The organism is Xanthomonas protegens (assembly GCF_038442435.1).
Taxonomy (GTDB): Bacteria; Pseudomonadota; Gammaproteobacteria; order Xanthomonadales; family Xanthomonadaceae; genus Xanthomonas_A; species Xanthomonas_A sontii.
This window is the reverse complement of record NZ_JAQJCQ010000004.1, coordinates 1-56,851: the sequence shown is the minus strand read 5'-3', so window position 1 is coordinate 56,851 and position 56,851 is coordinate 1. Positions and strand designations below refer to the sequence as shown.

The window sequence follows — 56,851 nt, the reverse complement described above, 5'->3', positions numbered from 1 at the left end:
CGCACGCGATCTGGGTGCGCGCTTCGGCATTGCCGGCCGCAGGCAGTACGGCGGCAATACCGGCGTGGTCAGTGGCAACCTGGCCAACAACACGTCGATCCTCAACAACAGCACGCACAACATTCCCGGTGGGCTCAATTTCAACATGCCCGCAGGTACCTTCACCAACGGTACGCCAGGCTCTATTGCCTACACCTTGCTGGGCGCCAATTTCTCCCTGGACATGGAATTGTCGGCGCTGCAGGAAGAAGGCCGTGGCGAGGTGATCTCCAACCCGCGCATCGTCACCTCCAACCAGCGCGAGGCGGTGATCCGGCAAGGCAAGGAAATCGGCTACGTCACGGTCACCGGCGGCACCGGTGGCACCGCCGCCACCCCGAATGTGCAGTTCAAGGAAGTGCTGCTGGAACTGAAGGTGACCCCGACCATCACCGACGACAATCGCATCTTCTTGAACATGAACGTCAAGAAAGACGAGGTGGAGCGCTACGTCACCCTGCCGCTGTACGGCACTGTCCCGGAAATCAATCGCCGCGAAATCAACACCGCGGTACTGGTCGACGACGGGCAGACCGTGGTGATCGGCGGCGTCTACGAATTCACGGATCGCAGCAGCATCTCCAAGGTGCCGTTCCTGGGGGACATCCCGTTCCTGGGCAACCTGTTCAAGCAGCGTGGCCGCAGCAAGAGCAAGGCCGAGCTGCTGATCTTCGTGACCCCGAAGGTGATGCGCGTGGCCAAGCGCGCCGGCTGATCGGCGCGGACAAGGCGGGAAACCTTCGACGGGAGAGGCGTAAGCCTCTCCCGTCGGCGTTTACGCCCATCGATGAGGAAATCCTGAATTCGCAGCACGCGGCGTCCGCCGCGCGCGGAACCATTTTCACCGGCGATCGGTCAGACTGCGCAAATGAACACTCCATCCCCGACCCTCGATTCCCCGCCGGCCGCGCCCGAGCAGCAGCGCCTGCACGCCGCGTTCGTCGCCCTGCGCGACGGCCTGTCCCAGACCATCGTCGGCCAATCGGCGCTGGTGGAGCGCCTGCTGATCGTGCTGCTCGCCGATGGCCATCTGCTGGTCGAAGGCGCACCCGGCCTGGCCAAGACCACCGCGATCCGCGCCCTGGCCTCGCGCCTGGAAGCGGATTTCGCCCGCGTGCAGTTCACTCCCGACCTGCTCCCGGCCGACCTCACCGGTACCGAGGTGTGGCGCCCGCAGGAGAGTCGCTTCGAGTTCCTGCCCGGGCCGATCTTCCATCCGATCCTGCTCGCCGACGAAATCAACCGTGCGCCGGCCAAGGTGCAATCGGCCCTGCTCGAGGCGATGGGTGAGCGCCAGGTCACCGTCGGCCGGCACACCTATGCGCTGCCGAAGCTGTTCCTGGTGATGGCGACACAGAACCCGATCGAGCAGGAGGGCACCTTCCCGCTGCCGGAGGCGCAGCTGGACCGCTTCCTGATGCATGTGCGGATCGGCTACCCGGAAGCGGCCGCGGAAGCGGAGATCCTGCGCTTGGCGCGCGAGCGCGCCCGCGAGACGCTGGAGGCCGGCGAGGCGCCGCCGCCGCGCATGCCGCTGGAAGACGTGTTCGCGGCACGCCGTGCGGTGCTGGCGCTGCACATGGCACCGCCGCTGGAGCGCTATCTGATCGAACTGGTGCTGGCCTCGCGCGATGCCAGCGGCTACGACGTCGCGTTGGCGCGGCGCATCGCCTGGGGCGCGAGTCCGCGCGGTTCGATCGCATTGGAGCGGTGCGCCCGCGCCCGCGCCTGGCTGGCCGGGCGCGATTTCGTCACGCCCGACGACGTGCGCGCGGTCGCCGCCGATGTACTGCGCCACCGCGTGCTGCCCAGCTACGAAGCGACCGCCGAAGGCTGGGATGGCGATCGTCTGGTCGCGGCGCTGCTGGACAAGGTGCCGCCGCCGTGAGCGTACGCCGCCAAGTACGGCGGTTTCCCGCCGCCCGCCTCCGCGCGGAGTAACGACGATGGCACCGCAGCCGACCGCGCCGGGCACGCCGCACGCTGCCGCGCCGGCCGAGGCGGGGATCCGTCCCAGCCTGGCCGAGCTGATGGCCCTGCGCGCCGCGGTCGCACGCATGCCGCCGCCGCGCCGAGGCCGCCATGGCCTCAGTGGCGCCGCCCCGTCGCCGATGCGCGGGCGCGGCATGGAGTACGCCGAGTCGCGCGAGTACGTGGCCGGCGACGACGTGCGGCACATCGACTGGCGGCTCACCGCGCGCAGCGGCCGCACCCACACCAAATTGTTCCAGGCCGAGCGCGAACGGCTCAGCCTGATCGTCGCCGACACCGCGCCATCTCTGTACTTCGGCACGCGCGTGCGCTTCAAATCGGTGCAGGCGGCACGTGCCGGGGCGGTGGCGGCGTGGGCGGCGCAGCGCCAGGGCGATCGCCTTGCCGCCTTGCGCGGCAGCCGCAGCGAAGCGCCGGTGCCGCCCGCCGCCGGGCCGCGCGGCGTGCTGCGCGTGCTCGATGCGCTGGCGCGCTGGTATGCGCAGCCGCCGCAGGACGATGCCGGCCTGACCATGGCGCTGGATCACGCGGCCAAGCTGCTGCGCCCGGGATCGCGCCTGACCGTGCTGGCCGATCCGGCCAGTGCGCAGGCCGTGCCCGCCGCACGCTGGGCCGGGCTGGCGCTGCACAACGAAGTGGAGTTGCTGCTGCTCGCCGATCCGCTGGAAGTGCATCCGCCACGCGCCGCCCTGCCGTTCTGGGCAGGCGGCCGCCGCGTGGAGGTGGATCTGCTGGCGAGCACCGCGCAACAACGCTGGCGCGCGCAATTCGTGCAGCCATTGGAAACCCTGGCGGCGGAACTGCCGGGCCGCGGCGTGCAGGTGCGGGTGCTGCTGAGCGACGCGCCCAGCGAGTCGTGGTTGCTGCCGGTGCAGCAGGGCACGACGCCATGAGCCCGCAGCAACTGCCTCTGCGCGATGTACACCTGCCGCCGGCACCGGCGTGGTGGCCGCCCGCACCGGGCTGGTGGATGCTGGCGGCGGTGCTGCTGCTGGCGCTCGGCGTGGCGCTGTTGGTATGGATGCGCCGGCGCCGGCGCGAGCAGCGCTGGCAGCGTCAGTTCGATGCGGCAACGCGTGCGGGCGAACCGCCGGCGCAGGTGGCCGCGGTCTCTGAGTTGTTGCGGCGTGCGGCGCAACGCCGCGATCCAGCCGCTGCGACGCTGCAGGGCGAGGACTGGCTGCGCTTCCTGGACGGTGGTGACAAGCGTCAGGATTTCTCCACCGGCCCTGGCCGTGTGCTGCTCGATGGCGGCTACCGGCCCAGCGTGGACCCGGCGCAGGTGCAGGCGCTGCTGCCGCTGGCACGGCGCCGCTTCCTGGCGTTGATGGCGGTGCGGCGTGGAGGACGGCGATGAGCCTGTTGTCGTCGTGGCAGAGCCTCAGCGACCTGCTGGCCGGCTTCGCCTGGCCGTGGATGTGGCTGGCGATGCCGCTGCCCCTGCTGGCCAATCTGCTGCTGCCGGCACGGCGCGGCAATGCGCCGGCCTTGCGCGTGCCCTATGGCGAGCGTCTGCAGGCCGTGGCTGCCGCGCCGGCACGCGGCGGGCTGTGGCGCGCCAGCGTGTGGCTGGCCTGGCTGGCCTGGTTCTGCCTGTGCGCGGCGGCGGCGCGGCCGCTGCAACTGGGCGAACCCATCGCGCCGCCGCAGCAGGCGCGGCAGCTGATGCTGGCGGTGGATCTGTCCGGCAGCATGAGCGAGCCCGACATGACCCTGGGCGGGCGCGTGGTCGATCGTCTGACCGCGGCCAAGGCAGTGCTGGCCGATTTCCTCGATCGCCGCGATGGCGACCGCATCGGTCTGTTGGTGTTCGGCCAGCAGGCGTATGCGCTGACCCCGTTGACTGCGGATCTGGCCACGGTGCGCGACCAGTTGCGCGACAGCGTGGTCGGCCTGGCCGGGCGCGAGACCGCGCTGGGCGATGCGATCGCGCTGGCGGTCAAGCGCCTGCGCGAACAGCAGCAGGGCGAGCGGGTGCTGATCGTGCTGACCGATGGCGTCAACACCGCCGGCGTGCTCGATCCGCTGAAGGCCGCCGAACTGGCCAAGGCCGAACACGTGCGCGTGTACACCATCGCCTTCGGTGGCGATGGTGGCATGTCGCTGTTCGGTCTGCCGATTCCAGGCAGCGGCGGCGACGACCAGGTCGACGAGGACACGCTGCGCAAGATCGCGCAGGACACCGGCGGGCGCTTCTTCCGCGCCCGCGACACCGCCGAGCTGGCCTCGATCTATGCCGAACTGGACCGGCTCGAGCCGGTACGTTCGGCCGGTCCGGCGGTGCGGCCGAGGATCGAGCGCTACGCCTGGCCGCTGGCCGCGGCGCTGGCGCTGGCATTGCTGTCCTTCATCTGGCCCTGGAGGCGGCAATGACCCGCGTGATGGAGTTCCTCCAGGCATTGCACCTGTTGCGCCCCGAGTGGCTGTGGGCGCTGCTGTTGCTGCCGTTGCTCGGCTGGAGCTGGTGGCGCCGGCGGCGGCGCCGCGACATCTGGCGGCGCACGGTGGACCCACATCTGCTGCCGCATCTGCTGGCGCGTGGCGATGCCAAGGGCAGCGCTGGCCTGTTGCTGGGCGCGCTGGGCTATGGGCTGGCGGTGCTGGCGCTGGCCGGACCGAGCTGGCGCCAGGAACAGCAGCCGCTGTGGCAGGCGCGCACGCCGTTGGTGATCGCACTGGACCTGTCCGCGCAGATCGACGCGCGCGACCTGCCCCCGTCGCGGCTGCTGCAGGCGCGGGCCAAGCTGGCGCGGCTGCTGCACGAGCGCGCCGGCGGCGAAGTGGCCTTGCTCGCGTATGCCGGCGAGCCGTACACGGTGGCGCCGCTGACCGACGATGCGGCGAACGTGGGCCTGTTCCTCGACGCGCTGTCGCCGCAGGTGATGCCGGTGGCGGGGCAGCGCACCGACCTGGCGATCGATTGGGCGGCGCAACTGCTGCGCCAGGCCGGCTTCTCCCGCGGCGACATCCTGGTGCTCAGCGACCAGGCCGATGCGAAGGCGCAGCAGGCCGCGTCGCGCGCGGCCAAGCAGGGCTATCACGTGTCCGCGCTGGGGTTGGGCACGGCGCAGGGCGCCGCCTACCGCGACGACCAGGGCCGGCTGTCGCACGCACAGCTGGATGCGGGCGCGCTGCGTGCGCTGGCGGAAGCGGGCGCGGGCCGCTACGCGGCGTTGACGCCAGACGATACGGATCTGCGCGCGCTGGGCGTGCTGCGGCCGCAGGAAGCGGACGCCACGGCGGCCGACGAAAGCCATGGCCGCGTGTGGCTCGATCAAGGCTATTGGCTGCTGCCGCCGCTGATGCTGCTGGCCTTGCTCGCGTTCCGTCGTCGCGGTGGCGCCGCAGTGCTGCTGCTGGTGTTGGCGCCGCTGGCGATGCCGCTACCGGTGCATGCGCAGGCTCAGGTGCCAGCGCCTGCACCGGCACCGGCACCGGCACAGACGCCGGCACCCGGTCCTGTCGCAGGCGGGTGGTGGGAACGTGCCGACCAGGTCCGCCAGCAACGGCTGGACGCAGGCGTGCAGGCCTACCGCAAGGGCGATTTCGCCGCCGCGCAACAGCAGTTCGAAGGCACCGACAGCGATGCCGGCTGGTACAATCTTGGCAATGCGCTGGCGCGGCAGGGCCGTTACGACGAGGCGATCGACGCCTACGACAAGGCGCTGAAACTGCATCCGCAGATGGCCGATGCGATCGCCAACCGCGCCGCGGTGGAGGCCGCGCGCAAGCGCCAGTCGTCGCAGGACTCCAAGTCCGGCCAGCAGGGCAAGGACGGCCAGCAGCAGAAGAGCGGGCAGTCGCAGAACGGCCAGCAACAGAACGATCAACAGCGAAACGGTCAACAGCAGGCGGGTCAACAGCAGGCGGGTCAGCAGCAGAACGGCGCTCAGCAGAACCCGCAGCAGAAGAACCAGCAGCAAAACGGTCAGCAGCGCGACGGCCAGCAGGGACGCGATGGCGCCAAGGACGCGCGGCAGGCGCCGCCGAAGCCGGGCGATGCGCAGGCGCAACAGCAGGCCGATGCGGCGCAGCGCCAGCAGATGCAGCAGGCGATGGCACAGCAGGGCGGCGCCGACAAACAGGCCGCCGAGCGTGCCGCTGCCGCCGCGAACGAGACGCCGCAGCAGCGCGAGCAGCGTCAAGCGGTCGAGGCGTGGCTACGGCGGGTGCCGGACGATCCGGGCAATCTGCTGCGCGCAAAATTCAGGCTGGAACACGAACGCAGGCAGCGGGAACAAGAACCATGATCCACTTCAAGCGACTCGGCCAGGGGGCACGCGTCTGCGCGGTGCTGATGGTGTTGGCCGCGCTGCTGCCGGCGTTGCCGGCGGCGGCCGCCACGCGCGCGTGGCTGGATCGCGACAACGTCGGCGCCGGCGAGGGCGTGACCCTCAACATCGAGACCGACCAGGCGGCGGCCACGCCGGACTACACGCCCCTGCGCGCGGATTTCGCGCTCAGCAACGAGGTCAAGAGCCGGCAGATGCAGATCGTCAACGGCGCGGTCTCGTCGAAGTCCTTGTTCGGCGTGATGCTGACGCCGCGCAGCACCGGCACGCTGGAGATTCCGTCACTGCAGGTCGGCAACGAACGCACCGCGCCCTTGCGGCTGGAGGTGGCCGCGGCCAGTGCCGCGGTGCCGGCCACCGCCAATGCCGATGTGCCGGCGCAGGTGGGCAATGCCGACGTATTCGTGCAGACCGTCGTCGACGATGCGCGGCCCTACGTGCAGCAGAGCGTGGGCGTGGTGGTGCGGCTGTATCTCGGTGTGCCGCTGAGCTCGGGCGAGCTCGACCTGGACGCGCCGGCTGGCGCGTCGCTGCAGCGCGTCGGCGACGACATCCAGAACCGCCGTCAGATCGACGGGCGCATGTACACGGTGGTCGAGCGGCACTACCTGCTGGTGCCCGAGCGCAGCGGCTCGCTGCTGTTGCCGGGCGCGCGTTTCAGCGGCCGCGGCCCCACCGGCTTTTTCGACGACTACTTCGGCCGCGGCGGCGAACTCAATGCGCGCGGCACCGCGCAGACCCTGCAGGTGCGCGCGCAGCCGGCCAATGCGCCGCAGCCGTGGCTGCCGCTGCACGAACTGCGCCTGCGCTACACCGCCACGCCGCAGCGTGCAAAGGCCGGCGAGGCTGCCGACATCGTGGTCGAGGCCACGGCACGTGGCGCGACCCAGGCGCAGTTCCCCGAACTGCCCACGCCCAGTGTCGATGGCGCGCAGGTGTTCGCCGAGCCGCCGCAGGTGCAGGAACGCTTCGTCGACGGCGGGCCGCAGGTGACCGTCAGCCGTCGCTACTCGATCGTGCCGCAGGCGGCGGGCCCATTGCTGGTGCGCGGCCTGCGCATGCCGTGGTGGGACGTGGGCGCTGGCGCCGCGCGCGAGGCCAGCCTGCCGGATCTGACCCTGCAGGTGCAGCCCGGACAAGGCGTGCCTGCGCCGGCCCCCGCCCCGGTCACCCCCGCGGCGCCGACGCTGAGCGCGGTCCCCGCCGACAACGCGGTGGCGCCGACGCATACCCTGCGGGGATGGCTCGCCTCGTCGCCGCTGTGGATGGCGCTGGCCGCGGGCTTTGCGGTGCTGTGGCTGGCGACCCTGGTCTGGGCCTGGCGCCGTGTGCGCCGTGCGCGCGGCGTTGCAGCGCTGCCGGGCTCGGTGCCCAACGCTGCGCCGGCTGCGGCATCGGCGCCCGCGACTGCGCGCGCCGCATTGCCGGAATTGCGCAAAGCGCTGGACAGCGGCGGTCTGGACGAGGTCGCCGCGATCCTGTGCGCGCAGGCCGGCGTCGCCGACCTGGATACGGTGGTGCAGCGTCTGGACGACCCGGCGCAGCGCGACGCGGTGCTGCGCATGCAGCACGCACGCTGGGGCGGTGGCGGCGATGTGACCGGTGCGCGCGCCGCGTTGCGTGCGGCGTTCGCGTCGGGGCCCCGCTGGCGCGTCGCCACGCGCGGCGCGGCGGAAGACGATCTGCCGCCGTTGTACCCGACGCGCAAGGCTTGAGCGGGGGCGTGCAGCCAGGCTCGATCTTGCGATCGCGGGATCGTGGCTCGCCAGTCTTGGGTGGTGCTATCCGACATTGCAGGTGAGACGCTGCAAGCCGATGCGCGCATCGCGCGGCCTGTGTCATCGGGTGATGGTCGATGTCTGCTCATGGTTTGTTAAGCTGAGTGCTCCTTTTCGCAAGGCGTACTCATGACCGACACCCCCGTGAAGGCCGAAACCGGCATGCCGTTGCACTGGAAAATGGCGATCGGCTTCGTCCTCGGACTGGTGCTGGGCCTGGCGGTACACATGAGCGCGGGCGGCGATGCGGCCTGGGTGCAGGCGCTGACCAAGTACCTGACCACGCCGTTCTCCAAGCTGTTCCTCAACCTGATCTTCATGCTGATCGTGCCGCTGCTGTTCTCGGCGCTGGTGATGGGCATTTCCGAGATGGGCGACATCCGCGCGCTCGGCCGGATCGGCTGGAAGACGCTGGGCTACACGGTGGTGCTGTCCGGCGTGGCGGTGCTGCTGGGTCTGGTCCTGGTCAACGTGCTCAAGCCGGGCATCGGCGTGGATCGCGAGCTGGCGCAGCAACTGCTGCAGCAGAACGTGGAGCGTACCGCGCAGATCGTCGACCAGAGCAGGCATCAGCCGCATGGCATGGACATGCTGCTGTCGATCGTGCCTGACAACGTGATCGAAGCCGCGTCCAGCAACGGCGCGATCCTGTCGCTGATGTTCTTCGCGGTGATGTTCGGCGTGGGCATGGTGCTCAGCGAAGACGCCAAGGTGGCGACGCTGCGGCGCGGCATCGAGGGTGTGTTCGAGATCTCGATGACCCTGATCGGGCTGGTGATCCGCCTGGCGCCGTATGCGGTCGCCTGTTTCATGTTCAACCTGGCGGCGCTGTTCGGCTTCGAGCTGCTGGTGCGGCTGGGCGCCTACGTGGGCGTGGTGGTGCTGGCGCTGGGCCTGCACATGGTGGTGAGCTACGGCGTGGCGGTGCGCCTGGCTGGGCGCTCGCCGCTGTGGTTCTTCCGCGCCACCCGCGAGGCGACGGTGATGGCGTTCTCCACCGCGTCCAGCAACGCCACTCTGCCGACCGCGCTGCGCGTGGCCGATCAGATGGGGCTGCCGCACAAGGTCTCGCGCTTCGTGCTCACCGTCGGCGCCACCGCCAACCAGAACGGTACCGCGCTGTTCGAGGGCGTGACGGTGATCTTCCTGGCGCAGTTCTTCGGCGTGGAGCTGAGCATCGCGCAGCAGTGCATGGTGATGCTGGTGTGCATCCTCGGCGGCATCGGCACCGCCGGCGTCCCGTCCGGCTCGCTGCCGGTGGTGGCGCTGATCTGCGCGATGGTCGGCGTGGACCCGGTCGGCATCGGCATGATCCTCGGCGTCAACCATTTCCTGGACATGTGCCGCACCGCGCTGAACGTGACCGGCGACCTGGCGCTGACCACGCTGGTGGCCAAGGGCGAGGATGGCGGGGATTAGGGAGTCGGGATTTGGGGATTGGTGAAGGCGGCAGCGTCGCGGCCTGACCGGCCACGCGTGGGAGCGGCTTCAGCCGCGATGGGCCTACCGGTGAACGCCTATCGCGGCTGAAGCCGCTCCTACGTCGTCTCAGGCGTCCAGCCGGTGACGCTACGAATCCCCAATCCCCAATCCCCGCCTGTGGGACAATAGTGGGCCCGACGCCACGCGCCCGCTTCCGACAGATCCCTCATGACGACGCCTACCCGCCGCGAACTCGCCAATGCGATCCGTTTCCTTGCCGCCGATGCGGTCGAGGCCGCCAATTCCGGCCATCCCGGCATGCCGATGGGCATGGCCGACATCGCCGAAGTGCTGTGGAACGACTTCCTCAGCCACAACCCGAACAATCCGCACTGGTTCAACCGCGACCGCTTCGTGCTGTCCAACGGCCATGGCTCGATGCTGCAGTACGCGCTGCTGCACCTGTCCGGCTACGACCTGCCGATCGAGGAGCTCAAGCGCTTCCGCCAGTTGCACAGCAAGACTGCCGGCCACCCGGAGCGCAGCGAGACCCCCGGGGTGGAGACCACCACCGGTCCGCTCGGCCAGGGCTTCGCCAACGCAGTCGGTTTCGCGCTGGCCGAGAAGTTGCTGGCGCAGCGCTACAACCGCCCCGAGCACCAGATCGTCGACCACCGCACCTGGGTGTTCATGGGCGACGGCTGCATGATGGAAGGCGTCTCCCACGAGGCCGCCTCGCTGGCCGGCACCTGGGGGCTGGGCAAGCTGGTCGCGTTCTGGGACAACAACCATATCTCCATCGACGGCAACACCGCCGGCTGGTTCAGCGACGACACCCCGGCGCGGTTCGAGGCCTACGGCTGGCATGTGATCCGTGATGTCGACGGCCAGGATGCCGATGCGGTCAAGGCCGCGATCGAGGCGGCGATCGCCGAGAGCGAGAAGCCGACCCTGCTGTGCTGTCGCACCACGATCGGCTTCGGTGCGCCGACCAAGGCCGGCAAGGAATCCTCGCACGGCGCCGCGCTTGGCAAGGAAGAACTGGAAGGCGCGCGCAAGGCGCTGAACTGGCCGTATGCGCCGTTCGAGATCCCGCAGGAAATCTACGACGGCTGGCGCGCCGGCGGTGCCGGCACGTTGCGCCAGGCCGAGTGGGAGTTGGCCTTCGACAAGTACGCCAAGCAGTACCCGGCCGAAGCCGCGGAACTGACCCGCCGCTCGCATGGCGAGCTGCCGGAAGACTTCCTCGCCCAGGCCGACGCCTACATCGCCAAGCAAGCCGCCGAAGGCCAGACCATCGCTTCGCGCAAGGCCTCGCAGATGGCGATCGAGGCGTTCGCGCCGCTGCTGCCGGAACTGGTCGGCGGTTCGGCCGACCTGGCGCATTCCAACCTGACCCTGTGGAAGGCCAGCAAGTCGGTCGCCACGGACGATCCGAACGCCAACTACGTGTACTACGGCGTGCGCGAGTTCGGCATGACCGCCATCGCCAACGGCCTGGCGCTGCATGGGGGCTTCATTCCGTTCGACGCCACCTTCCTGGTGTTCAGCGACTACGCGCGCAATGGCGTGCGCATGAGCGCGCTGATCCCGGCGCATGCGATCCACGTCTACACCCACGACTCGATCGGCCTGGGCGAGGACGGCCCGACCCATCAGCCGGTGGAGCACCTGGCGTCGCTGCGCTACATCCCCAACAACGACGTGTGGCGCCCCTGCGACACGGTGGAGTCGGCGGTGAGCTGGAAGGCCGCGATCACCCGCAAGGACGGCCCGAGCTGCCTGGTATTCAGCCGCCAGAACCTGCCGTTCCAGGCTCGCACCGAGGCGCAGATCAAGCTGATCGAGCGCGGCGGTTACGTGCTGGCCGACGCCGAGGGCGGCGCGCCCGACGTGATCCTGATCGGCACCGGTTCGGAGGTGGGCCTGGCGGTGGAAGCCAAGCAGGCGCTGGATGCCGCGGGCCTGAAGACCCGCGTGGTGTCGATGCCCTGCACCGACGTGTTCGATCGCCAGGATGCCGCCTACCGCGAGTCGGTGCTGCCGTCGGCGGTGCGCAAGCGCGTGGCGGTGGAAGCCGGTGTCACCGCGTTCTGGCGCGCCTACGTGGGCCTGGACGGCGCCGTGGTCGGCATCGACAGCTTCGGCGCCTCGGCGCCGGCGAACGTGCTGTACAAGCACTTCCAGATCACCGCCGAGCACGTGGTGGCGGCGGCGAAGGCGCTGTAAGCCGGTTCCACGACAGGTGACGAAAAAGGCCGGCGCATGCCGGCCTTTTTCTTGCCTGGATGGTGTGTGCCGCAGGAGGGAACGCGCATCTCGTAGGAGCGGCTTCAGCCGCGACCGCGATTCCCAGCAACGCCTGTCGCGGCTGATCCCGAAAAAGGGGACAAGAGCCGCTCCTACGGCAACGCAATCGGCGCGATATGCACCGGTGATGCGATCAACCGCGCTTGCGCGGCTTGCTGCGCGGTGTCGTCGGTTTGCCGGCGGCGCTGCCGGGTTGCTGCGACTTTGCCAGTGCGCCGCCGTCGTGCAGCTGCTGCAGCCAGGACAGTGCATCGACGTAGGACAGGAAGTGCTGCAGGTAGCCGGGCGAGAGCGTGCGCATCAGCGCCAGTGCACGATGCACCAGCACGCCGGAGTTGAGCGGGCCGGCGTCGGTGGGTGCCGGTTGCAGCGACTGCCGCAATTGGCTGCGGCTGCGCAGTTCTGTCCACAGCCGGCGCGCGTCTTCGACGGCGGGCAACTGTGGTGCGGCAAGGCGCGCTGCGGCGCTTGCTGCCGGCGAGTGCGACGGTGCAGCGGCGTCTGCATCGATTGCGCCGGTCGCCTTGGACGTCTCGGTGTCGGTATCCACATGGGCGCCGACGTCGGTGTCCTGGCCGCTGCGGGCGGTGGCCGCCGCAGTTGCGGCGCGGGACTGCGCCAGCAAGGCACCGAGCGGGCCGGGTTGCATCGCGCGCACCGCGGCGTCGGCCTCGGCATCGCCAGCACCTTGCGGTGCCGCGGCCAGTGCCGCGGCGTAGGCGTCGAGCAGGGCGGACAGCTTCTGCTCCAGCAGTTCGCGCGCCTTGCCCTGCTGCGCCTCGGTGCGGCGCGCCAGCGCTTCGAGGAAGCGGAAGCGCAACGGGTCGAGCCGCTCGGCGTGCTGGGCGCGCCAGGCGGCGAGGCGATCGGCGGCGGGAGTCGGATCAGTGCCCATGCGGTGACGCGGCGCTCTTGCGCATGCGCGGCAGCGGCGCCATCTCAACGCGGCGGTTGCTGGCGCGTCCGGCCTCGTCGCTGTTCGGCGCCACCGGTTGCTGCGCGCCGAAGGCGGCGGCGAAGACCGCATCGGCCGGTACGCCGGCCTCGATCAGGGCGCGGGTCACGGTCAATGCGCGCTCGGCCGACAGTTCCCAGTTGTCGGCGAACTGGCGGTTGCTCTCGCGCACCTGGCGGTCGTCGGTGAAACCGCTGACCATCAGGATCTCGTCGCGCGCCTTGAGGTAGCCGGCCAGTGGCGCGGCCAGGCTCTTCAGCAGGTCGCGGCCTTCCGGCTGCAACTGGTCGGAGTTCAGCGCGAACAGCACGTTGCCGCGGATACCGATGCGGCCGTCGACCAGGGTCACCCGGCCGGCTGCCAGCGGTGCCGCCAGCGCCTGTTCCAGGGTCTTGCGCTGCTGCGCTTCAAGCTGGCGCTGGCGCATCTCCGCATCCAGCTTGTTCGACAGCTGCAGTTGCACGCCGATCACGCCGATCAGGATCAGCACGAAGGCGCCGAGCAGTACCGACATCAGGTCGCCGAACACCGCCCAGACCGGGGCGCCGTTGTCGGCCTCCAGTTCCAGTTCGTCGCTCATGCTGCGTCGGCCTGGTCGGGCGCCTGGCGCGCGGCGAGCTGGCGCAGCTCCTCGGTGATCTGCTGCTGCGAGAGCATGCTCAGGTCGATCACCTCACGCGCCTGCGCCACGTAGTAGGCCAGTTGCTCGTCGCTGCGCGCCAGCGACTTGTCCAGCGCCTGCTCGATGCCCTGCAGGCGTTCCAGCAGCGCGGCGTTGGATTCGCCGAAGGCCTGCACCGCGCCGGAGAACGCGTCGCCCAGGCTGGCCACTTCGGTGGCGCCGGCGACGACCTGCGCGGCGGCGTCGTCGAGCTTGCCGGTCTGGGCGTCGATCTGGTCGGTGAAGCGGCTGCCGACGCGCTCGAGCAGATCGGCCGAGGTCGCGACCAGGGCGTCCACCGCGCTGCGCTGTTCGGTGGACGCGTGGTTGACCGCCTCCAGCAGGGTCTGCAGCGTGGCCAGCAGGCGATTGCGCTCGTCGAGCATGGCCGTGTCGCGGACCATGCTGTCGGAGAGCTTCTGGCGCAGTTCCGCGACCACGTCGGCCGCGGCCTTCGGCGCTTCCGAGGCCACCTGCACCAGCCGTTCGATCTCGGCGATGGTGTCGCGCGCCTGCGCCTGGCTCTGTTCCGACATGGCCGCGGCGGTCTCCTGCAGCGTGCTGCAGATCTCCTGCTGGCGCTGCGCGATGCGCTCGCCATGGTGCTCCCACTGTCCGCCGAGGGTCGCGGCCATGCTGGCGAAGCTGTCGGTCCAGGCATGCAGACGCGCCTGGTCGCGCGCTTCCAGCGCCTCCTGCAGGTCGGCATGGGCCTGCTGCAGCGTCTCGGCGAGGGCGGCGGCACGCTGTTCCAGGCTGGCCGCGGCGGTGTCCAGGGCCTGCGCGTTGCGCGCGGCCAGGGCCTCGTTGACCTCGCGTTGCTGCGCCAGCGCCGCGCTCCACGCCTGTTGCACGGCCTCGACGGTGGCGTCCAGGCGGGTCGCCACGGCCTCCAGCGCCTGCGTGTTGTGCGTGGCGAGGGTGTCGTTGATCGCGCGCTGCTGTGCCAGCGCAGCGTCCCAGCCCTGCTGTGCGGCCTCGGCGGTGGCGTCCAGGCGCGTCGCCACGGTGTCCAGTGCCTGCGCGTTGCGTGCGACCAGGGCCGCGTTGGCCTCGCGCTGCTGTTCCAGCGCCGTGTTCAAGCTCTGCTGTGCGGCTTCGGCGGTGGCATCCAGGCGGCTGGCCACCGTGTCCAGTGCCTGCGCATGGCGCGCAGCGAGGCCGTCGTTCGCCTCGCGTTGCTGCGCCATCGCCTCGCTCCAGGCCTGCCTGGCGTCGTCGCTGGCGGCCTGCAGGCGTGCTGCGGTCGCCTCCACCAGGCTGGTGGCGCGCTGTTCCAGGCCGTCGCCGGCGCGTTGCAGCGCGCTGCCCAGTTCCTGCAGCAGCGCGCCGTTGACGCGTTGCTGCTCGGCCAGCGCGCTGTCCCAGCGCTGCGTGGCCTGCTCGGCGGCCTGGGCGAAGCCGCTGGCCAGGCCGTCCAGTTGCAGCTGCACCGCCTGGCCGACGGTGTCCTGCAGCGCGGCGGTCTCGCGCGCCACGCCGTCCAGCGTGCGTTGCACCACCGGTTCCAGCGCGTCGCCGAACGCCCGCGCGTGCGCGGCCACACCGGCCTGAAGGGCGTGTTCGACCGCCCCGGCCAGGCGCGTGTAGGCGGCCTCGGTGCGGCTGTGGAACGCGTCCTGGCTGCTGGCCAGGCGTTCGCCGCTGACCGCGCTGTGCTGTTCCAGCGCCGCCATCATCGCCTGCATGCGCTCGATCAGGCCGGGCATCAGCGTGGCCTGGGTCTGCAGCAGCTTGAAGGCCTCGTTGCGCTGGTAGGCCAGCGAATGCGTGCGCAGCGCGGTCGCGGCGTGCAGGTCCAGGTGCTGCACCGCCTGCAGGCGCTCGCGCCGGCACAGCGCGGCGAGCAGGCCGAGCATCGCCGAGGCGGCGACGCCGGCGATGGAGGTGCCGAAGGCGAAGCCCAGGCCCTTCAGCGGCGCCGCCAGCGAGGCGCGGATGGCACTCAGATCGGTGGCGCTGTCCAGTGCCAGGCCGGTACCGCGCAACGTCGCCATCATGCCCAGGAAGGTGCCGAGCATGCCCAGCAGCACCAGCAGGCCGACCAGGTACGGGGTCAGCGCCGGCACCGGCAGGGCCGCGCGTTCGCCTTCGATGCGCAGGCGCACCGCGTTGCGCAGGCTCGGGTGCAGCCGTTGCAGCCAGCTGCCCAGATCGCTGCGCGCGGCCTCTGCGTCGCTCAGCGCGGTGTGCAGGGTCGCCGTGGCCTGGCGATAGCGGTACAGCTCGGCGATGCCGGCCAGGTAGCACAGGCCGATCAGCGCGGCAAAGCTTGCGCCCAGCGGGTTGGAGCCGAGATAGCCGACGCCGATCCAGCAGACCACGGCAAGGCCGGCGAGGAACAGGACGGAATGGAGCAGGGTCTTGGGCATGAGGATCGCATCAACGGCTGCGAAGCGCGGCGAGCAGCGCTTCGATGGGATGGAAACGGACGTCCAGTTCGGCGCGCAGGACGCTGTGCAGGTCCTGCCGGAACAGGTCCAGCCAGGCCGTGTCGGCAGGCGCCGGCGGAACGTCGGTCAGGGATGGATCGGGGGCGGGCGCGGCGGCGGCGCGCAGGCGCTGGAAATGCGCTTCCAGCAGGTTGGGCACCGTCGCCAGCAGGGTCTGCTCGCGCGGGCTGAGGGTCAGTTCCATCACCGCATCGACCTCGGCCAGCCGCGCCATGTCCGGCGAGAGCGGAACCAGGGCATCGCGCAGCAGGCCGCGCAGTCGCCCGCTGGCGGTCAGCATCGCGCGCTGCAGTGCCTGGTAGCGCTGGCGGAACGGCGCGTAGTCGATCGGTGCGTCGGGGTCGTGCTGGCGCTTGCCCACGGGCTTGCCGGTCTCCTTGGCGATGTCCAGCGCGATGCTCTCTTCCAGCGCAGCGCGCACGCGGCCGCATTCGGCCTCCAGGGCCGACGGTTCCGGCGCCTCGGGGGCGTCCTCGGCAGGCTCGGGCAGTTTGCCGTCCAGCGCCCGCGACACCGCCACCGCGCGGTTCCAGTCGATCCATTGGCCGAGCCGGTCGGCCAGCGCGGGGCTGGACGCGGGCATCGGCGCATCGCTCAGGCGCGCCAGCAGGCGAATGAAGGCCGGGCCCGGGACGGGCGCCCGTGGAGGGGCTTTCGCCATGTGAGTGGTCAAAAACCCGCAATTTTACACGCGAATGACATCGGCTGCCCGGAGGCGGCCGATGCCGAACCGCGAGGAGACGCCAGCGACCTCAGCGCGCCTGGGGTTCGGTGCGAATGCGTTGCCTCATTTGCATTGCGGCTTGTTCATCTTGATGTCTTTCAGATCGGCAGCCGTATACAGCGCCGCGGGGCGGTTCGGGTCGTTCTGCATGTTCTGGTAGAGATTGGCCAGTGCCTGCAGATGGCCGTCTTCGCCGCTGCCGAAACGCTGCTGTTCCGAAGCCTTGGCGCCATACAGGCCATTGCACAGCAGGGCTTTCCTGAAGATCTTCAGCACTTCAACGCGCGCATAGTAGGTCTGCAGGCGCTGTGCGGCGTCTTGCGGCTGGTGATTGATCTTCGCGTAGTTGCTGTTGCAACGCGGACCGAGGTCCGTCGGATAGGCGGCGGCGATGCCCGCGCAACTGGCGACGGTGGCGGGCGGAGCGGCCAGCGCAGCAAAGGGCAGGAGTGTCGACAGCACGAGCAGAAGAGCGCGGAGCGATGGGCGCATGTTCATCGAAGGGAATCCTTGGTCGCAATGGGATGGATGGTCGGCTTGCGCGCCATGCAGACATGGTCGTCGCGCAGCCACTGTCGCTGCGTGCCGATATGTGCGGGATCGGGAAATGTCCCTAGATGCCCGGGCCTTCAGCCCGAGGAAGCGCGATGCAGCTTGCGGAGGATTGCCGCACCCCTCGATGCTTCGGCGCCAGGAGTGGCTTCTGACGGCGGGGCGCGGCGCTGGTGCATCCTGCCCAATGCCTTGCGTGCTGTCTGCACGCAAGGCACTCGCCGCAGCGGCGGAGGCAGGGCAGCGTCAGTAGGTATAGCTCAGCGTGAGCATGTACACGCGCCCGGTTTCCACGTAGGCGCCGTCGGCACCGGGGTCGTAGGCCATGTAGCGGGTGGACTTGCCCTGTGTCTCGTAGAACGTGGCCGAATTCAGCAGGTTCTTCGCAGCGATGCCGAGGTCGATGCCGTGCGGCAGGTGGTAGGTGGCGGTGAAGTCCAGCGACTTGACCGGCTGCAGGTAGTAGTTGAGCCGGTCGCTGGTCAGGCCGAGCAGTTGCAGGCCGGTGTAGTTGTAGCTCAGGTCGGCGCGCAGGCGGCTGTCGTCGTAGAACAGGTCCAGGTTGTAGATGCGCTCGGGCGCACGCGGCAGCCAGGTCTTTTCGGGCTGGTCGGCGCGCTTGCTGTCGGCGGAACTGTGTTGCAGGGTCAGGTTGGCGGCAACGCCGAAGTTGCTCCAGAACCCAGGCAGATCCTGCAGGCGCTTGCTGCCGGCCAGTTCCACGCCGTACAGCGTCGCGGTGCCGCCGTTCTGCGGCATGGTCACCGGCACGCCGTCCTCGAAGGTGGTACCGGTCGGGACCAGGCCGCCGAGCGTGTTGTCGTTGCTGGTCGCCGACTGCGAGGTGTAGATGAAGCCGGTGATGCGCTTGTAGTAGGTCGAGGCGCTGAGCACGCCGCCGTTGCGGTCGTAGAACTCCGCGGACAGGTCGGCGTTGTCGGCCTTGCTCGGCTGCAGGTCGGGATTGGGTTTGGAGATGCCGATGACCTTCTGGGTGGGGTCGACCGTGTACACGGTCTCGCCGGAGATCAGCCCGAACGCCGGGCGGCTGAAGCTGCGCCGCAGCGAGGCGCGGTAGACGGTCAGCTCGTCCGGGCGGTAGTTGAGGCTGATGCCCGGTAATACTTCGCCATAGGTGCGGCCGCTGCCGACGAAACGGCCGTTGATGCCGTCGCCGTTCGATTGCCAGGCATCGGCGGAGTAGCGGGTCAGTTCGTAGCGCACGCCCGGCAGGAGGGTCACCGCGCCGACATGCAGCGTCGCCATCGCGTAGCCGGCATAGATCGCCTCGGTACTGGAGGTGGTGTTGGCGTTGTAGTCGTTGGCGGTGTAGACGCCAGCCCCGTTGGGATCGTTGACGTACTTGTACGGCACCGCCTGCGCGCGCACCCAGTCGCGGTCGAGGATCTTGAACGGGCCGGCATAGTGGCCATCGAACGCCGCATAGGTGAGGCGGCCGGGCAGGGCGCTCAGCGGCGGGCCGCCGGCGTTGGGGAACACGTAGTTGGGGCCGCCGAAATACGGGCCGTTGTAGACGAAGTTGCCGTCGTTGTGGAAGAACGGGTGATCGTAGGAGCCGCGGTCGGCGTGATCGAGCGACAGGCCGGTCTTGACCTCGTCGAGCACGTCGCCGTCCACGCGGTAGCTGATGTCGGCATGCGCACTGGCGCGGTTGTCGTGGCTGCCGGCATCGTGGCCCTGGGTCTTCCAGAACAGCGCCGAATCCAGGCTGTAGAAGAAATTCTTCAGGGCCGGCGAGCTCGGGCCGATGCTCGGATAGGTCGGGTCGCTCAGGTCGAACGCGAAGCTGCCCGGGGTGAAACCGTACAGGCTCGCGGCGACGTAGTCCGGGCGGCTGCGGGTGCCGCGTCCGAAGGAGCTGCCGTAATCGAAGCGCAGGCGGTCTAGCGTGGTCTGCCCGCCCAACTGCAGGGTGGCCATGGTTTCCTTGATGTCGTGGGTGTTGAAGTAGCCGCCGCGCACCGCGGTCGGCTGGTTGTTGACGGTTTCCAGGCGTGCGCTGGACTGGTCCTGCTGGCCGGTGACGTTGTAGCTGCCGTAGATGGCGCGCGCGAAGAGGGAGGTGTGGTCGCCCTGCCAGTCGAAGGCGAGATTGCCGCCGTAGCGCTCGATCTGGCTGGTGTAGACGCTGTACTTGTAGCGGGCGCTGAGCAGCGGGCCGACATCGCGCAGATCCACTGCCTTGGCCTGCGCCGGATCCGCCGGGAAGTACGCGCTGTTGGGCGCCGGCGCCTGCGCCATGTTGTTGTTCTTGCCGTAGTAGGCCGAGGCATAGACGCCGAACGCGTGGTCGTCGCCGAACTTCCAGGCCAGCTCCTGTTGCACCGTGCCACCGGTGTGCTTGCCGCCGAGGTCGGAAGCGAGCGCGTTGAACTGGCCTTGCGTGGTGGTCTTGCCGTAGAAGTCGCCGTCGAAGTCGAACGCGCTGGGTGTGCGCATGTCGATCGCGCCGCCGATCGCGTCGCCCGGCAGGTCCGGGGTCGGCGACTTGGAGACCTTGACCGACTGGATACCGAACGGCGCCAGCATGTTCAGCGAGATCGCACGCGTGGACGAATCGGTCTCGGGCATGCCAAAGCCGTTGAGGCTGTAGCTGTTGTAGCTGGCATCCAGGCCGCGGATGCTGACATAGGCGTTCTCGCCGGTGGTGGCCTGGCCCAGGCGCATGTCGCTGTAGGCCGACAGCCCGGGCAGGTGCGCGACCACGTCGGCGATGCCGGCGGAGGGGATCGCGTCGATCTGCTGCTTGCTCATCACGCTGTTGACGCCGTTGGACAGGCGCTGTTCGTCCAGCGAACCGGGGACGGTGGCCTGCGCGGCCTGCACGTTCACCGAATCCAGGGTGGTGGTGCGCGCGCTGGCGTCCGCGGGGTCGTTGGCGTCGCTGGCGTGGGCGGCCGGCGAGAGCGCAAGCGCGAGGGCGATGGCACAGCACAGGGGACGGGGGCGATGGATCGGGAGCATGGGGGCGGCTCGTTGGGGGAAACAGCGGTTGCGATCCGAAGTCCGGACACGCCGATGCCGGCGCGCGGATCGCCCAGGCCTTCCATTGCGTACGTGTGGGGCGTGGCCGCGACGTCGCGCGGCCAATGGCATTCAGTGGTGCAGGTCGAGGCCGTGGCAGTCGGCCTGCGGACGCTGCGGATTGCAGCGGGCGACGGCGTCGCCGGGAAAGCGCACCACGTAGCCGGAGGCGGCCGGCGCGTGATCGGGAAAGTCGGTGCTGAGCAGTTGCGCGCCGCTGGCGAGCATGGCGTCGCGCCGCGCGGTGTCGTTGCGCAGGGCTTCCTTGAGGTCGGCGTCGGTGCGGGTGCGCACCAGGTAGCCGGCCTTCACCAGCGTCGCGATCTCGTCGGCGCTGCCGTCGTTGCGCTCGACGAAGGCGGCGTCGTCGGCGCCGGGATCGGCGTTGGTGAAACACACGCGGCCGCGCAAGGATGGATGGCCGGCGAGATAGGCCGGGCCGACCGCACGCTGGTCGAGCAGGAACACCACCTTGCCGCGCGCCGCGGAGAGCGCCGGCCAGCCCTGCGCGAGAACGGCAGCGTTGAGCGTGGCCGCGCTGCCGCGTACCTGGTCGGGGCTGATGTATTCGTTCGCGGCGAACACCGAGCGCAGTTCGGCGTCCAGCGCATCCAGCGCCTTGCCGTCGAACGGCTCCGGCTGCACCGTGGGGAAGGCCGCCGGCACGGTCGATTGCTTGGTTTCCAGCAGGATGAAGATCGGCAGATGCCCGGGGTGCCGTTGCGACCACGCCCGCACCTCGCGCAGGCAGGCCAGCAGCGGCTGGCAGGTGCTGCGCTGGTCGAGGTCCTGGATGTGCATGACCTTGAAGCCCGGTCGCTGCATCACGCTCGGCGCGGCGATCGGCGGCGCCGGCGGCAGCCCGGCCTTGGCGAGCTGGTCGATCATTGCCGGATGTGCGTAGCGCCCGCCCTTGGCGTCGGCGTAGATGTCCAGTTCGATCTGGCGCACGCCGTCGTCCAGTTGCTGCGTCAACGGCGGATGCCGGTAGTCCAGCGCCGCGAACGTCGCCGGGTCCAGGCGTTTCCACAGCGCCGCTTCGCTGGGCGCGAAGCCGGCGTGGTAGCTGTTGTGGCTGCCGATGTACTGCAGGTCGTTGAGTCTGGGGGCGGCGTACAGCGCAGATGGCAACAGCGCCAACACCACCAACAAGGCACGCAGCGCAGCTGGCGCGCTGCGGCGTTTCGACGACATCGGGACAGAACGTTGGGGGAACATCGTGGCCACGCTTGGTAACGATATCTCGACAGCATCCCGAGTGCAGTTGACGCGGGTGTTGCCAAATCGTGTCATGGCCGACGGCGTGCCACGACCGTGCGCGGTGTCCGATGCATGCATGACCGTCGTCACGTTGTCGTGGCGGGTGGACGACGCGCTTTAACCGCAACTCAGCGCGAAGCGTTCTCTTTCTTGCGAGAGCGGCTCAGCCGCGACGGGCATTCCCGATCGCTTGCGTTGCGGCTGATGGCCCAGGGCACGTCGAGCCGCTTCTACACGTAAACCCTGCGTCGCCGGGTGGCTCCCTGCCGTTGCTGCGCGTGCGTCACTGCGGCGTGCGCGTGCGCTGCAGGGCGAATGCCAGCAACGTCGCTTCCAGCCGTTCGCCGAGGCTGTGCGGTGCGTCCAGCCCCATGCGCTGCATGCAGGCGGCATCCGCCGCGGCACGCGCCAGCACCGCGCTGGCCACCGTCTTCAGCTTGGCGCCGGTGCTGGCGGTGTGCTGCTGCAGCCAGGACAGGGCGCGCAGCAGGCGCTGCTCGACCTCGGTGAAATCGCTGCCCAGCGGATAGTCGGGCAGGGTGCCGTCGCGGCGGAACGGCGCCAGCGCGTCGCGCACGCGCGCAGCCTGGTTGCGTTGCCAGTGCGTGGATGCTGCGAAGTCGGCGGCCAGCTTGCCGTTGGCCTTCGCCGTCTCCAGCAACGCGGGTTGGGCCTGCACGTCGGCGATCCCGACCATCGCCGCGATGCAGTCCTCGTCGGTCAGGCCGCGCAGGTCGGCGATGCCGTACTCGTTGACGTAGAGGTCGCGCAGGTGCCGCGGGATGGTGGTGTGGCCGTAGTTCCAGCGCACGTTCGACTGCGTTGCGCCGGCATCGCTGCGGACGGCGCGGAACATCAGTACGCTGCGCGCGTCGTCCAGCGCGTGCGCCATGGACACGAAGTTGTACTGGCCGCCGACGCCGGACACCACGCGACCATCGTCCAATGCATCGGACACCGCCGCGCCGAGCGCGGTGGCCATCATGCACGAGTTGAAGAAGCGCGCCTCGCGCCGCTGTACCCGGCGCAACGCCTCGCCGCCGTAGAGCTGGTTGATCTCGCTGATGCGGCGCATGCCGATCGCCGCGCGTGCCTGTGGATCCATGTCGCGCAGCCAGGCGTAGAACTCCGGCGAGCCCAGGTAGAACGCGCCCTGCAGGTATTCGCCCTCGCGCTCCAGGCGCTGCAGGTCCTGTGCATCGGCGCTGCCGTCGGCCACACGCTGCAGCAGCGGTGCGTCGTCTAGCACCTTGCGCCGGATCACCCCGCACTGGACCAGCTGCCGGAACCCCTCGTTGAGCATCTCGCTGCAGCCGAACAGGCCGACCGCGAACGGATCCAGGCCGCCGCATTCGCGTACCGCTGGATGCCGCTCCAATTCTGGATTCAGCGCCGCCAGCACCTGCCGGTAGCGCGCGTTGTCGGTATGCCGCAGCACCAGCGCGTGGCACAGCGCGTCGGCCAGGGTGCCGATGCCGATCTGCAGGGTGCCGCCGTCGCGCACCAGCGTGCTGGCGTACAGGCCGATGGCGTAATCGGCGTCGGCGACCGGCTGCCGCGGCAGCCCGAACAGGCGCGGATACGGCCCCGGCGGCGTCACCACCACGTCGAAGAAGCTCGGCTCCACCGCCGCGCAGCCGCCGATCCAGGGCAACTGCGGATCCACTTCGGCCACCAGCAGCGGCCGCGGCAGGCCGCGCCGCTGCACCGCGGCCAGGGTGTCCTGGGTGATGTCGTTGTTGCACGAGAACGACAGCCGGGTGCCGTCGGGTTCGCGCGCCACCTTCTGCACGATCAGGTTCGGCGCGCGCTGCGCCACCGCGTCGGCGGCATGGGTGTAATTGAGGCTGGTGTAGCTGCGCTGCGCCTGGGTCGAGCGCAGCAGTGCGCCGGACTGCATGTAGAACTCTTCGACCTGGATGTGCGCCGGCAGCGCATCGCGCTGCATCGCCAGCACGTAGCGCAGGCGCGGGAAATCCTCGCCGAAATGGCGCTGCACGAACGGCCGCGCGAACCGGCCCTGCAGCCCACCGCCGGGCGCCGGCGGATTGAGCGAGAGTGCGGTGTAGAGCTGCAGCGGCCGCGTCGGATCGCGTTCGACGCGGTCGTACAGCGCATTGAGCAGGCGGTGCGGTTTGCCCAGGCCCAGCGGCGCGCCCACGCGCAGCGGGCCGGCGATGCGCTGCAGGATCAGGTCGGCAGCGGCGTCGAGGTCGTCGAGATGATCGGTCATCGGCATAGCTTAGAGGGTGCGCCGGCGATTGCGTCGATCACGGTGCGCGCGCGATGTGCGCGGTGCCGCGGCGCACGTGACTGTCGGCGACGCGCTCTGGGCATGGGCGGCATGGCGATCGACAGGGCATCGGCCGCTGCGCAAAAAACGCTTGACATGTGTTTTGTTTACGCGCGTAATCAATGAAAATTTACGGGTGTAAACGAAATGTCGATCAGCGACGCGGAAGCCGTGGTCATGGAGGTGTTGTGGGAGCGGCACCCCCTCAGCGCCGAGGAGGTGTTCGCCGCCTTGTCCGGCCATGGCGGCTGGGCCGAACCCACGGTCAAGACCCTGCTCAACCGCTTGCTCAACAAGGGCGCGATCCGTGCCGACAAACAAGGCCGCCGCTATCTGTACACGCCCCTGCTGCAGCGCGCGCAGTGGGTGCAGCAACAGAGCGAAGGCCTGCTCGACCGCCTGTTCGGCGGCCGTATCGCGCCGCTGGTGGCGCACTTCAGCGAACGCGGCAAGCTCAGCGATGCCGATATCGCCGAACTCAAACGACTGATCCAGGAGCTGGACGATGAGCATTGACGGGATCGTGAGGGACCTCGGGAGTACCGCGCTGGTCGTCAGCGTGGCCATCGCGGCGGTGCTGGTGTTGCGCGTGCCGATGCGGCGCGCGTTCGGCGCCGGCATCGCCTACGCGCTATGGATCGCGGTGCCATTGGCGCTGCTGGCGGCACTGTTGCCTAGGGGCTGGCGTCCAGCGTTGCCGGCGGGCTTGGCGCTGGACATGCCGGCGGTGCTGGTCGGCGTGACACGGGCGCAGATGTCGGTAGGCGACGGCGTGTCGGCGAGCGGACAGGCTACGGTCTGGTTGTTGTCGTTGTGGCTGGCGGGTGCGCTGGCCTCGGCGGCTGTATTGTGGCGGCAGCAGCGCCGCTACCGGCGCAGCCTGGGTCGCTTGCAGCCTGGCGAGGATGGCGTGCTGGTCGCCGAGCATGCGCTGCACGGACCGCTCGTGCTGGGCGCGTGGCGGCCGCAGGTGGTGGTGCCGATGGACTTCGCCTCACGCTATCCGCCGCCGCAGGCGCAACTGGTGCTGGCGCACGAACGCATGCACATCGCCCGCGGCGATACCCGCAGCAATCTGCTGCTCGCCGTGCTGCGCTGCGTGTACTGGTTCAATCCGCTGCTGCACTGGGCCGCCACGCGCTTCTGCCTGGATCAGGAACTGGCCTGCGATGCCGCAGTGCTGGTTCGCCATCCCGGCACGCGCCGACACTACGCCGAGGCGATGCTGCAGACCCAGTTGGACGCGCTGGCCTTGCCGGTGGGGTGCCATTGGCAGGCGGGCAGCGTCCTGTGCCAGCGCATTGCCTTGCTGCGGCGCCCGGCGGTGCGTGGTTGGCGGCGTCGTCTGGGCCTCGCGGCGGTGACGCTGGCCGCGTTGAGCGGGAGTGCAATGGCACTGGCGTTGCCAACTGGAACAGATGCCACGGGCGTGGCACGCGATCTGGTCGCGAGCGAGGTGGATGGCACGTCGGCACGATCGGTGCAGCGGGCGTCGGTGGTCGCCGCGCGGACCGGAGCGCGACCTGCCAAGGTGATCGACATGCCGCCCCCGAAATACCCGGATGAAGCGGTGCGTGCGGGCGTCTCCGGTAAGCTGGTCCTGCTGGTCGACGTGGATGCGCACGGGGCGCCGAGCGCCGTGCGCGTGCTGGATCATGGCAGCGGTAGCGCAGTTTTGGATGCTGCCGCGGTCACCGCGGCCTGGAAGTGGCGCTTCTCGCCGGCGACTACGCACGGACGCGCTGTGGCCAGCCGCCTGAAGATTCCGGTCGCGTTCGATGTGGAAATGTACCCCGAGCAGGCGCCGGCTGGCGTCGCCGATGCTGCGAACTACCGCTGGTATCGCCTGGGCGAGGATGCCGGCGACACCTTGGCGAGCTTGTGCGACAAGGTGTTCTCCGGCAAGGGCGGCGCCGCGCCGCTGTGCGGCATGGCGCGGACCGTGCGATGAGTGCGCACGGGCGGGCCGGCATGCTGCTGGCGTTGGTCCTTTCCGGCTGCGCCAGCCACGCGGCGAAAGAGGCGCCACAACCGACCCAGCGCATCGACTCGGTGGATCAGCGCATGCTGGAAACAGGATTCGGCGCGGCGCCCGGTGCGGCGGCGGTGCAGTCGTATCGGATGCAGCCGCAGGAAGTGTTCCGCATGCCGCAACCGCTGCTGGCGCCGACGCCGCAGTTGCCGACCGATTCGCCGCGCCGCACGCTGGCCCCGACCACGGTCTGCGTGCGGGTGATCCTGTCCGCGCAAGGCGCGGTGGAACGCAGCGCGCTGCTGGACGATCGCCCGGATTGCGGCGCGGGCGCGCAGCCGGAGATGGCCGATCTGCTGCAGGCGGTACAGGACGCGGTCGCGCAGTGGCGCTTCGTGCCGGCGGCGATCTGTACTTATGCAGATCCGGCGCAGCGGCCGGCGCAGGAGGGGCGTTGCGACGATGCGCAGTCGGTGCAGGAGGTGCCGGTGACGCTGGCCTATGCGTTCACCTTCGAGGTCCGGCAGGGCAAGGCCAGCGTGCAATCGGGACGCGTGAGCGGCGCGCGCTGAGCGCCGCGAGCGACACGCCTTGCATCATCGTCCGCCGCCTTGGTCTACAGCATCTCCGGCTTGAACAGGCGCCGCCGCGAGATTTCCGGGCCCGACAGCATGAAGCGGCCGTCGCCCCGGTAGTGCAGGGTGCGTGGCCGCTTCGGCGAGGCGGCGACGTGCGCCTTGACCACCTCCCACACGAACAGGCCGTGCTTGCCGATCTGGCTGCCGTCGTGCAGGCGGCATTCGAAGCTGGCGTAGCACTCGGCGATCAGCGGCGCCGCCACGTGCGTGGCGGGCACCGCGGTGAGGCCGAAGTGCGCGAACTTGTCCAGGTCCGCGCCGCTGGTATTGCCGATGCCGACCACGGTGTCGACCAGGTCGGCAGTGGGCAGGTTGATCACGCATTGCTTGCTGCGCCGGATCAGCGCGAAGCTGTGGTTGGCGCTGGAAATGCAGCAGGCCAGCAGGGAGGGCGAGAACTCCAGCACCATGTGCCAGCCCAGGGTCATGACATCGCGCTGCTGCTTCCAGGCCGAACTGACCAGCACCACCGGTCCCGGCTCGAGGAAGCGGCGGACGTCCTGCGTGGGAAAGTCGAGCTTGCGGTAGCGGCGCATGCAAAGTCTGCCGTGGCGGGGACTTCAGTCTCGCCGGCTCCGGTGAACGCGGTGTCGCCGTCAGTCCAGCCGATGCACCGCGTCGGCGATGCGTGCCACTTCCTCGGCTTGATGGCTGACGTAGAGCATCGGCAGGCGCACGTCGTCGCGCACGCGCTGCAGGTAGGGGATCAGTTCGCTGCGGCGGTCGGCGTCCAGCGCCGACAGCGGTTCGTCGAACAGCAGCAGCGACGGCTGCGACAGCAGTGCGCGGCCGATCGCCACGCGTTGCGCTTCGCCGCCGGAGAGCGTGTCGGGACGCCGCCCGAGCAGGGCGCCGATGCCGAGCAGGTCGACCACCGCATCCAGCGCGAAACGCGCCGGCCGGCCGCGGCCGTGGCGGCCGTAGCCGAGGTTGCGGCGCACGTCCATGTGCGGGAACAGGCGCGCGTCCTGGAACACGTAGCCGATGCCGCGGCGGTGCGCCGGCAGGTCGATGCCGGCGGCGCTGTCGTACAGCACCCGGCCATCGATGGCGATGCGTCCGCTGCGCGGCGGCAGCACGCCGGCGATGGCGTTGAGCAGGCTGGTCTTGCCCGCACCGGATGGACCGACCAGGGCGACCACGCGCGCCTGTTCCTCGATGCGCACGTGGCGGGCGAAACGGCCGCGCTGCAGGTGCAGGTCGATGCTCAGCATCGGCGTCGGCTCCGGGCGCTTGCGCGGCTCATGCGTCCACCTCGGTGCCGCGCTGGCGTCGCACCAGCCACTCGGAAGCCAGCAGCGCGCCCAGCGAGATCGCCAGCGCCACCGCCGCCAGCCGCCAGATGCCGGCCTCGGCGCCAGGCACCTGCAGCAGGCTGTAGATCGCCGAGGCCAGGGTCTGGGTCTGCCCGGGGATGTTGGAGACGAAGGTGATGGTGGCGCCGAACTCGCCCAACGCCTTGGCGAAGCCGAGCACGCCGCCGGCGACCACGCCGGGCCACGCCAGCGGCAGGGTGATGGTGAAGAACACCCGCCATGGGCCGGCGCCGAGCGTGGCGGCGGCCGCTTCCAGGCGGCGGTCGGTGGATTCCAGGGCCAGGCGGATCGCCCGCACCATCAGCGGAAAGCCCATTACCGCGCTGGCCAGCGCCGCGCCGGTCCAGCGGAACGCGAACTGCACGCCCAGGTGCTCGAACAGCCATCCGCCGATCGGGCCCTGCAGGCCGAACAGTTGCAGCAGCGCATAGCCGGTGACGATCGGCGGCATCACCAGCGGCAGGTGCAGCAGCGCGTCCAGCAACGATTTGCCGAAGAAGCGGCGCCGCGCCAGCAGCCAGCCGCAGGCCACGGCGAACGGCAGGCTGGCCAGCGCCGCGACCAGCGCCACCTTGACGCTCAGCGCGATCGCGGTCAGTTCCTGCGCGGTGAAGTCGAACAATGCCAGGCCTCAGTGGGCGGGCGAGAAACCGTGGCGACGGAAGATCGCCTGTGCCGGTGGCGTGCCCAGCCAGCGCACGAAATCGGCGGCGGCCTTGGCTTGCGGGCTCGCACGCAGCGGCGCCACCGGATACACGATCGGCGCGTGGCTGTCGGCAGGGAAGGTCGCCACCACCCGCACCTTCGGTTCGGCCTGGGCATCGGATCCGTAGACGATACCCAGCGGGGCCTCGCCGCGTGCCACCAGCATCAGCGCGCTGCGCACGCTCTCGCTCTCGGCCAGGCGCGGCTGCACGCTGTCCCACTGGCCCAGCGTCTGCAGCGCCGCGCGCGCGTACTTGCCGGCCGGCACGCTGGCGGTCTGGCCCACCGCCAAACGCCCCTGCGCACCGAGCGCGGCGAGCAGAACGCCCGGTTTGCGCAGGTCGACCTGGGCCTTGCTGGCGGCCGGCGCCACCAGCACCAGGGTGTTGCCGAGCAGGTCGCGGCGCAGTGCCGGATCGATCAGCTTGCGCTGCTGCAGGTAGTCCATCCATTCCTGGTCGGCGGACACGAATACGTCCGCCGGTGCGCCCTGTTCCACCTGCCGGGCCAGCGTGGAACTGGCGGCATAGGACACCTGCACGGGGGTGCCGCTGGCGCGCTGGTAGGCGCTGGCGGCCTCGTCCAGCGATTCCTTGAGGCTGGCGGCGGCGAACACGGTCAGCGGCGTCTGCGCCGAGGCCGGCGCGATCGCGGTAGCGACGATCAAGGTGCACAGGCACAGCAGGCGGCGTAGCGGTCGGGTCATGGTCACTCCAGCGGTGGGCGGGGGAGGCGGTGCGGCAGTGCGCGGCGGTGCGCACGAGCACAGTCGCGCAGCACTGCCGCAGCTCCGCATCCTAGCGCGCCGGCGGCGCGCTGCCTGCTCACGCCGCCGGCGGCGTCAGGTCGTCGGTGCGGCCGGCCTGGATGTTGGCGCGCACCGACGGCTGCATCAGCCGCGGCTCGGCCAGCGTCGCGTCGCGCGCCTGGCGCAAGGCCACGAAGGCCGCTTCGTCGATGCCGTCGCGGACGTGGATGTTGCTGCGGCGCTGTTCGCCGATGCTGGTCTGGCACGCCACCGCGCGGCCGCCGGCGCCGTAGTCGTGGCACACGAACACGCGCGTCGCCTCCGGCAGCGTGTACAGCCGCTGGATCGAGCGGTACAGCGTGGCCGCGTCGCCGCCGGGAAAATCGCAGCGCGCGGTGCCGCTGTCGGGCATGAACAGCGAATCGCCCGGGAACAGCGCATCGCCGATCAGGTAGGCGACGCTGTCGCCGGTGTGGCCGGGCACGGCGATCACCTGCGCGTGCACACTGCCAATCGCGAAGCGCTCGCCATCGGCGAACAGGTGATCGAAGCCGCAGCGTGCCTGCGCCTGCGCGTCCAGGCCGAACTGCGGCGCGAAACGGGCGCGCACCTCGCGGATGCCGTCGCCGATCGCCAGCGTCGCCTGCGGCCAGCGCTGCTTGAACCACTGCGCGGCGGAGACATGATCGGCGTGGGCGTGGGTCTCGAGGATCCAGCGCAGGTGCAGCTCGCGCGCGTCCAGGCACGCGGCAAGCGCCTGCGCCGGCGCGTCGTCCAGTGCGCCGGTCTGCGGGTCGTAGCCGACCACCGGGTCGATCACCGCGGCGTCGTGGCCGTCCTCGACCACGTAGCTCCAGGTGCCGGAAACGGCGTGGTGGAAGGCGTGGACGTGCGGATGCTGGCTCATCGATCGCTCCTGGTGGCGGCAGGTGGCGCGGCGCTGCAGTAGATGCCGTGCAGCACCTCGAGGATGCGCTGCACCGGGCCGGGCACCAGCGAATAATAGATGGTCTGGCCGTCGCGGCGGGTCTGCACCAGTCCATCCTCGCGCAGCAGCGCCAGATGTTGCGACAGCGCCGACTGGCTCAGCTCCACACGTGCGTTGAGTTCACCGACCGATTGTTCGCTGTCCACCAGCAGGCACAACAGCAGCAGCCGCTTCTCGTTGCCGAGCGCCTTCAGCAGGCGCGCCGCCTCGCTGGCGTGCGCGCGCATCGCGGCAGGATCCAGGGCGGTTGCGGCGCGGCGCGGCATGGGCTCAGAAATCGACCGGGCCACCGGCCGCGGTCCAGCCCAGGAAGCCGCCGGTCAGCGAGCGCACCGCGGTGTAGCCCAGGTGCTGCAGGCTCAGTGCCGCCAACGTGGAGCGGCCACCGCTGGCGCAGTACAGCAGGATCGGCTGGTCGCGCCGAGCCAGCGCCGGATCGGCATCGAGGCGGAACTCGAGGATGCCGCGCGGGATGTTGATGGCGTTGGGCAGATGGCCCATGGCGAACTCGCCGGGTTCGCGCACATCGATGATCCACTCGCCGGGCAGCGGCGTGGCGGCGGCATCGGGGTGGGCGGGGGTTTCGTGGATCTGCGCGCGTGCGCGGTCGACCAGGGCTTGGGCGGAGGAGGCGGGCATTGGGGGTGCTCGGCGGGAAAGTACGTCCATCATATCAGTTGACTCTAATATAAGAAAATTCTAATTTATCTCGCGGCCAGCCTCGGGCGGCCGCGCCCGGCCTGTCGCGGCGGCGTGTTCACCGACGGCGCGGATGCGCCCTTTCCTCTGGAGTTCGATCATGCGTGTGCTTCGTTGGCCGATCCGGGGTGTCTGGCGTGCCGGACGGCTGCGCGGGACGGTTGCGTCTGCCGCTGCGTCGGCCCGCCGGAACGGCCGCGCGACCAGGGCTGGCCTGCTCGTGTGGCTGGCCATGCTGGCGCTCGCCGGCTGCCGTCATGACGCGGCAGCCGTCGCGCCGCCACCATTGCCGGCGCTGGCCACCGCGCCGGTGGAATCCGTGGCGATGGGATCGCGCTCCTGGGATGGCGTCGTGGCCGCGGTGGAGTACGCCGATCTGAGCGCGCAGACCGGCGGGCGTGTGCGCAGCGTCGCGGTGGACGTGGGCGATCGGGTCGCCGCCGGCCAGGTGCTGCTGCAACTGAGTGCGGTGGAACAGCGTGCCGGCGTGACCAGCGCGCAGGCGCAAGTGCGTGCCGCCACAGCCAGCGCCGACGAAGCCGAGGCCAGCTATCGCCGCTATGCGTCCCTGGCCGGGATGCAGTACGTGTCGCGGGCGCAACTGGACCAGGCGCGCGCCACCCGCGATGCGGCGAACGCCGCACGCGCTGCCGCTGCCGCGCAACTGGCGCAGGCGCAGCAGCCGGCCGACTACACCGTGGTGCGCGCGCCGTTTGCCGGTGTCATCAGTGCGCGCCAGGTGCAGCCGGGCGAGGCGGTGGCGGCCGGGCAGGCCTTGCTGTCGCTGTACGTGCCCGGCGCGCAGCGCATCGAGGTGCAGGTGCCGCAGTCCGATGCCGACGCCATCCGTGCCGCGCCGCGCGCGCAGGTACGGTTGGACGACGGGCGCAGCCTGCAGGTTCCGCGGGTGACGGTGTTTCCCACCGCCGATCCGCGCAGCCACAGCGTGACGGTGCGGGTGCCGCTGCCGGCGCTGCAGCCGGCCCCGGTGCCGGGCAGCACGGCCAAGGTCGGTTTTCCGCTGGCTGCCGGCGATGCCGCGGCGGCGGTGCCGTTGAGCATTCCGCTGTCGGCGCTGCTGCAGCGGGGCGAACTCAGTGCGGCCTATGTGCTTGCCGACGGGCGGTTGATCCTGCGCCAGCTGCGGATCGGCCGGCGCGACGCGCAGCGGGTGGAAGTGCTGGCCGGTCTGCACGCGGGCGAGCGCGTGGCGCGCGACCCGGTCGCCGCCGGGCAGGCGCTGGCCGCGCAGCGGCGCGCGCTGGCGGCGCGCTGAGATGGGCATCTCCGGCCGCCTGGCGGCGTTCTTCCAGGCCAATCCGCTGACGCCGCTGCTGGCCCTGCTCGGCCTGCTGCTCGGCATCGCGGCGGTGGCGATCACCCCGCGCGAGGAAGAGCCGCAGATCGACGTGACCATGGCCAACGTGTTCGTGTCGCTGCCGGGCGCCGATGCGCGCGAGGTCGAACAGCTGCTGAGCACGCCGCTGGAACAGACGCTCGACGAGATCGAGGGCATCAAGCACGTGTACTCGGTGAGCCGCCCCGGGCAGGCGGTGCTGACCGTCGAATTCGAGGTCGGGGTGCCGCGGCAGGCCGCGCTGGTGCGCCTGTACAACCAGGTGTATTCCAACCTGGACGTGCTGCCGACGCGGATGGGCGCGAGCGCACCACTGATCAAGCCCAAGGGCATCGACGACGTGCCGGTGATGAGCGTGACCCTGTGGAGCGACGATCCGCAGCGCAGTGCCGCCGACCTGGGTGCGATCGCGCGCACGCTGGAAATCGAACTCAAGCGCATCCCCGGCACGCGCGACATCTACAGCATCGGCGCGCCGCCGCGGGTGGTCACGGTGACGCTGGATCCGGCGCGACTGGCCGCCTACGACCTCACCGTGGCCGACCTGGGCCAGGCGTTGCAGGGGGCGAACCTGGTGCGCCCGCTCGGCGACCGCATCGGCGGCGGCCGTGCGGTGCCGCTCAGTGCCGGGCGGTTCCTGGCCGATGCCGACGCCGTGCGCGAGCTGGTGATCGGCGTGCACGACGGCCGGCCGCTGCAGTTGCGCGATGTGGCACAGATCCAGGCCGGTGCGGACCTGCCCGCTGCCTATGTGTGGTACGGCGCGCCGCCCGCGCGTGGTGGCCCGGCGCAGGGGCGCGCACCCGCGGTGACCCTGGCCATCGCCAAGAAGCCAGGCAGCGACGCCTCGGCGCTCACCCGCGCGGTGAGCGCACGCTTACAGGCCTTGCGCGGCGAACTGCTGCCGCAGGGCGTGCATGCGGAGGTCACGCGCGACTACGGTGCCAGCGCAGCGGCCAAGGCCGGCAAGCTGATCCATAAGCTGGTGTTCGCCACCGCCTCGGTGGTGCTGCTGGTGCTGTTCGCGCTGGGCTGGCGCGAGGCCAGCGTGGTCGGCAGCGCGGTGGTGCTGACCCTGGCGCTGACGTTGTTCGCCTCGTGGGCGATGGGCTTCACCCTCAACCGCGTATCGCTGTTCGCGCTGATCTTCTCCATCGGCATCCTGGTCGACGACGCCATCGTGGTGGTCGAGAACATCCACCGCCATCTGCGCGCCGGTGGCAAGACCTTGCGCGAGGCGATCCCGCCGGCGGTGGACGAGGTCGGCGGCCCGACCATCCTCGCCACCTTTACCGTGATCGCGGCGCTGATGCCGATGGCCTTCGTCAGCGGCCTGATGGGGCCGTACATGCGGCCGATCCCGATCAACGCCTCGGTCGGCATGCTGCTGTCGCTGGCGATCGCGCTGGTGGTGACGCCCTGGCTGGCGCTGAAGCTGTTGAAGCGGCATGTGCCGGCGCAAGCCGCGGAGGCACACGCGCGGGGCGACGCGCCACCGCGCCTGCAGCGCCTGTTCGGGCGCTTGCTGCACCCATTCCTGGATCCTGTCCACGGCGCGCGCCGGCGCGGCTGGCTGTTCGCCGGCATCGCCGCCCTGCTGCTGGCCGCGATGGGCCTGGTCGGACTGCAGTGGGTGGTGCTGAAGATGCTGCCGTTCGACGACAAGTCGGAACTGCAGATCGTGGTCGACCTGCCCGAAGGCAGCACCCTGCAGGACACCGATGCGTTGCTGGTGGACCTGGCCGGCGTGCTCGACCGCACGCCGGAGGTGCACGACTACCAGGGCTATGCCGGTACTTCGGCGCCGGTCAACTTCAACGGCCTGGTGCGGCAGTACTTCCTGCGCAGCGGCAACAACGTCGGCGACCTGCAGGTGAATCTGATCGACAAGCACCAGCGCACGCGCCACAGCCATGCCATCGCCCGTACGCTGCGGCCGCCGCTGGCGGCGATCGCACGCCGGCATGGCGCGTCGCTGAAGGTGGTGGAGGTGCCGCCGGGGCCGCCGGTGCTGGCGCCGCTGGTGGCCGAGGTGTACGGGCCGGACTACCCGCGCAGCCGCCAGCTCGCCCTGGCGCTGGAGCGGCGCTTCCTGCGCACGCCGAACGTGGTCGATGTCGACACCAGCGTGGAGAGTGCGGCCACCCGCGAAACGCTGGTGGTCGACCGCGTGCGCGCCGCGCGCCTGGGCGTGAGCCAGGCCGCCATCGCCGATGCCCTGGCCACGGCGGTGCAGGGGCTGGACGTCACCTGGCTGCACGATGGCACGTCCAAGGTGGCGCAGCCGGTGCGGCTGCGCATGCCGGCCGCCGCGCAGGCCGACAGTGCCCGCCTGCTGGCGTTGCGCGTGCGCGGCGGCGATGGGCAACTGGTGCCCTTGTCGGAATTGGTGACGGTGCAGCGCCTGCCCTGGGACGACAGCATCGCGCACAAGGACCTGCGGCCGGTGGTGTATGTCACCGGCGACGAAGCCGGGCGCCTGGACAGCCCGCTGTACGGCATGTTCGACCTGGTCGGGCAGTTGCGCGGGCACAGGCTCGATGGGCAGACGCCGCAGCAGTATTTCATCGCACCGCCGGTCGACACCGCCGACTTCGCAGTTAAGTGGGACGGCGAGTGGCAGATCACGTACGAGACCTTTCGTGACATGGGCATCGCCTACGCGGTGGGCCTGTTGCTGATCTATCTGCTGGTCGTGGCGCAGTTCCGCAGCTATCTGTTGCCGCTGGTGATCATGGCGCCGATTCCGCTGACGGTGATCGGGGTGCTGCCGGGCCACGCCCTGCTTGGCGCGCAGTTCACCGCAACCAGCATGATCGGCATGATCGCGCTGGCTGGCATCATCGTGCGCAATTCGATCCTGCTGGTGGACTTCGTCCGCCATGCGTTGGCGCAGGGACGCAGCGCCGAACAGGCGGTGATCGAGGCCTGTGCGGTGCGTGCGCCGCCGATCGTGCTGACCGGCCTGGCGGCGATGCTGGGCGCGTTGTTCATCCTCGACGATCCGATCTTCAATGGCCTGGCGGTGGCGCTGCTGTTCGGCATCCTGGTCAGCACCGCGCTGACCCTGCTGGTCATCCCGTTGCTGTATTACCCGCTGGCGCGGCGTGCAGCGGCGGCGTGAATGCGACGCTGCGTCCACATGCCGTTACCGGTGCCGGCGTAGAGTCGCACGTCCCTTCTTCGCAGTGGAGCTTCCACCATGCCCATCGGCGATCCGATCCGCGTCACCCTGGAGCAGGACACGGACTTCGCGTTCCGCATCCGCTTCGACGAAACTGCGCTGGAGCCCTGGCTGAGCGACGAAACCGCGCCGCTGGGCCAGGAGCGCGGTCCCAATCCCACGCGCATCCTGCTGGCCAGCATCGCCAATTGCCTGGCGGCGAGCCTGCTGTTCGCGATGCGCAAGTACAAGAACGACCCGGCCGGGGTGGTCGCGCACATCACCGCCACGCCGATGCGCAACCCGGAGGGCTTCTGGCGCATTCCGCAGGCGTCGGTCGAACTGCAGTTGCCCGGCGCCAACCAGGACTACGCGCAGTTGGAGCGGATTTTGGCCCAGTTCGAGCAGTTCTGCGTGGTCACCCAGAGCGTGCGCCAGGGCATCGACGTGCAGGTCACGGTCAAGGATGCGCAGGGCACCGTGCTGCTCGGCGACAAGAGCATCGAGGCCGGGGCATGAGCGAGCCGCTGCATGTCGCCTGCCCGCACTGCGCCGCGCTGAACCGGGTACCGGGCGAGAAGCTGGGGGCGTCCCCGCAATGCGGGCGCTGCCATCGTGGCTTGTTCGACGCGACCCCGGTGACGCTCACCGCGGAGACCTTCGCCGCGCATGCCGAACGCAGCGACCTGCCGCTGCTGGTGGACGTGTGGGCGCCGTGGTGCGGCCCGTGTCGGACCATGGCCCCGCATTTCGCGGCGGCTGCCGCGCAGCTCGAGCCGCAGCTGCGCCTGGGCAAGCTGGACAGCGATGCGCAGCCGGCGCTGGCCGGGCGCTTCGGCATCCGCAGCATCCCGACGCTGATTCTGCTGCAGCAGGGGCGCGAACTCGGCCGTCACAGCGGCGCCATCGGCACCGCCGAGATCGTGCGCTGGACGCGCACGCAGTTGGGTGTGGCGTAAGTGCTCTCGCAGGAGCGGCTTCAGCCGCGATGGGCTTTTCCAGGCAAGCCCATCGCGGCTGAAGCCGCTCCTGCCGTGTGCGCCGCGCTTACTTGCCCAGCGCTGCGTTCAACGTGGCCGCCAGATCCGCACCGGCCTGGCGCAACTGCGCTTCGGCGACCGGGCGCCAGGTCGTCACGTAATCGGCCGGCAGCGTGGCGCCGGGCGGATAGAAGCCCGGACGCAGCATGATCTTGCAGGAGGCCTCGGCCCACGCCGCGGCCGGCGGCGGCAGCGCGCTGCCCGCCGGCGAGGGCGCCGGCAACGGCTGCTTTTCCAGCTCGGCCAGGTAGGCCTGCTCGTCAAGCCCGCGGCTGCGCAGCAGGCCGCTGTCCCACAGCGAATGCAGATTGCTGCCCTTGCCCTCGAACTGGATCTGCACGGTGTTGGCGCCCTTGTCGCGGGCGTAGCCGGCATGCAGCGGCTGCTGCACGTCGCCGGCGAAATGCACGACGAACTTCAGCGCCTGCGCACGCGCGGCCTGCGGCTGGCTGCGGTCGGCGAGGATGGCGGCCTGGCGGCGCAGCGCTTCGACCGCGCAGTTGCCGTCCGGGCAGTCGCGGGTCTGCTCGTAGTGGCAGTCGTTCTCGGCCAGGTTGACGTAGTGCCAGCGCGCGCTGCGCTTGCCGAGGTCGGGATCGTGTTCGCGGAGCTGGTCGGCCCAGTTGGCCACGCCGGCCAGGGTCGGGTCGGGTTCGCCCTGCAGCAGGGTACGGACCTGCGCGCGGGCTTGCGGGGTGAGTTGGGTGTCGGCGAGATCGGCGACCAGGCGGTGGCCCAGCGGGCCCCAGGCGAAGGCGGCGGACGGTGCGGCGGCAAGGGCCGCGGCGAGCGCGGTGCAAACGAAGGGAGAGATTTTCATGCGCCGATTCTAGCCGGCGCCAACGACGCGGCCATGACGCGTATTGGGTCTATTGCGTTGCCGCTCAGGGTGGCGGACGTCCGTGCGAAGCGGCGTCGCTGGCCCCACGCCGAGCCTCGTCTGTCGACGAGGCCCGGCTGCCGGCTCAGAAATACATCAGGTAGGCGACGCCGTAGGTGACCGGGTCGAGCTTGGCCTTGCCGAGCGTGCTGCCATCGACTTCCACGTCGCTGCGCATGCCGGTCCAGCGTGCGTCCACGCGGATGGCGCTGCGCTCGCCGACGGCGAAGTCCACGCCGGCATGCAGCGCCGGGCCGATGCTGTCCTTGAACTTCACGTCGTTGGACGAAAACGCGCCCTCGCCGTCGCTGCCGAGGAAGGCGGTGTAGTTGAGGCCGGCGCCGACGAACGGGGAGATGTCGCCGTTGCCGTTGAAGTGGTACTGCAGCGAGATGGTCGGCGACAGCATCCAGGCGCTGCCGATATCGCCGCCGCGGTCCAGGCCGATCTTCTGTTGGCCGACCAGGCCCTGGATCTCCACGCCGAGGTTGCCGCGGAAGAAGTATTCGTAACTGAACGACACGGCCGGCGCGACGTCGGCGTCGAAGCGTTGGTCGCTGCCGCGCAGCGTGCCGTTGGACGACCCCGGCACCATGCCGTGCAGGCCATAGCTGGTGGTGAAGTGGCCGGCCGACTGCGCCGCGGCGGGCAGGGCGATGCTGGCGAGGGCGGCGACGGCAAGGCGACGGAACAGGCGTGGCGGCATGGGAGACCCCGGTGGACGACGAGTGGGCGGATGCGAACCCCGTGTCGGCCCGGCGGGCACCGATCCACATCCGTGTGGCGCGTAGTCTGCCAGAGAAGCGGGGCGGACGCGCTGCGCTCCGGCGAGGCCGCGTGTACGGCCCGCGCGTCGATCCGGTACGGCCATGCTCCGGAATGGCGCCGCTGCCGCGCGCGGCGCCGATCCTGTTGCCGCCGGCGCCGCAGCTCGCAGCGGCGCCGGTGCCCGTCTCAGAACTTCATCACGTAGGCCAGCCCGTACACCAGCGGGTCGATGTGCGCGGTGCCCAGGTCGCTGCCGTTGACCTTGACCTTGCTGTCGATGTCGATCCAGCGCATGTCCACGCGCAGCGCCGACTTGTCGGTGAGCGCGATGTCCACGCCGGCATGCGCGGCCAGGCCCCAGGAGTCGTCCAGCTTGAGCTTGCTGCCGGCCAGCGCGCCGGTGGTCTTCTCGCTGAAGAAGGTGGTGTAGTTGAGGCCGGCGCCGATGAACGGCGAGACCTTGCCGGCGCTGTTGAAGTGGTATTGCAGCGACACCACCGGCGGCAGGTGCTTGGTGCTGCCGACCTTGCCCACGCCCTTGACGCTGATGTCGTGCTCGAACGGCAGCGCGGCCAGCACTTCCACGCCCAGGTCCTGGTGCACGAAGTACTCGAAGGTCACCGTCGGCCGGATGTTGCTGTCGATGCGCAGCGGCAGGGTGCCGCCGGCCAGCGTGCCGTTGTCGGACTTCGGGTTGACCTGGTGGGCGCCGATGCCGATGGTCCAGTCGCCTTGCGACTGCGCCAGCGCCGGCAGGGCGCACAGGGTCAGGGCGGCGGCCAGGCCGGCGAGCAGGAGGGGGGAGGTGGTGCGCATGGTGGAGTCTCGGTTGGGTGTGGGCGCAGTGTCCGGCGCGCCGCCCCACGCCGCCTTGATCCTGATCAAACCGGCGTGTCCGGCGTGGCGCGGCCGGCCTGCTAGAATGGGATTTCCCCTTCCATCCGCCGCGCCAGGCGCGGCCGCAGGAGCTACTGAAATGGCAATCAAGGTCGGCATCAACGGTTTCGGTCGCATCGGGCGCAACGTGCTGCGCTCGGCGGTGCAGAATTTCGGCAGCGACATCGAGATCGTCGCCATCAACGACCTGCTGGAGCCGGATTATCTGGCCTACATGCTGCAGTACGACTCCGTGCACGGCCGCTTCGAGGGCGAGGTGTCGGTCGACGGCGGCCATCTGCTGGTCAACGGCAAGAAGATCCGCTTGACCCAGGAACGCGATCCGGCGGCGCTGAAGTGGGGCGAGGTCGGCGTGGACGTGGTGATCGAGTCCACCGGCCTGTTCCTGACCAAGGAAACCGCGCAGAAGCATCTGGACGCCGGCGCCAAGAAGGTGATCCTGTCGGCGCCGTCGAAGGACGACACGCCGATGTTCGTGTATGGCGTCAACGACAGCACCTACGCCGGCCAGGCCATCGTCTCCAACGCCAGCTGCACCACCAACTGCCTGGCGCCGCTGGCCAAGGTGATCAACGACAAGTGGGGCATCAAGCGCGGCCTGATGACCACCGTGCACGCGGCCACCGCCACCCAGAAGACCGTGGACGGCCCGAGCAACAAGGATTGGCGCGGCGGCCGCGGCATCCTGGAGAACATCATTCCGTCCAGCACCGGTGCGGCCAAGGCGGTCGGCGTGGTGATCCCGGAGTTGAACAAGAAGCTCACCGGCATGAGCTTCCGCGTGCCGACCTCGGACGTGTCGGTGGTCGACCTGACCGTGGAACTGGAAAAGCCGGCCACCTACGCCGAGATCTGTGCCGAAGTGAAGGCGCAGAGCGAAGGCGCGCTGAAGGGCATCCTCGGCTACACCGAAGACAAGGTGGTGGCCACCGATTTCCGCGGCGACGCGCGCACCTCGATCTTCGATGCCGATGCCGGCATCGCCCTCGACGGCACCTTCGTCAAGCTGGTGTCCTGGTACGACAACGAGTGGGGCTACTCGAACAAGTGCCTGGAAATGGTCAAGGTGGTGGCCAAGTAAGCCGCCTGGCGTCGCCGCCGAGTGCGCGCGATGTGATCTTGCGGCGGCGCCGGCATGGCCTGGCGTTGCCGCCAATCAAGCCGATCCGGCAACGAAAAAGGAGCGCTCGCGCGCTCCTTTTTCGTTGTGGCGAACCGCTGGCCGTGCCGCGGCGCGTCGGGTGCCGCAGGCTGGTTCGGCCTGGTGATTACAGCGCGTCGCGCGATTGGTTGCTTTCGGTCTGCCGATAGTCGGTGACCACGCCCTTGGCGTCGAATTCCACCTCAAGGTCATACGACTTGACGTTGCGTGCGCCAACACCGTGGTCCTGCGCTTCGTTGATCGCCTGGCCGGTGTAGAAACCCGGCAGCATGCGCTTGAGCACCGTCGTCGCGGTACCACGCACTTTTTCGCCGTGCGACTCGCCCGGGCTGTAGGTCCAGGACTTTTCGTAACCGCCTTCCTTTCCGGACGTCCTGTAGACGTGCTTTGGCTCGCCATAGATGGCGCGTACCTCTTCCTTGGTAGTCTTGCCGATGACGATGTTCTTCTTGACCGCGTCGGCGGTGTAGAGATCCGGATTGTCGACCTTTTCGGCCAGGGCGGGAGCGGCGAAGGACCCGGCCAGCAGGGCCGAGATCAGCAGGGTGCGAAAGGGTTTCATGGTCATGTCCGTTTACCTGGGGAGTGGCGTCTGCAATCCAGAGTGCACCGGTCGCGTTGGGCCGATGTGTCGGCGCGCATCAACGCGGCGCGACGAGCTTAGGCATGGCGAAATGACGCCGTCAATACAGCACGCACGGGCGTTCAGGCAGAGACGACGCCCTGGCGATGAGGTCGTCGCACTCATGGGCACACGGTCTGCGGGCGCCGCGCAGGCGGCTGTGCCGACATCGCGCGCGGCAGCCTGTGATCCGCTGCCGCTTTTGCGGTGGGCACCAGTGCGGGCGACTACACCGCCTGCAGGATCAGCGAGTGCCAGCCGGTGCGGTAGGTTTCGTAGCCGGGAGAGGCGGCGTGCGCGATGCAGTGCGGCCGGCCGTCGAGATCGATCAGCACGGCGCCACGCGGCTGCTTGAACAAGGCGTCGCGGCCGTCGAAGTCGATCCGGTCCTGCAGCATGCGCCCGGCCGAGTCGGCCAGCACCCGGCCCTGCGCATCGACGATGCAGACGCGGCTGCGGCCCCATTCGGATTCGGACAGCGGCGTGCGCTGCACGATCGTCTGCGCCAACGCGTCCCAGCGGAACACGATGCCCAGCACGCCCAGCACGCGCCCATCGACGCGACCGCCGTCGCGCACCGTGCATGCGTACACCAGCACGCGCTCGCCGTCGGCCAGCGCACTGGCATGCACGTCCTGAAAGCCGAATTCCTCGCCGCTGCGCGTGCGCATCGCGTGTTCGAACCATGGCTGCGCGGAGACGTCGCTGCCGACCGAGGCGAACTGCCGCGGCCGGCCGTTGGCGCGGATGCGGCCATCGCTTCCGGCCAGGATCAGGTCGAAGTAGACCGTGTACGAATCCAGGATCTGGCCCATGCGCCGCGAGGCATAGGCCAGCGCCTCGGCATCGCTGTCGGCACGCGCCGCGGCGACCACCGCGGCGTCGGTGGCCCACCAGCGCACGTCGCAACTGCGCTCGTAGAGGTTGCGGTCGATCAGGTCGATGTTGCTCAGGGCCAACTCGCTGAGCCGCGTGCGACGCACGTCGTCCTGCAGGCGGCCCAGTGTCTGCCGCATCTGCGCGCTGGTGCGCGCGGCGACCTTGTCCAGGTCCTGGGTGGCCTCGGCCACGCGCCGCGACAGCCCGTCCATTTCCTGCGCGATCACGCTGAAGCCGCGTCCGGCGGCGCCGATCCGCGCCGATTCGATGCGCGCGTTCATGGAGATCATGTGGGTGGTGCGGTTGATCGCGTCGATCCCCTGCAGCGAGCGGCGCAACTGGCCGAGCAACTGGTCGGACAAGCCGACGACGGCGCGAATCTGGTCATCGATCCCCGCGTCGGCGGGGTGGGCGGGTAGGTTCATTCATGCTGCCGGTGGGGTGGGAGAAAACAGCAGACGGACGACGCGATAAGGGGTGTAGCGGCCGCCGGTGCACTGGACTTGAGGGCGCTGTGAAGACCGTTTGTCGGAACGTCGGGCCTTGCGCTGACTGGGCTGCGGCCTCGTCCGTGGGCCGATGTCGGCGCCGAACTCGTCTACCATCTGCGCCAGGTCCGGCGCCGCCGGGCCCCCGGTGCGCGCCACGGGCGCCGCCCCACCGCCTGTGGAGATGTGAGACGAATGGACAAGTTGGTCGTGCTGGTGGTGTTTGCGGCGCTGGTGGTGCTGGCGCTGCCACTGCTGTCGATCGTGGCCCTGGTCGGGCAGTCGCGCCTGCGCCAGCGGCTCGCCGCACTGGAAGCGCAGGTGGCGCGGATGGCCGCCGCCACGCCGGCCACCGCGACGGATCGCGCCGATGTCGCGGCCGCTGCCGCAGAGGGCCAGGCCGCCGTCGCCGAGTCCGAGGTCGAGGCGGAGGACATGCCGTTCGCTGCAGGCCTCGACCTTTCGCGTCCAGACCCGTTCGCCGAGCCCGTCGTGGCGCCACCGCCGCTGCCGCCGCCCTTGCCGGCGTCTCCCAGGAACGACGATTTCGCGACGCTGGCCGCCGCGGTCGAACGCGCCGAGCAGCAGCAGGCCCAGGCGCGCACCGCCGCGACGGCCCCGCCCGCCGCGCCGCGTGGGCCGGATCCGATCGAGCGGCTGTTGGGCGGGATCAAACGCTGGTTCACCGAGGGCAATGTGCCGGTCAAGATCGGCATGCTGGTGCTGCTGGCCGGCGTCGCCGCGCTGCTGAAGTACGCCGGCGACCAGGGCTGGCTGCGCATGCCGATCGAGCTGCGCTATGCCGGCATCGCCGCCGCGTCGCTGGCCGGCCTGGCCTTCGGCTGGCGCCAGCGCACGCGCAAGCGCAGCTTTGCGCTGGCCCTGCAGGGCGGGGCGATCGGCGTGCTGCTGCTGACCGTGTTCGCCGCCTTCAAGCTGTCCGGGCTGATCCCCGCCGGCGCGGCCCTGGCGCTGAGCATCGCCCTGGTCGCGGGCATGTGCGTGCTGGCGGTGGCGCAGGAATCGCGCACGCTGGCGGTGCTGGGCACGCTGGCCGGCTTCCTCGCGCCGCTGTGGCTGTCCACCGGCAGCGGCAACCACGTCGCGTTGTTCTCCTACTACGCGCTGCTCAACGCGGCGGTGTTCGCGATCGCCTGGTACCGGCCGTGGCGGGTGCTGAACCTGCTCGGGTTCGGCTTCACCTTCGGCATCGGCACGCTGTGGGGCGTGTTGCAGTACCGGCCCGAAAAGTTCGCCAGCACCGAGCCGTTCCTGCTGCTGTTCTTCGCCTTCTACCTGCTGATCCCGATCCTGTACGCGCGGCGCCAGGCAGCGCGCAGCACGCTGATCGACGGCAGCCTGGTGTTCGGCACGCCGCTGATCGCGTTTTCGCTGCAGGCGGGGCTGCTGCGCGGCGACGGCCTGCCGTTGGCCCTGTGTGCGCTGGGACTGGCGGCGATCTATGCCCTGCTGGCGGCGGCGCTGATCCGGCGCGCGAGCTTCGCGGTGCTGGGGCAGGCGTATGCGGTGCTGGCGGTGGGGTTCGCCACGTTGGCGGTGCCGCTGGCGCTGTCCGCGCGCGCGACCGCCAGCGTGTTCGCGCTGGAGGGGGCGGCGTTGGCGTGGCTGGGCCTGCGCCAGCGGCGCTGGCTGCCGCAGTTCAGCGGCGCCGGCCTGCAACTGGCGGCGTCGTTCGGTTTCCTGGTGGGCGTGGACGACATCGCCCAGGACACCCAGGCGGTGGCCAACGCCACCTTCATGAGCGGGCTGTTGCTGGCGCTGGCCGGCTTCGCCAGCGCCTGGTGCTACCGCCGTGGGCGGGCCGCCGTGCCGGCGCTGGGCTACTACGTGTGGGGGCTGTTCTGGTGGTGCGGGATCGGTGTCACCGAGATCGTGCGCTTCGTCGACGCCGACGCGCGCGCCGACGTGCTGCTGGCGTGGGTCGCGGTCAGCGGCTGGCTCGCCGCCGAGGCGCAGCGGCGCTGGCCGGCACTGGCGCTGGCCGCGACCACGCTGGGTGGCCTGGCCCTGGCCTTGCCGCTGGCGGTCTGGCAGGCCGATGTGCACGGGCAGCCGTTCGCCGGGCATGGCGCCTGGGCCTGGTCGCTGTTCGCGGTGCTCGGCGTGCGCAGCCTGCTGTGCCTGCGCGACAGCGGCGGCGGCGTCGCGCGTGCGGCGCAGTTCGTGTGGTGGCTGGTGTGGCCCAGCGTGGTCGGGCTGCTGTGCACCTGGATCGCGCTGCACAGCGAGCTCGCCGCCGGCTGGCGCTGGATGCTGTTGCTGGCGCCCTGGTTGCTGGCGACGGCGCTGTCGCTGTGGCGCTGGAACTGGCTGGCGGCTCCGCTGGGTGCGGCATTCGCGCCGTGCCGCAGCGCGCTGCAGAGCACCTACTTCGGCCTGCTGGCGGTGGCCTGGCTGTACAGCCTGGGCCTGTCCGGCAGCAGCGCGCCGCTGCCCTGGGTGCCGGTGCTCAATCCGCTGGAGCTGACGCAACTGGCGCTGCTGGTCCTGGGTGTGCGCTGGACCCGCACCGCGGAGCTGCCGGCGCTGCTGCGGCCCTGGCGCACCCAGCTGTTGGCCGGTGCCGGCTTCCTGTGGATCACCAGCGTCACCCTGCATGCGGTGCACTACTGGGCGGCGGTGCCGTGGCCCGGCGTGCTCGGCAATGGCGTGGCGCAGACCAGCCTGACCGTGGTCTGGAGCGTGCTGGGCGTGCTCGGCTGGGTGCTGGGCTCGCGGCGCGGCCAGCGCGGTCTGTGGCTGGCCGGCGCGGTATTGATGGCGGTGGTGCTGGGCAAGCTGCTGCTGGTGGACCGTGGCAACCTCGGCAACGTCGCCGGCATCGCCTCGTTCATCGCGTACGGGTTGTTGTGTACGGTGGTCGGCTATCTGGCGCCGGCGCCGCCGCGCGCTGCCGAACCGGCCGAGGAGGCCATCCCATGATCCGACGTGCGCTGTTTCCGTTGTTGCTGGCCGGGTTGCCGCTGTGCGCGTTCGCCGCCAGCCAGCGCGACGACTACGCCCAGCAGTGGCCGCTGACCCTGCAGGACGCCGATGCCGGCGCCTATCGCGTGCAGCTCGACGATGCGGTCTACCGCAGCGCGCAGCGCGCCTCGCTGGGCGACGTGGAGGTATTCAACGCGGCCGGTGACCCGCTGCCGGCGGCCCTGTTCGCCGCCGAGCAGGCCGAGGCCGCGCCGCGCCGGCAGCCGCTGCCGTGGTTTCCGCTGCCGGCGGCGCCCGACGGGCGTACGCCGGATCTGGAGCTGATCGCCGAGCGCGACCGCGACGGCAGCGTGCGCCGCATCCAGACCCGTGTGGCGGGCGGCGGCAGCGACGCAGCGGCTGCCGGCTGGCTGGTCGATGCCAGCGCACTGCATGCGCCGCTGCGCGCGCTGTCGCTGCAATGGGCCGCCGCTGCGCAGCCACAGCAGGCCCGCTACCGCGTCGAGGGCAGCGATGACCTGCGCGACTGGGAGGTGGTGGTGGACGAGGCGACCCTGGTCGACCTCAGCAACCAGGGGCACCGCCTGCAGCAACTGCGCATCCCCATCGGCCGCGAAGTGCGCTATCTGCGCCTGCTGCCGCTGGCCGGTGCCAGCGCGCCGCCGCTGACCGGGGTGGAGGCCGAACTGGCGCCGGCACCGGTCGCCGCCGACTGGCATTGGCAGCAACTGGACGCGGCGAGCACCGATCCCGCGCAGCACGGCTATGCCTTCGTGTCGCCGGGGCGCTACCCGGTGACGCGCGTCGACATCGCCTTGCCCGGCAACAACGCCATCGAATGGCGCGTGCAGAGCCGCGACAGCGCCGAGGCGCCGTGGCAGGACCGCGCCGGCCCATGGCTGGCCTACCAGGTGGGGGGCGGCAGCCGCTCGCCGCCGCAGGCGCTGACTGCGCCGGTGCGCGACCGCTACTGGCGGCTGCTGGCGACGCAGGACCCGGGCCGGCAGCGGCCGGCGCTGCGCCTGGGCTACCAGCCGGAGACGCTGGTGTTCCTGGCGCAGGGCGCGCCGCCTTATGCGCTGGCCGCCGGCAGTGCGCGTACCCAGCGTGCGCAGGCGCCGCTGGCCGCCGCGTTGCAGGCCTTGCACACCCAGCGTGGGCCGCAATGGGCGCCGGCCACTGCCAGCCTCGGCGCGGCGCAGCCACTGGCCGGTGCCGCGGCGTTGCAGGCGCCAGCGCCGCCGCGCGACTGGAAGACCTGGCTGCTGTGGGCGCTGCTGGTCGGCGGTGCGCTGCTGGTGGTCGGTTTCGCGCTCAGCCTGCTGCGCAAACCCGGCGCCGCCGACGGCACGGGCTGAACGATCCCGCGGCGACGGTGCGCACGCTGCGCCGCGCGCGCGGGGCAGCGCACCGTACCCCACCGATTTGCCGCTGTGCGGCCGACGCCGGACAATGGCGGTTTCGCCGCTGCGCGGCGATCGGCCGAACGGCGTGCACCCGACGTTCCGATGCCGACGCCGATACTGCACCGATGGCGCGGTTTTCCCTTTGCAACCCCACGAAAGCGAGCAATCACATGTCCATCCTGCGAATGACCGATCTTGACCTGTCCGGCAAGCGCGTGCTGATCCGGCAAGATCTGAATGTGCCGATCGACAATGGCCTGATCACCTCCGAGCAGCGCATCCTGGCCTCGGTGCCGACGCTCAAGCACGCGCTGGAGCAGGGCGCGGCGGTGATGGTGACCTCGCATCTGGGCCGGCCCAAGGAAGGCGTGTGGACCCAGGAGGATTCGCTGGAGCCGGTGGCCATCCGCCTGGCCGCGCTGCTCGGCGTCGACGTGCCGCTGATCCGCGACTGGGTCGATGGCGTGGACGTGCAGCCGGGGCAGATCGTGCTGCTGGAGAACTGCCGCATGAACGTCGGCGAGGGCAAGGACGACGAGGCCCTGGCGAAGAAGTATGCGGCGCTGTGCGACGTGTTCGTGATGGACGCGTTCGGCACCGCGCACCGTGCGCAGGCGTCCACCCATGGCGTGATCAAGTTCGCCCCGGTCGCCGCCGGCGGTCCGCTGCTGATGGCGGAGCTGGATGCGCTGGCCAAGGCGCTGGAACAGCCGGCCAAGCCGCTGCTGGCGATCGTCGCCGGCAGCAAGGTCTCGACCAAGCTGGAGCTGCTGTCCAACCTGGTGGACAAGGTCGATCAGCTGATCGTCGGCGGCGGCATCGCCAACACCTTCATCGCCGCGGCCGGGCACGCGGTGGGCAAGTCGCTGTGCGAGCCGGACCTGCTCGACACCGCGCGCAAGATCGTGGCCGACGCCAATGCGCGCGGCGCGGCGATCCCGCTGCCCAGCGACGTGGTGGTAGCCAAGCAGTTCATGCCCGACGCCGAGGCCACGGTGAAGGCCGTCACCGATGTCGCCGACGACGACCTGATCCTGGACATCGGCCCGCAGACCGCCGCGCACTACGCCGAGCTGATCGCCAAGGCCGGCACCGTGGTCTGGAACGGCCCGGTCGGCGTGTTCGAGTTCGACGCCTTCGGCAAGGGCACCGAAACCCTGGCGCGGGCGATCGCCGCCTCGTCGGCGTTCTCCATCGCTGGCGGCGGCGACACCCTGGCCGCGGTCGACAAGTACGGCATCGCCGAGCAGGTCAGCTACATCTCCACCGGCGGCGGCGCGTTCCTGGAGTTCCTGGAAGGCAAGACCCTGCCGGCGGTGGCCGCACTGCAGGCGCGCGGCGCGTGAGCGCCGCCGACGTCCTGTTCTTCGACCTGGACGGCACCCTGGTCGATTCGGAGGCCGGCATCGTCGGCAGCCTGCGCCACGCCTTCGCCGAACTGGGGCAGCCGTTGCCGACGCCGGCACAGTTGCGTGCCTGGATCGGCCCGCCGCTGCGCGACAGCTTCCAGCAGCACTTCGGCGGCGATGCGGCGCTGGTGGAGCAGGCGTTGACGCTGTACCGCAGTCGCTACGACAGCCATGGCTGGCGCGAGCACACGGTGTTTCCGGACATCGGCGCGGCGGTGGAAGCGGTGGCCGCGTCCGGTCACCGCCTGGCGGTGGTGACCTCGAAGAACGAACGCTTCGCGCGGCGCATCGTCGAGCACCTGCCGTTCGGCGGACGCTTCGAGGAGATCGTCGGCGCCAGCGACGACGGCGCGCGCCGCGCCAAGCCCGAGCTGATCGCCGAGGCGCTGCGGCGGCTCTCGGTCGTGCCGGCGCAGTGCCGCATGATCGGCGACCGGCGCATGGACATCGACGGCGCGCGCCACCACGGCATGCGCAGCATCGGCGTGCTGTGGGGCTTCGGCGATGCCGAGGAACTGCGCCAAGCCGGTGCCGATGTGCTGGCGCAGTCGCCGGCACAGTTGCCGGCGCTCGTCGCGGCCTGAATGGGCACGTGCGCCGGTGCGTCCGGCGCACAGGGCGCTGGCTGCGCATGGCGCGTCGCCTGGCGTGCGCCTGCCCGCGCGGTGGCCGCGGGCAGGCTGCCGTTGGCGCGGCATGACCACATACTGTCCCGCATTGTCCGCTCGCTATGCCGGGCCGCGCGTGCGTCTATGCCGAAATGCCATGCTGTGTGATGGGCGCGTGTGCTAGCTTTGAGCGCTTTTTCCAAGGATGCCATCATGATCGAACGCCAGCGCCGCACCAAGATTCTCGCCACCCTCGGTCCGGCCACCGATCCGCCCGGCGTGCTCGAGGATCTGTTCCGCGCCGGCGTCAACGTGGTGCGGTTGAACTTCAGCCACGGCGATCCGTCCGGCCAGGCCAAGCGCGCCGCCGAAGTGCGCGCCGCCGCGGCCCGCGTCGGTGCCGAGATCGGCATCCTCGCCGACCTGCCCGGTCCGAAGATCCGCATCGAGCGCTTTGCCCAGGGCAAGGTCTCGCTCAAGCTCGGCGACCGCTTCGACCTCATCGCCGACCCCAATGCCGCGCCGGGCGACGCCAGCCAGGTCGGCGTCAGCTACCTGGGCCTGCCGCAGGACGTGGCGCCGGGCGACGTGCTGCTGCTGGACGACGGCCTGATGCAGCTGAAGGTGGTCGAGGTGCAGGGCGAGCGCATCGTCACCAGCGTGCTCAACGATGGCGTGCTGTCCGACCGCAAGGGGCTCAACAAGCAGGGTGGCGGCCTGTCGCTGGGCGCACTGACCGAGCGCGACAAGGAACTGATCGGCATCGTCGCCAAGATCGGCGTGGACTTCATCGCGGTGTCGTTCTGCCGCAACGCCGAGGACATGAACGAGGCGCGGCGCATCGCCCGCGCGCACGGCTGCGATGCGGCGCTGGTGTCCAAGATCGAGCGCACCGAAGCGATCGAGAACCTGAGCGAGATCGTCGAGGCCTCGGACGTGGTGATGGTCGCGCGTGGCGACCTGGGCGTGGAGATCGGCGACGCCGAGCTGCCCGGCCTGCAGAAGAAGATCATCAAGGAATCGCTGGCGCAAAACAAAGTGGTGATCACCGCCACGCAGATGCTGCAGTCGATGGTGGAAAGCCCGATCCCGACCCGCGCCGAAGTGCTGGACGTGGCCAACTCGGTGATCGACGGCACCGACGCGGTGATGCTGTCGGCCGAGAGCGCCGCCGGCGCCTATCCGATCCGCGCGGTCGAGGCGATGGCGCGCATCTGCCTGGGCGCCGAGCGCCAGTTCGAGACCGAAACCGACTTCGGCATGGCCCCGCGCAACCTCGAGCGCGCCGACCAGGCCATCGCCATGGCGACGATGTTCCTGTCCCAGCACGTAGGCGTGCGCGCGATCGTGGCGATGACCGAATCCGGCGGCACCCCGCGCTACCTGTCGCGCTTCCGCGCCAAGGCGCCGATCTTCGCGGTGACCCGCCACGACGGCGCGCGCCGGCACATGGCGATGATGCGCGACGTGTTCCCGATCAACTTCGACAGCCGCGGCCTGACCCCGCGCGAGGCCGCGCGCGGCGCGATCCGCGTGCTGGTCGAAGCCGGACTGCTGGCGCCGGGCGACCGCGTGGTGTTCACCAGCGGCGAGCACATGGAAACCCACGGCGCGACCAACACCCTGCGCCTGCTCGAGGTCGGCCCGGACGGCCGTGCCAGCGGCCTGGGCGAACTCTGAAGGACGCGGCGCGGCGGCCCTGCCGCCGCGCCGTCGGCAACACCTGTTCGATCGCGCATGGAACGGCGCGGCGCCCTCCCGTTCCCTGATCGTGCGACACCCCCATGACGTCCCCAAGCGCGCACGCCGAACTCGGGCTGGAGCTGCCCGAGCGCCCCGGCACGCATTGCCTTGAACACCTGATCCAGGCCTCGGCCACGCGCGAGCTGGTGGTCACCGAGGATATCCGCGACCGCCGCGGCATCCTGCTCGTCGCCAAGGGCCAGCGCATCAACGCCGGCCTGCGCGAGCGCCTGATCGCGCGGCGCCTGCTGCGTCCGCTGGAATCCTCGCTGGCGTTCTGCGAGGAACTGCGCCCGAGCGAAGTGCAACTGGCCGCGCAGCGCGAACTGGACGAACACCCGCACCTGCGGCAGTTGCTGGGCGAGCAGGCGCAGCCGGTGATGGCCATGCTGGCCCGCGCCCGCACGCTGGGCGCGCCGGGCACCTTGCTGACCACCCTCGGCCAGACCCGGCCGGCCGCGTTTTCGCATGCGGTGCGGGTGGCGATGCTGGTGTCCTGGCTGGCGGCGCTGCTGTCGCGCTCGGATGCGGCGATGCGCGAGGCCGCGGAAGTCGGCCTGCTGCACGATCTCGGCGAGATGTACGTGGATCCGGTGGTGCTGGAAATTCCCGAGGCGCGGCAGGACTTCGCGCAGTGGCGCATGCGCTGCGTGCACCCGGTGATCAGCGCCGCGCTGCTGGGCGAATCCGGCGTGTACTCGGCGCAGCAGGCCGCGGCCGCGCGCGAGCACCACGAACGCATCGACGGCTCCGGCTATCCGGTCGGCGCGTCGGCGCTGTCGCCGCTGGGCCGGTTGATCTCCTGTGCCGAAGCGCTGGATGGGTTATTCGAACGCGAGCAGGGCCACGCGCAGGCGCTGGCGCGGATGCGCATCGCGCTGCGCGTGGTGCCCGGGCAGTTCCCGCGCGACGTGGTCGACCTGCTGACCGAGCGCCTGCGCGACTGCGCGCTGGAACAGGCGCCGGCGCACGATCCGCAGCACCTGCGCGAGGTGGTGGCGGCCTTGCTCGACGGCCTGGAGCGGGCGCGCGACGAGGCGTTGCGGCTGCAGCGCGGCGGCGACCTGCGCGAGGACGAGCGCGCGGCCTTGCAGCATCTGCTGCTGTTGATCGTGGGCTACATCATGGCCATCCACGATTCCGGCGCCGGCAAGATGGTCGAGCAACTGCCGTGGCTGATCGCCGCGCCGGAAGCGGCCGAGGAAGTCGACCGCGTCTGCTGCGAACTGCGCTGGCAGCTGCCGGGGCTGCGCCGCCACGCCGCATTGCTGGCGCACCGCCGCGCGCGCAGTGCCGACGACTGGCGGCCGCTGCTCGATGCGCTCGACATCGCCTTGCCGACAGCGCAGGGCGCGCCTGCGCCGGTACCGGCCATGGACGCCGCGCCGCTGCAGAGCGCGCAGGCCGATGAAGAGGCGCAGTGTGACGCAATGACGGATGCGCTTGGCTGACGTGCCGGGAACCTGCACGGTCTACGCCTGTAACCGCTTGCAATTCCCGCGGTAACGGAATGCATGCAGGTCGGCCCGGTATAATGGGCATTCCCCCGCTGCAGCCATCAGGAACCGTATGAGCATCGAACAGCTTGCCGAAACCGCACAGGCAATGGTCGCCCCGGGCAAGGGCATCATCGCGATCGACGAATCCACCAGCACCATCGCCAAGCGCTTCGCCGGCGTGGGCATCGAGAATGTCGAAGAGAACCGCCGTGCCTACCGCGAGCTGCTGCTGACCACGCCCAAGCTGAGCGACCACATCTCCGGCGCGATCCTGTACGACGAGACGATCCGCCAGAAGACCAAGGACGGCGTGCCGTTCGCCAAGTACATGGCCGAGCACGGCATCATCCCCGGCATCAAGGTCGACAAGGGCACGCATCCGCTGGCCGGCATGCCGGGCGAGCTGATCACCGAAGGCCTGGACGGCCTGCGCGCACGCCTGGAGGAGTACTACAAGCTCGGCGCGCGCTTCGCCAAGTGGCGTGCGGTCATCACCATCGGCGAGGACATCCCGTCGGGCGTGTGCATCGAGACCAATGCGCATGCGCTGGCCCGTTATGCGGCGCTGTGCCAGGAGCAGGGCCTGGTGCCGATGGTGGAGCCGGAAGTGCTGATGGACGGCGACCACGACATCGAGACCTGCTACGAGGTCACCGAAGCCACGCTGCGTTCGCTGTTCGGCGCGCTGTACGAGCAGAACGTGGTCCTGGAAGGCACCATCCTCAAGGCCTCGATGGTCATCGCCGGCAAGGACTGCGACGAGCAGGCCAGTGTCGAGGAAGTGGCCGAGTCCACCGTGATGTGCCTCAAGAGCACCGTGCCGGCGATCCTGCCGGGCATCGTGTTCCTGTCCGGCGGCCAGACCGACGAGCAGTCCACCGCGCACCTCAACGCGATGAACCAGCTCGGCAACCTGCCGTGGCCGCTGAGCTTCTCCTACGGCCGCGCCATGCAGCAGGCCGCGCTGAAGCTGTGGGCGCAGGACATGAAGGGCAATTTCGCCAAGGCGCAGCAGGTGGTGTACGAGCGCGCCAAGGAAAACGGCCTGGCTGCGCTGGGCAAGTGGCAGGGCTGATCGGCCCTGACATCGCCTCAGAGGAAAGAAGAACGCCGGCATCGCCGGCGTTTTTCGTTTGCGGTCCAGCGCCTTGCGCGCGGCCACACGGGCGCTCCCGCATCGATGACCACGCTCCAGGACCGGCGTGAGCGGCGCCCGCCGCGCCGCATTGCGCTCAGGGCGCCAGCGCCGCCGGCGCGTGGAAGCGATAGCCGCTGTTGCGCAAGGTCTTCACCGGCAGCGGGCGTCCGCTGATCTCCTCCACGCGGCGCCGCAGGCGGTACATCTGCGTGTCCAGCCGCCGCCGGTCGTACTCGAGGAAGTTGACCCCCAGCGCGTCGGCGATCTCGCGGTGGCCCACGCTCTCGCCGGCATGGCGCATCAGGCAGGCCAGTACCAGCAGATCCTGGCGCGACAGCGGCACCGGCGGCGCGTTGGGAACGTTCAGGCGTGCAGCGGCCAGTTCCAGGACCCAGCGCGCCGCCGGTGGCGGCAGCGCCAGGCGCCGGCCCAGCGACGCCAGTGTGGCAGCGAGTTCGTCCAGATCGACGCCCTTGCCCAGGTAGTGGTCCGCGCCGAGTTCCAGCCCCGCGATGCGGTCGCTGGCGGTGTTGCGCGCACTGAACACCACGATGCCCAGCCGATGGCCGGCACGCCGCAGTTCACGGACCAGTTCCAGGCCGCTGCCGTCGGGAAGACCGACGTCGATCACCGCCATGGTGTGGCGCGCCGGATCGAACCGCGTCCGGAAGCCGGCGATGCTGTCCACGCAGAGGGCGACATAGCCCAGATCCTGCAGGAACTCGCCGAGTTCCTCGCACAGCACCGGTTCGTCCTCGAGCAGGATCACTTCGGACATGGAGCCGCGTCCTCGCGCAGTGCGGTTTGCTGTAACGTCATCGGCTGGCAACGGTGCGGTGTGGCGAATGATGGCGCAATGGTGGCGCTGGCTGGTGGGCGCATGGCTCGTGGTGGTCGTGGGCGTGTGCGTGGCCGCCGACGCGGCGCCATCCCCGGTCGCGGCGCTGCCGCTGACCAGCGCGCACCACGATGCGAGCGGGTATCTGCAGCGCCTGGACGATCCGCACGGCCGACTGGACGTGGTGCAGGCCGCCGCCGCGACCGGCTGGACCCGCCTGCCCGCCGGCCTCAACGCGGGATTCGCCGACGGTGCCGTGTGGCTGCGCCTGCCTCTTCATGTCCAGAGTGTACCGCCCGGCGGCTGGATGGTGCGATTGAGCAATGCCTTGCTCGACGACGTGCAGGCCTACGCGCGGCCCGAGGGCGGCGCCTGGCGCGCGCTGGGGGACAGCGGCGAACGCGTGCCGCGGCGCGATTGGCCGGTGGACTACCGCAGTCCGGTCTTCCAGTTCGCGCCCGCGCATCCCGGCGATTACGAGTTGCTGCTGCGGTTGCGCAGCAAGAACGCGTTGGTCACCCGTCTGGACGTCTGGCAACGGCTGCCGTTCGATAACCACTCGCGGCGCGAGGGGCTGCAGTTCGGCCTGTATTTCGGCTTCTACCTGTTGCTGCTGTGCCTGCACGTGCTGTTCTGGCTCGCCACGCGCGCGCGCATGAGTGGCCTGTTCGTGGCCTATCTCGGCGGCTGCGTGTTCAACGAGGCGATGTCCATCGGTCTGGTGCAGCAGGTTACCGGCATGCCGATGGCGTGGAGCGACACGCTGTTGGGCATCAGCATCGCCTGCAGTCTGCCGGTGGGATTCCAGGTCGCCAGCCGGCAACTGAACCTGCGCGCCTTTCATCCGCGGCTGGTGCGCTGGGGCACACGTCTGCTGTGGGCGGTCGCGTTGGGGTGTGCCGTGTTCGTGCTTGCCGGCCACTACGCCTGGGGCATGCAGCCGGTGCAGTCGCTGGGCCTGCTGGAAATCCTGCTGCTGGCGGGGCTGGGCCTGCACCTGCTGTGGCGCCGCTATCGGCCGGCGCTGTTCTTCGTGCTCGCGTTCTTTCCGTTCTATCTGGGGGTGATGCTGGGCTTCCTGCGCAACCTCGGATTCGTCCCGGTCAATGCGTGGACCCAGTACGCCACCACGTTCGGCACCATGCTGCACATGACGCTGCTGAGCGTGTTCCTCATCGGCCGTTACGAGCGGCAGCGCCGGTTGCGCGAACGGCGGCATGCGGAGGCCGCGGTGGCACTCGCGCGCAGGCACGGTCTGGCGCTGGAGCGTGACGTGGCGCTGCGCACCGCAGAGCTGCGCAACGAAATCGGCAGGCGGCAGGCGCTGGAGAACGACCTGCGCGGCTTGCTGCAGACCGAGCGCAAGGTCATGCAGGAACAACGCGATTTCGTGGCGATGGTGTCGCACGAGTTCCGCACGCCGCTGGCGGTCATCATGACCTCGGCGCAACAGCTGGCGCGCAAGCTGGATGCGCCGCCGGAACGCAATCGCGTGCGCTGCGGCAACATCCGCGACGCGGCGCAACGGCTGCTGGCGCTGGTGGACGAGTATCTCGCCGACGACCGCATGGGCGAGGCGGCTTCGGAACTGCGGCTGCAGCCGTGCGCCCTGCGCGTCCTGCTCGACGACCTGTGCCGTGACTTCCCGCCGCAGCGCGTGGTCTGCGAGGTTCTCACCGACGACGACGGTCTGCTCACCGACACCGGACTGCTGCGGGTGGCCGTGCGCAACCTGCTCGCCAATGCCGACCGCCACTGCCCGGCGGGCATGGCCATCCGCGTGCGCGTCCGCGGCAGTGCCGGAGGGCTGCGGCTGGAGGTCGCCAATCCGGGTGAACGTATCGCGCCTGCCGAACGCGAGCGTCTGTTCCAGAAGTACTACCGTGGCGAAAGCGCGCGGCATGCGCCGGGCGCGGGGCTCGGTCTGTACCTGGTGCGGCGCATCGCCGAGCGTCTTGGGGGATGGGTCGGCCTGGCCAGGCAGGCACCCGACGAGTCGGTCTGCTTCGTATTGCTGCTGCCGCGCCGCCCGGATGCACAGCTCGCGGTGTCGCGCGTGCCGCCGGCGACGGAAGCCTGATCGCAGGCGGCCGTGCGTATCCCGACGCACGGTGTGCGCCAACAGCAAAACAATCGGGTGCGGCGGCGACCGACCGCCGCGCGTTGGTGGAGAGAGCCCGGTGCCGATTCGTGTGCCGGCGAGGGCCGTGACGGAAGCGGTGCCATGACCTGACGACACCGCGGCGCGATGTCGTCAGGTCATTCCCGGCTACTGCCGGATGATGCAGCTGTCCGCAGAGGCGTTGGACGCGCCCGGGCTGCAGGCGACCGCCGGGGCGCGGATGCCGCCGTCGACGATCAGGATCGAGTCGGTGGCGGCCGTCACGGTGCCGCCGCTGCCGCCACGTGCCGCGGCCGCCAGTTGCCTGGCCGTCTCGTCGGCCTTTTGCGGACTCGTCTCTGTCGTGCTGCCGGCATCGCCGGTCACCGTGGCGGCGGCGACCGAGGTGTTGATCGCCTGCACGGTGGTGGTGGGCAACTGGACAGCGCCGCCGCCATCGCCGCTGCCGGCGACCACGTTCAACAGGCCATCGACGTAGCTGATGGCGTAGTTGGACAACCCCGCACCGGTGGCGCCGGAGGCGGTGATGGCGTAGTTGCCGACCGCAGCGCCGCTGCCGGCACCGGCACTGTTCAGGGCGACGCCGGAGACGGTGTCGCGGTTGAGCAGGCCGGAGACACGGTAGCCGGTGAGGGTGGCGGTGCTGCCGACGGTCTTGCTGGCATCGCTGGCGACGATGCGCAAGGTGGCCGGATCGACGCGGAGGCTGCCGTCGACGTAGCTGACGACGTAGTTGGACAGCCCGGCGCCGGTCGCGCCGGAGGCGGTGATGGCGTAGTTGCCGACCGCGGCGCCGGCACCGGCGCCGGCGCTGCCCAGAGCGACGCCGGAGACGGTGTCGCCGTTGAGCAGGCCCGAAACACTGTAGCCGCTGAGATTGACGGTGCCGCCGTAGGTCTTGTTCGCGTCGTTGGCGACGATGCGCAGGGTGGCCGGATCGACGCGGAGGCTGCCATCGACATAGGTCACGACGTAGTTGGACAGCCCGGCGCCGGTCGCGCCGGAGGCGGTGATGGCGTAGTTGCCGACCGCGGCGCCGGCACC

The 56,851-nt window shown here is 70.2% G+C and carries 47 protein-coding genes (1 of these 47 cut by a window edge); 25 read left to right on the top strand and 22 right to left on the bottom strand.

The window, feature by feature from the left end:
• The 9 genes from PIQ37_RS06475 to tkt form a co-directional block, all read left to right on the top strand.
• Positions 1–754: the end of a type IV pilus secretin PilQ gene (locus PIQ37_RS06475; protein WP_342072833.1), read on the top strand. 1,160 nt of this gene lie to the left of the window's left edge; the window shows 754 of its 1,914 coding nt (coding positions 1,161–1,914); its start codon lies beyond the left edge, outside the window; it ends in the stop codon at positions 752–754.
• A gap of 153 nt (positions 755–907) precedes the next feature.
• The gene (locus tag PIQ37_RS06470) at positions 908–1,927 is read left to right on the top strand and encodes an AAA family ATPase (protein ID WP_342072832.1); all 1,020 of its coding nucleotides are present in this window, start codon (positions 908–910) and stop codon (positions 1,925–1,927) included.
• Positions 1,928–1,985: 58 nt separating this feature from the next.
• The gene (locus PIQ37_RS06465; RefSeq protein ID WP_342072831.1) at positions 1,986–2,924 is read left to right on the top strand and encodes a DUF58 domain-containing protein; all 939 of its coding nucleotides are present in this window, start codon (positions 1,986–1,988) and stop codon (positions 2,922–2,924) included.
• On the top strand, positions 2,921–3,388 hold the full coding sequence (locus tag PIQ37_RS06460; protein ID WP_342072830.1) for a DUF4381 family protein: 468 nt from the start codon (positions 2,921–2,923) through the stop codon (positions 3,386–3,388). The genes PIQ37_RS06465 and PIQ37_RS06460 overlap by 4 nt, the downstream gene beginning before the upstream one ends.
• The gene (locus tag PIQ37_RS06455; RefSeq protein WP_342072829.1) at positions 3,385–4,404 is read left to right on the top strand and encodes a vWA domain-containing protein; all 1,020 of its coding nucleotides are present in this window, start codon (positions 3,385–3,387) and stop codon (positions 4,402–4,404) included. The genes PIQ37_RS06460 and PIQ37_RS06455 overlap by 4 nt, the downstream gene beginning before the upstream one ends.
• Entirely contained in the window at positions 4,401–6,281 is a 1,881-nt protein-coding gene (locus tag PIQ37_RS06450; protein ID WP_342072828.1) for a vWA domain-containing protein, read from the top strand. Before PIQ37_RS06455 ends, PIQ37_RS06450 begins: the two co-directional genes overlap by 4 nt.
• On the top strand, positions 6,278–8,038 hold the full coding sequence (locus PIQ37_RS06445; protein ID WP_407136719.1) for a BatD family protein: 1,761 nt from the start codon (positions 6,278–6,280) through the stop codon (positions 8,036–8,038). Before PIQ37_RS06450 ends, PIQ37_RS06445 begins: the two co-directional genes overlap by 4 nt.
• A 192-nt stretch (positions 8,039–8,230) precedes the next feature.
• Complete coding sequence (locus tag PIQ37_RS06440) at positions 8,231–9,520, top strand: dicarboxylate/amino acid:cation symporter (RefSeq protein ID WP_342072827.1); 1,290 nt, start codon at positions 8,231–8,233, stop codon at positions 9,518–9,520.
• A gap of 231 nt (positions 9,521–9,751) precedes the next feature.
• Positions 9,752–11,752, top strand: coding sequence for a transketolase (gene tkt, locus PIQ37_RS06435; protein ID WP_342072826.1), 2,001 nt, complete (start codon positions 9,752–9,754; stop codon positions 11,750–11,752).
• Between the two features lie 214 nt (positions 11,753–11,966).
• On the opposite strand, the gene PIQ37_RS06430 is transcribed toward tkt, so the two are convergent.
• The 8 genes from PIQ37_RS06430 to PIQ37_RS06395 form a co-directional block, all read right to left on the bottom strand.
• Positions 11,967–12,728, bottom strand: coding sequence for a DUF2894 domain-containing protein (locus PIQ37_RS06430; RefSeq protein ID WP_342072825.1), 762 nt, complete (start codon positions 12,726–12,728; stop codon positions 11,967–11,969).
• Positions 12,718–13,368, bottom strand: coding sequence for an OmpA family protein (locus PIQ37_RS06425; RefSeq protein ID WP_342072824.1), 651 nt, complete (start codon positions 13,366–13,368; stop codon positions 12,718–12,720). Before PIQ37_RS06425 ends, PIQ37_RS06430 begins: the two co-directional genes overlap by 11 nt.
• Complete coding sequence (locus PIQ37_RS06420; protein WP_342072823.1) at positions 13,365–15,821, bottom strand: DUF802 domain-containing protein; 2,457 nt, start codon at positions 15,819–15,821, stop codon at positions 13,365–13,367. The genes PIQ37_RS06425 and PIQ37_RS06420 overlap by 4 nt, the downstream gene beginning before the upstream one ends.
• 10 nt (positions 15,822–15,831) lie before the next feature.
• A complete protein-coding gene (locus tag PIQ37_RS06415; protein ID WP_342072822.1) occupies positions 15,832–16,563 on the bottom strand; it encodes a DUF3348 domain-containing protein in 732 nt (243 codons plus the stop codon).
• A gap of 126 nt (positions 16,564–16,689) precedes the next feature.
• A complete protein-coding gene (locus PIQ37_RS06410; RefSeq protein ID WP_017909857.1) occupies positions 16,690–17,124 on the bottom strand; it encodes a hypothetical protein in 435 nt (144 codons plus the stop codon).
• 300 nt (positions 17,125–17,424) lie between these two features.
• Positions 17,425–20,163: a TonB-dependent receptor gene (locus PIQ37_RS06405; RefSeq protein ID WP_342072821.1), complete on the bottom strand. Its 2,739-nt coding sequence runs from the start codon at positions 20,161–20,163 to the stop codon at positions 17,425–17,427.
• Positions 20,164–20,295: 132 nt separating this feature from the next.
• Positions 20,296–21,417, bottom strand: a complete 1,122-nt coding sequence (locus PIQ37_RS06400) for a phosphatidylinositol-specific phospholipase C1-like protein (RefSeq protein WP_342072820.1) — start codon at positions 21,415–21,417, stop codon at positions 20,296–20,298.
• Positions 21,418–21,766: 349 nt separating this feature from the next.
• Positions 21,767–23,722, bottom strand: a complete 1,956-nt coding sequence (locus PIQ37_RS06395) for an acetyl-CoA hydrolase/transferase C-terminal domain-containing protein (RefSeq protein ID WP_342072819.1) — start codon at positions 23,720–23,722, stop codon at positions 21,767–21,769.
• 201 nt (positions 23,723–23,923) lie between these two features.
• On the opposite strand from PIQ37_RS06395, the gene PIQ37_RS06390 reads away from it, so the two are divergent.
• From PIQ37_RS06390 to PIQ37_RS06380, 3 genes are read left to right on the top strand one after another with little or no spacing between them, the layout of a single operon-like run.
• Positions 23,924–24,292 carry a BlaI/MecI/CopY family transcriptional regulator gene (locus tag PIQ37_RS06390; protein WP_010340889.1) on the top strand — a complete coding sequence of 123 codons (369 nt, stop codon included), beginning with the start codon at positions 23,924–23,926 and terminating at the stop codon, positions 24,290–24,292.
• On the top strand, positions 24,282–25,727 hold the full coding sequence (locus PIQ37_RS06385; protein WP_342072818.1) for a TonB family protein: 1,446 nt from the start codon (positions 24,282–24,284) through the stop codon (positions 25,725–25,727). Before PIQ37_RS06390 ends, PIQ37_RS06385 begins: the two co-directional genes overlap by 11 nt.
• Positions 25,724–26,320 carry a hypothetical protein gene (locus PIQ37_RS06380; protein WP_342072817.1) on the top strand — a complete coding sequence of 199 codons (597 nt, stop codon included), beginning with the start codon at positions 25,724–25,726 and terminating at the stop codon, positions 26,318–26,320. Before PIQ37_RS06385 ends, PIQ37_RS06380 begins: the two co-directional genes overlap by 4 nt.
• 44 nt (positions 26,321–26,364) lie before the next feature.
• Here the strand turns inward: PIQ37_RS06380 and PIQ37_RS06375 are convergent, their stop codons facing one another.
• The 7 genes from PIQ37_RS06375 to PIQ37_RS06345 all read right to left on the bottom strand — a co-directional run bounded on the left by PIQ37_RS06375 (position 26,365) and on the right by PIQ37_RS06345 (position 30,782).
• Positions 26,365–26,922, bottom strand: a complete 558-nt coding sequence (locus PIQ37_RS06375) for a flavin reductase family protein (RefSeq protein ID WP_242160596.1) — start codon at positions 26,920–26,922, stop codon at positions 26,365–26,367.
• A gap of 60 nt (positions 26,923–26,982) precedes the next feature.
• Complete coding sequence (locus PIQ37_RS06370; protein WP_342072816.1) at positions 26,983–27,600, bottom strand: molybdenum ABC transporter ATP-binding protein; 618 nt, start codon at positions 27,598–27,600, stop codon at positions 26,983–26,985.
• Positions 27,601–27,628: 28 nt separating this feature from the next.
• The gene (modB, locus tag PIQ37_RS06365; RefSeq protein ID WP_017909969.1) at positions 27,629–28,324 is read right to left on the bottom strand and encodes a molybdate ABC transporter permease subunit; all 696 of its coding nucleotides are present in this window, start codon (positions 28,322–28,324) and stop codon (positions 27,629–27,631) included.
• Positions 28,325–28,333: 9 nt separating this feature from the next.
• Positions 28,334–29,113, bottom strand: coding sequence for a molybdate ABC transporter substrate-binding protein (gene modA, locus PIQ37_RS06360; RefSeq protein WP_342072815.1), 780 nt, complete (start codon positions 29,111–29,113; stop codon positions 28,334–28,336).
• Positions 29,114–29,231: 118 nt separating this feature from the next.
• Complete coding sequence (locus PIQ37_RS06355) at positions 29,232–30,062, bottom strand: MBL fold metallo-hydrolase (protein WP_342072814.1); 831 nt, start codon at positions 30,060–30,062, stop codon at positions 29,232–29,234.
• Positions 30,059–30,409: an ArsR/SmtB family transcription factor gene (locus PIQ37_RS06350; RefSeq protein ID WP_048491978.1), complete on the bottom strand. Its 351-nt coding sequence runs from the start codon at positions 30,407–30,409 to the stop codon at positions 30,059–30,061. Before PIQ37_RS06350 ends, PIQ37_RS06355 begins: the two co-directional genes overlap by 4 nt.
• 4 nt (positions 30,410–30,413) lie before the next feature.
• Positions 30,414–30,782, bottom strand: a complete 369-nt coding sequence (locus PIQ37_RS06345) for a rhodanese-like domain-containing protein (RefSeq protein ID WP_342072813.1) — start codon at positions 30,780–30,782, stop codon at positions 30,414–30,416.
• A 292-nt stretch (positions 30,783–31,074) separates the two neighbouring features.
• Between PIQ37_RS06345 and PIQ37_RS06340 the strand changes: the two genes are divergently transcribed.
• From PIQ37_RS06340 to trxC, 4 genes are all read left to right on the top strand, one after another.
• Positions 31,075–32,118, top strand: a complete 1,044-nt coding sequence (locus PIQ37_RS06340) for an efflux RND transporter periplasmic adaptor subunit (protein WP_342072812.1) — start codon at positions 31,075–31,077, stop codon at positions 32,116–32,118.
• Between the two features lies 1 nt (position 32,119).
• Positions 32,120–35,323, top strand: coding sequence for an efflux RND transporter permease subunit (locus tag PIQ37_RS06335; RefSeq protein ID WP_342072811.1), 3,204 nt, complete (start codon positions 32,120–32,122; stop codon positions 35,321–35,323).
• A 78-nt stretch (positions 35,324–35,401) separates the two neighbouring features.
• Positions 35,402–35,881 carry an OsmC family protein gene (locus PIQ37_RS06330; RefSeq protein ID WP_342072810.1) on the top strand — a complete coding sequence of 160 codons (480 nt, stop codon included), beginning with the start codon at positions 35,402–35,404 and terminating at the stop codon, positions 35,879–35,881.
• Positions 35,878–36,321: a thioredoxin TrxC gene (gene trxC, locus PIQ37_RS06325; protein ID WP_342072809.1), complete on the top strand. Its 444-nt coding sequence runs from the start codon at positions 35,878–35,880 to the stop codon at positions 36,319–36,321. Before PIQ37_RS06330 ends, trxC begins: the two co-directional genes overlap by 4 nt.
• Before the next feature lie 88 nt (positions 36,322–36,409).
• Here trxC and PIQ37_RS06320 read toward each other — a convergent pair whose 3' ends face one another.
• From PIQ37_RS06320 to PIQ37_RS06310, 3 genes are all read right to left on the bottom strand, one after another.
• The gene (locus tag PIQ37_RS06320; protein WP_043094932.1) at positions 36,410–37,222 is read right to left on the bottom strand and encodes a S1/P1 nuclease; all 813 of its coding nucleotides are present in this window, start codon (positions 37,220–37,222) and stop codon (positions 36,410–36,412) included.
• Between the two features lie 145 nt (positions 37,223–37,367).
• Positions 37,368–37,988 (bottom strand): OmpW/AlkL family protein, encoded by a 621-nt coding sequence (locus PIQ37_RS06315; protein ID WP_342072808.1) that lies wholly within the window; start codon positions 37,986–37,988, stop codon positions 37,368–37,370.
• Positions 37,989–38,236: 248 nt separating this feature from the next.
• A complete protein-coding gene (locus PIQ37_RS06310; protein WP_043094935.1) occupies positions 38,237–38,866 on the bottom strand; it encodes an OmpW/AlkL family protein in 630 nt (209 codons plus the stop codon).
• A gap of 160 nt (positions 38,867–39,026) precedes the next feature.
• Here PIQ37_RS06310 and gap point away from each other — a divergent pair, with 160 nt between their 5' ends.
• Positions 39,027–40,028 carry a type I glyceraldehyde-3-phosphate dehydrogenase gene (gene gap / locus PIQ37_RS06305; RefSeq protein WP_043094937.1) on the top strand — a complete coding sequence of 334 codons (1,002 nt, stop codon included), beginning with the start codon at positions 39,027–39,029 and terminating at the stop codon, positions 40,026–40,028.
• A gap of 187 nt (positions 40,029–40,215) precedes the next feature.
• Here gap and PIQ37_RS06300 read toward each other — a convergent pair whose 3' ends face one another.
• A complete protein-coding gene (locus tag PIQ37_RS06300; RefSeq protein WP_342072807.1) occupies positions 40,216–40,677 on the bottom strand; it encodes a hypothetical protein in 462 nt (153 codons plus the stop codon).
• 281 nt (positions 40,678–40,958) lie between these two features.
• A complete protein-coding gene (locus tag PIQ37_RS06295) occupies positions 40,959–42,035 on the bottom strand; it encodes a methyl-accepting chemotaxis protein (RefSeq protein ID WP_342072806.1) in 1,077 nt (358 codons plus the stop codon).
• Between the two features lie 258 nt (positions 42,036–42,293).
• Here PIQ37_RS06295 and PIQ37_RS06290 point away from each other — a divergent pair, with 258 nt between their 5' ends.
• The 7 genes from PIQ37_RS06290 (at position 42,294) to PIQ37_RS06260 (ending at position 52,784) form a co-directional block, all read left to right on the top strand.
• Complete coding sequence (locus PIQ37_RS06290) at positions 42,294–45,041, top strand: DUF2339 domain-containing protein (protein WP_342072805.1); 2,748 nt, start codon at positions 42,294–42,296, stop codon at positions 45,039–45,041.
• Positions 45,038–46,402 (top strand): DUF3999 domain-containing protein, encoded by a 1,365-nt coding sequence (locus PIQ37_RS06285; protein ID WP_342072804.1) that lies wholly within the window; start codon positions 45,038–45,040, stop codon positions 46,400–46,402. Before PIQ37_RS06290 ends, PIQ37_RS06285 begins: the two co-directional genes overlap by 4 nt.
• Before the next feature lie 218 nt (positions 46,403–46,620).
• Positions 46,621–47,796 carry a phosphoglycerate kinase gene (locus PIQ37_RS06280; protein WP_267102946.1) on the top strand — a complete coding sequence of 392 codons (1,176 nt, stop codon included), beginning with the start codon at positions 46,621–46,623 and terminating at the stop codon, positions 47,794–47,796.
• Positions 47,793–48,443, top strand: coding sequence for an HAD-IA family hydrolase (locus PIQ37_RS06275; protein WP_342072803.1), 651 nt, complete (start codon positions 47,793–47,795; stop codon positions 48,441–48,443). Before PIQ37_RS06280 ends, PIQ37_RS06275 begins: the two co-directional genes overlap by 4 nt.
• A 237-nt stretch (positions 48,444–48,680) precedes the next feature.
• A complete protein-coding gene (gene pyk, locus PIQ37_RS06270) occupies positions 48,681–50,147 on the top strand; it encodes a pyruvate kinase (protein WP_010341498.1) in 1,467 nt (488 codons plus the stop codon).
• A gap of 104 nt (positions 50,148–50,251) precedes the next feature.
• Positions 50,252–51,661: an HD-GYP domain-containing protein gene (locus tag PIQ37_RS06265; protein ID WP_342072802.1), complete on the top strand. Its 1,410-nt coding sequence runs from the start codon at positions 50,252–50,254 to the stop codon at positions 51,659–51,661.
• A 118-nt stretch (positions 51,662–51,779) separates the two neighbouring features.
• Positions 51,780–52,784, top strand: a complete 1,005-nt coding sequence (locus tag PIQ37_RS06260; protein WP_010341500.1) for a class I fructose-bisphosphate aldolase — start codon at positions 51,780–51,782, stop codon at positions 52,782–52,784.
• 157 nt (positions 52,785–52,941) lie between these two features.
• Here the strand turns inward: PIQ37_RS06260 and PIQ37_RS06255 are convergent, their stop codons facing one another.
• Positions 52,942–53,625, bottom strand: coding sequence for a response regulator transcription factor (locus tag PIQ37_RS06255; protein WP_342072801.1), 684 nt, complete (start codon positions 53,623–53,625; stop codon positions 52,942–52,944).
• Positions 53,626–53,692: 67 nt separating this feature from the next.
• On the opposite strand from PIQ37_RS06255, the gene PIQ37_RS06250 reads away from it, so the two are divergent.
• On the top strand, positions 53,693–55,765 hold the full coding sequence (locus tag PIQ37_RS06250; protein WP_342072800.1) for a sensor histidine kinase: 2,073 nt from the start codon (positions 53,693–53,695) through the stop codon (positions 55,763–55,765).
• 189 nt (positions 55,766–55,954) lie between these two features.
• Here the strand turns inward: PIQ37_RS06250 and PIQ37_RS06245 are convergent.
• Positions 55,955–56,851: MBG domain-containing protein (locus PIQ37_RS06245; RefSeq protein ID WP_342072799.1), on the bottom strand; the 897-nt coding region annotated here is incomplete at its 5' end.

Bases quoted from the DNA above. Each gene is read 5' to 3' on its own strand.
- PIQ37_RS06470 (WP_342072832.1), top strand. From the start codon at position 908: ATGAACACTCCATCCCCGACCCTCGATTCCCCGCCGGCCGCGCCCGAG.
- PIQ37_RS06315 (WP_342072808.1), bottom strand. From the start codon at position 37,988: ATGCCGCCACGCCTGTTCCGTCGCCTTGCCGTCGCCGCCCTCGCCAGC.
- PIQ37_RS06425 (WP_342072824.1), bottom strand. From the start codon at position 13,368: ATGAGCGACGAACTGGAACTGGAGGCCGACAACGGCGCCCCGGTCTGG.
- PIQ37_RS06320 (WP_043094932.1), bottom strand. From the start codon at position 37,222: ATGAAAATCTCTCCCTTCGTTTGCACCGCGCTCGCCGCGGCCCTTGCC.
- PIQ37_RS06440 (WP_342072827.1), top strand. From the start codon at position 8,231: ATGACCGACACCCCCGTGAAGGCCGAAACCGGCATGCCGTTGCACTGG.
- PIQ37_RS06345 (WP_342072813.1), bottom strand. From the start codon at position 30,782: ATGCCCGCCTCCTCCGCCCAAGCCCTGGTCGACCGCGCACGCGCGCAG.
- PIQ37_RS06265 (WP_342072802.1), top strand. From the start codon at position 50,252: ATGACGTCCCCAAGCGCGCACGCCGAACTCGGGCTGGAGCTGCCCGAG.
- PIQ37_RS06395 (WP_342072819.1), bottom strand. From the start codon at position 23,722: ATGCCGATGACCGATCATCTCGACGACCTCGACGCCGCTGCCGACCTG.
- PIQ37_RS06335 (WP_342072811.1), top strand. From the start codon at position 32,120: ATGGGCATCTCCGGCCGCCTGGCGGCGTTCTTCCAGGCCAATCCGCTG.
- PIQ37_RS06370 (WP_342072816.1), bottom strand. From the start codon at position 27,600: ATGCTGAGCATCGACCTGCACCTGCAGCGCGGCCGTTTCGCCCGCCAC.
- PIQ37_RS06460 (WP_342072830.1), top strand. From the start codon at position 2,921: ATGAGCCCGCAGCAACTGCCTCTGCGCGATGTACACCTGCCGCCGGCA.
- PIQ37_RS06300 (WP_342072807.1), bottom strand. From the start codon at position 40,677: ATGACCATGAAACCCTTTCGCACCCTGCTGATCTCGGCCCTGCTGGCC.
- PIQ37_RS06400 (WP_342072820.1), bottom strand. From the start codon at position 21,417: ATGTCGTCGAAACGCCGCAGCGCGCCAGCTGCGCTGCGTGCCTTGTTG.
- PIQ37_RS06415 (WP_342072822.1), bottom strand. From the start codon at position 16,563: ATGGCGAAAGCCCCTCCACGGGCGCCCGTCCCGGGCCCGGCCTTCATT.
- tkt (WP_342072826.1), top strand. From the start codon at position 9,752: ATGACGACGCCTACCCGCCGCGAACTCGCCAATGCGATCCGTTTCCTT.
- PIQ37_RS06355 (WP_342072814.1), bottom strand. From the start codon at position 30,062: ATGAGCCAGCATCCGCACGTCCACGCCTTCCACCACGCCGTTTCCGGC.
- PIQ37_RS06390 (WP_010340889.1), top strand. From the start codon at position 23,924: ATGTCGATCAGCGACGCGGAAGCCGTGGTCATGGAGGTGTTGTGGGAG.
- PIQ37_RS06375 (WP_242160596.1), bottom strand. From the start codon at position 26,922: ATGCGCCGCTACCGCAAGCTCGACTTTCCCACGCAGGACGTCCGCCGC.
- PIQ37_RS06255 (WP_342072801.1), bottom strand. From the start codon at position 53,625: ATGTCCGAAGTGATCCTGCTCGAGGACGAACCGGTGCTGTGCGAGGAA.
- PIQ37_RS06405 (WP_342072821.1), bottom strand. From the start codon at position 20,163: ATGCTCCCGATCCATCGCCCCCGTCCCCTGTGCTGTGCCATCGCCCTC.
- gap (WP_043094937.1), top strand. From the start codon at position 39,027: ATGGCAATCAAGGTCGGCATCAACGGTTTCGGTCGCATCGGGCGCAAC.
- PIQ37_RS06330 (WP_342072810.1), top strand. From the start codon at position 35,402: ATGCCCATCGGCGATCCGATCCGCGTCACCCTGGAGCAGGACACGGAC.
- PIQ37_RS06410 (WP_017909857.1), bottom strand. From the start codon at position 17,124: ATGAACATGCGCCCATCGCTCCGCGCTCTTCTGCTCGTGCTGTCGACA.
- trxC (WP_342072809.1), top strand. From the start codon at position 35,878: ATGAGCGAGCCGCTGCATGTCGCCTGCCCGCACTGCGCCGCGCTGAAC.
- PIQ37_RS06380 (WP_342072817.1), top strand. From the start codon at position 25,724: ATGAGTGCGCACGGGCGGGCCGGCATGCTGCTGGCGTTGGTCCTTTCC.
- PIQ37_RS06385 (WP_342072818.1), top strand. From the start codon at position 24,282: ATGAGCATTGACGGGATCGTGAGGGACCTCGGGAGTACCGCGCTGGTC.
- PIQ37_RS06340 (WP_342072812.1), top strand. From the start codon at position 31,075: ATGCTGGCGCTCGCCGGCTGCCGTCATGACGCGGCAGCCGTCGCGCCG.
- PIQ37_RS06280 (WP_267102946.1), top strand. From the start codon at position 46,621: ATGTCCATCCTGCGAATGACCGATCTTGACCTGTCCGGCAAGCGCGTG.
- pyk (WP_010341498.1), top strand. From the start codon at position 48,681: ATGATCGAACGCCAGCGCCGCACCAAGATTCTCGCCACCCTCGGTCCG.
- PIQ37_RS06295 (WP_342072806.1), bottom strand. From the start codon at position 42,035: ATGAACCTACCCGCCCACCCCGCCGACGCGGGGATCGATGACCAGATT.
- PIQ37_RS06250 (WP_342072800.1), top strand. From the start codon at position 53,693: ATGATGGCGCAATGGTGGCGCTGGCTGGTGGGCGCATGGCTCGTGGTG.
- PIQ37_RS06350 (WP_048491978.1), bottom strand. From the start codon at position 30,409: ATGCCGCGCCGCGCCGCAACCGCCCTGGATCCTGCCGCGATGCGCGCG.
- PIQ37_RS06260 (WP_010341500.1), top strand. From the start codon at position 51,780: ATGAGCATCGAACAGCTTGCCGAAACCGCACAGGCAATGGTCGCCCCG.
- PIQ37_RS06450 (WP_342072828.1), top strand. From the start codon at position 4,401: ATGACCCGCGTGATGGAGTTCCTCCAGGCATTGCACCTGTTGCGCCCC.
- PIQ37_RS06445 (WP_407136719.1), top strand. From the start codon at position 6,278: ATGATCCACTTCAAGCGACTCGGCCAGGGGGCACGCGTCTGCGCGGTG.
- modA (WP_342072815.1), bottom strand. From the start codon at position 29,113: ATGACCCGACCGCTACGCCGCCTGCTGTGCCTGTGCACCTTGATCGTC.
- PIQ37_RS06455 (WP_342072829.1), top strand. From the start codon at position 3,385: ATGAGCCTGTTGTCGTCGTGGCAGAGCCTCAGCGACCTGCTGGCCGGC.
- PIQ37_RS06465 (WP_342072831.1), top strand. From the start codon at position 1,986: ATGGCACCGCAGCCGACCGCGCCGGGCACGCCGCACGCTGCCGCGCCG.
- PIQ37_RS06430 (WP_342072825.1), bottom strand. From the start codon at position 12,728: ATGGGCACTGATCCGACTCCCGCCGCCGATCGCCTCGCCGCCTGGCGC.
- PIQ37_RS06290 (WP_342072805.1), top strand. From the start codon at position 42,294: ATGGACAAGTTGGTCGTGCTGGTGGTGTTTGCGGCGCTGGTGGTGCTG.
- PIQ37_RS06310 (WP_043094935.1), bottom strand. From the start codon at position 38,866: ATGCGCACCACCTCCCCCCTCCTGCTCGCCGGCCTGGCCGCCGCCCTG.
- PIQ37_RS06285 (WP_342072804.1), top strand. From the start codon at position 45,038: ATGATCCGACGTGCGCTGTTTCCGTTGTTGCTGGCCGGGTTGCCGCTG.
- PIQ37_RS06420 (WP_342072823.1), bottom strand. From the start codon at position 15,821: ATGCCCAAGACCCTGCTCCATTCCGTCCTGTTCCTCGCCGGCCTTGCC.